Below are 50,570 nucleotides of genomic sequence, written 5' to 3'. Positions count from 1 at the left end.
TTGCTTTGCAAATTCATAAATTCCGGGAGCATGTATCTCGGAATTTATACAAGGGAAGAAAAAATGTGTCCGCAGGACGCGGTTTTTTCTTCGAGATTCGCTCGAAAGCGTGGTTTCGAGCGAGAGGCTGTTCGGAAAACGAAGTTTTTCGACAGCCTCAATCCCTTTCTCAGTCGAGAAAGGGATTTTCTTTTTATTTCGTGAGGTATTCCTCAATCAGCTCACACGCATCCTCAATGCAGCCCGGACAGGAGCGCCGTACATTGCCGTCGGCTACGCCCTTGAGGTCGCGGCACAGATACGCGCCGTTCTTCTGCTCAAACTTCTCCTTGAGCATTTTCGTGACCTTATAGGTCTGACCCTTGGTCGTGCCCGGCTGATCCGCTCCTGCGCTGTTCTTCATGCCCGCGAGCATGAACGCACCGCTCAGCGCGCCGCACATCTCCATGCAGCCCATGCCGAAGCCGAAGCCTTCCGACATTTTATAGGCGGTCTCCTTATCCAGACCAACCAGATCGCAGTACGCGCAGACCACCGCCTGTGCGCAGTTGTAGCCCTGATCGTGAAAATCCTGTGCCAGTTTTGCCCGTTCTGTCATAACAAATATCTCCTTTTTCAAAGCAAACCGCGCCGTAAACGACGCGGTCAACTTATTTAATACTGTACCTGCGTGAAATAATACAGGATCGCATTGCGCTGTGCACGCGCCTGCTTCTGCCAGTCCTCCTCACTGTCGATGAACTTCTGGTCCTCCTCGTTATCAATGAAGCAGAATTCACTCGTCAGCGCCGGAATATTCAGCGCCGCCGCTGCACGGTTGGTGTAATAATAATCGCCGTGGCTGCCCTCGCGGAACACGATCTGGCGAATCGGAACCCCCAGCTTTTCGTACTCGTCGAGCAGCGCCTGCGCCAGAATTTTGGTCGGGCCGCCGTTCTTGTCCGCAATCTGCGCCAGAATTTCCGCTCCGCGTGCAGTGGTGTTGGCTGCATTGTGGTGGATACTAAAGAACAGGTCCGCCGAGGACGCATACTGTTTCATAACAGCGCCGCGCAGCGTCAGCTCGCTGCCTTCCTCAAGGGTATCGCGCACCATGATAACCTTTGCACCGGCTGCCTCAAGATACTGCTTGAGGTACTGCGCCACATACAGGTTGACATGCTTCTCATCGAGCGAACCGCCGTTGTTCCCGCCGACATCGCTGCCGCCGTGACCTGGGTCGATAATGACCGTCATCACGCCATCAATGTGCGAGGTGCGCGGCGGCTGTATCGGATCGTTATCCTCGTCGCCGCTGACGTAGTCGCGCACGCGCGTCAGGTAAGCCGCACTGCAGTAGCGGCCGCTGCCCGAAGCGTTATCCATAATATGTGCCCAGCCGTTGCTGATGCTGTCAACCGCGATTTCCGCGCCGTTTTTCAGCACGCCGACCAGCGTGCCGGAGGTGCTCGGGCTCGAGCGGACAGACAGCTCGGAGTCCACGGTTACACGGTACACGCCGCTTGTGAACGTCTCGGCGGGCGTATCCGGCGTTGTCGGCTCAGTCGGCGTCGTCGGCTCGTCAGGAGTCGCCGGTGTACTCGGCGTCGAAGGTGCGCTCGGCTTGGAGATAGTCGGCTCGGTCTGCTTATCGACCGCCGCATTGTAATCCCTTACGCGCACCAGATAGTCCGCGCTGCAGTAACGGCCGCTGCCGCCTGCGCTGTCCAGCAGATGTGCCCAGCCGTTCGACAGCTTGTCCACGATAACCAGCGCATCCTTGGCGTACTCACCGACTTCGGAATAGGTTTTGCCCGGACCGCTGCGCACGGTCAGCGCCGAATGGACGTTAACGCGGTACACACCGGTCGTGAACGAAGCCGGAATCGGTGCAGGTGTCGGTGTTTTAAGCGAAACCGTGCGGCTGGGTACGTCGTAATCCGCCGTAAAACCGAGTGCAGCCGCCATATCGGCAATCTTGTAGTAGTTGTTTCCGTTGATGATGTAACCGTCAAACGAAACCTTTTTGCCGTTCACCTTGACGATAGCCGTGGTGGGTTTGCCTGCCGCACTGGACAGTGCTGCCGTATTCAGCTCTCCGCCGACCGCGGTGTAATTTTTGCCGGTCGTCAGGGTGATGACGTTGGTGGATTTCTCCCAGCCCACCTCAAACTCTGCGGTGCTGTTGCGCAGCAGATAGGCTACGTCACGCAGCTTAAAATAGTTATAGCGGTTAATTAAGTACGCCTGCGGATTGGTCACCGCCTTGCCGTTGAGCTGAAACGCGTGCGTGGTCTTTGCCGCGCTGACGACCGCTCTCGCCTGCGGCAGATCCTGTGTCAGATCCCGCTCGGCGGCAGTCTCGGTCGTGACGGCTGTGGTTTCTGCCTCCACAGCATCCTGCGGCAATTCTGCGGCCGCCGCACCCGCTGTCATATATATCGCCGCACTCAGAAATACCGCGATCATTCGTTTGAAACGCATTCTTGAACCTCCATGCTGTTTCGCCGATGGGTTGCTTTCCTGCATGCCCGCTGCGGGCATTCTTGATGGTATTTTACCACAAAACGGGGCACATTTCAACGAAATATGACGAAACCGGGGCATTTGTAATATTACAATGCCCCGGTTATTCCATATAAGTACAATATTGCCTTAAATCTCTTCCATCTGCCTGTTGATGGAATCCTCGCAGGAACGCATGGCGTCCAACGTTTGCTGCCACAACTCCTCGAGCGTCAGTCCGCACAGCTCTGCGCCGCGCTCGATGACCTCACGCGAGCAGCCTGCCGCGAACTTTTTATCCTTGTATTTCTTCTTCAGGCTCTTGAGCTCCATGTCCTGCACGCTCTTGGACGGGCGCATGAGCGCCGCCGCACCGATCAGACCAGTCAGCTCATCGGCTGCATACAGCAGCTTTTCCATCTCGTGCTCCGGCTTGATGTCCACGCAAATCGCCCATCCGTGGCTGCATACCGCATGAATAATGCTCTCATCTGCACCGCCTTCGCGCAGCAGCTCAGATGCCTTGACACAGTGCTGCTCCGGCCACTGCTCGAAATCAATGTCGTGCAGCAGGCCGACAATGCCCCAGAATTCCGGGTCATAGCCGCGCTGCTCCGCAAAACAGCGCATGACGCCCTCAACCGTCAGCGCATGCCGTAAATGGAACGGCTCCGCGTTGTACCTGCGAAGAAGCTCCCATGCTTGTTGTCTGGTCATTTTACAAAATCCTTTCTGGCATTTTCAATGTATGCATAGGGGGAGTGCCCATATCAGTTCTGCAGCCAGCTTGGCTTTTCTCGCATTCTGACGCCTGCGGCGATGCCGAGCGCGGCGAACATGGTTACGATAGACGTACCGCCGTAGGAGAAGAACGGCAGCGTCAGGCCCATGACAGGCAGCAGACCGACATTCATAAAGATATTCATAAAGGTCTGGAACAGCAGCATGCCGCTTACACCGACCGCAATCAGCGCCGAAAACGGCGTGGAGGCGCGGTACGCCACATAAAACAAACGGATGATCAGCGCCATCAGCAGAATGATGATGAGCAGGCAGCCGAGGAAGCCCAGTTCCTCACCTGCGACCGAGAAAATGTAGTCGGTCTGGTTCTCCGGCACATACTGCATCTGGGTCATCGTGCCGTTGGTCCAGCCCTGACCGGTGAACTGCCCCGAGCCGATGGCGATCTTGCCGTAGGTCGCCTGTCGGGACTGCTCCACGTCAATGGACGGGTCAAACAGCACGAGGATGCGCGTTTTCTGGTAATCCTTGAGCACATAATTCCACAGGATCGGCACGCTTGCGATACCGACTCCGGCAGCAATGCCCAGCCACTTGAGCGGCAGACCGGCCGAGAACAGCATGATAACCGCGATCATCAGGTACTGGATCGCCATGCCGGTGTCGCCCGACGAGAGCACGACCGCCCCCATCATTACCAGCGTGTGCAGACCGACCGAAACCAGTCCGCGCCATTCGGTGATATGATCCTGTATTTCGGTCATGTGCGCGGCAATCGTGAAGATGAAGATCAGCTTGCCGAGCTCACCCGGCTGCAGGCTTGTCACGCCCAGATTGAGCCATGCACGCTGGCCGTTGACCTCAGTGCCGAGCGGCGTAAACAGCAGAAACTGCAGCAGAATGTTGCCGATCACGAATATTTTCCATAGGTCGCCCAGATTTTCCAAGTCAATCAGACTGAGCGCAATAAATGCCGCCAGACCGAGAATGATCGCGGCACCCTGTACATACAGGTTTTTCGTCGAGCCGTCCAGTGCCGTCACCGGGTTGAGCGTTGCCGAGTAAATGAGGAACATGCCGTAGATCGAGCAGATCAGTCCCAGCAGCATCAGATACAGGTCGGTGTTTTTGATATAATGCGTAACAGAGTGTACAATGGAACGAGCAGTGTCCATCAAACCCCTCCCTTTCAAAATGGAAAATTGAGAATTGAGCATCGGAAATTAAGGTATCGCCGCAAAGCGGCGGAATTAAGGCAATACCGCATAATTGAACAAGAGTGATTTGCGAGTAAATTTTGCGTACTGACGAGGCACAGTTTTGCGGTAATACTTGATGTATTACCGTAAAACTTCGGCAGCGCGGACGGAACTCGCGCAAGGAACCGAAGCCAAAGTCAGGACACAAAATTTCCGCAAAGCACCGCGGCAGTGCGACCGGAGCCTGCACAAGGAGCCGCCGCTTTAATTGTGCGGTGTTGCCTTAAATTGCAGTGCTTTGCACTGCCACACTCATTTTCCATCCTCAATTACATTTCTATATGATACCACAACACACCCCTCTTTGCGAGTAACAATTTCGGCAAATTTTTCGCGTGCTTGTATGGAAAACCGGACGAAGTATTGATATAATGAATATATTATGTTACCCGCTGCAAAATAGAGGAGGAATTTCATGTTATCCGATATTGAAATCGCACAGGGCTGTCAGATGCGCCCGATCACCGAGGTTGCCGCCGCTGCCGGTCTGGATGCCGATGATCTGGAACTGTACGGCAAGTACAAGGCAAAGCTGTCCGCAGACGTGTGGACCAAGGTGAAGGAAAAGGAAAACGGCAAGCTGGTCCTCGTTACCGCCATCAACCCGACGCCTGCCGGCGAGGGCAAGACCACGACCTCGGTCGGTCTGGGTCAGGCACTGTGCAAACAGGGCAAAAACGCGATTATCGCACTGCGTGAGCCGTCTCTCGGTCCGGTATTCGGCATCAAGGGCGGCGCGGCAGGCGGCGGCTACGCGCAGGTTGTTCCAATGGAGGACATCAATCTGCACTTTACCGGCGATATGCACGCCATCACGGCAGCAAACAACCTGCTGTGCGCCATGCTGGACAACCACATGCAGCAGGGCAATCTGCTGAACATTGATCCGCGCCGTATTGTGTTCACCCGCGTAATGGACATGAACGACCGTGCTCTCCGCAACATCACCATCGGTCTGGGCGGCAAGGTGAACGGTGTGCCGCGCGAGGACCACTTCATGATCACCGTAGCGTCCGAGGTTATGGCTATCCTGTGTCTGGCCGCTGATCTGGACGACCTGAAAAAGCGTTTCGGTGATATTCTGGTGGCATACAGCTACACCGGCAAGCCGATCTACGCACGCGACCTGCATGCAGAGGGCGCCATGACGGCACTGATGAAGGATGCCATCAAGCCCAACCTGATTCAGACGCTCGAGGGCACGCCCTGTCTGATGCACGGCGGTCCGTTCGCCAATATCGCACACGGCTGCAACAGCGTGCAGGCAACCAAGCTGGCACTCAAACTGGGCGATATTGCCATCACGGAGGCAGGCTTCGGTGCTGACCTCGGCGCAGAGAAATTCATGGACATCAAGTGCCGCAAGGCTGGACTGGCTCCGGACTGCATCGTACTGGTTGCGACCGTCCGCGCGCTCAAGTACAACGGCGGTGTAGCCAAGGCTGATCTCAATCAGCCGAACATGGATGCGCTGAAGCACGGTATCTGCAATCTGGATGCACATCTGGATAACATGAAGAAGTTCGGCGTACCGGTCGTTGTTGCCGTCAACGCATTCCCGACCGACACTGACGAGGAGATGGATTTCATCCGCGAGCACTGTGCCGAGCGCGGTGTGCGCGTAGCACTCTCCGAGGTATTTGCCAAGGGCGGCGAAGGCGGTCAGGCGCTGGCCGACGAGGTTCTGGCTGTGCTCGACGAGGGCAAGGCCGACTTCCACATGCTGTATGAGGATTCGCTCCCGCTCGAGGACAAGATCCGCAAGATCGCCAAGGAGATTTACGGTGCACTCGGCGTGACCATCGCGCCTGCCGCAAAGAAGGAGCTGGCAAACATCACCGAGATGGGCTACGGCCACCTGCCGGTCTGCGTTGCAAAGACGCAGTATTCACTCTCCGATGACGCATCGCTGCTCGGCCGTCCGACCGAATTTGTTGTCAACGTACGCACCGCTCGTCTGGCTGCCGGTGCAGGCTTTGTTGTTGTAGAGACCGGCTCGATCATGACCATGCCCGGTCTGCCCAAGGTTCCGGCTGCAGAGAAGATCGACGTAGACAGCAACGGTAAGATCACCGGTCTGTTCTAAGGCAACACCGCACAATTAAAGCTGCGGCGGTATTGCCCTAAATACAATGCAAATGAAGAGTGGAGAGAACACCGGCTGCGGTATGCTCTCCACTTTTCCCTCTTTTTTGCTGTGAAAGTGATATTATGCAAATCAGTCTTATTTTAGCGCAGCAGATTGCCGAGCTGTTTCTCATTCTTCTGATCGGCTGCGTGCTCGTCAAGGCCCGGCTGCTCAAAAGTGCGGACAGCCGCGTGCTGTCGGTCGTGATGGTGTATGCGGTTATGCCATGCGTCATCATCAACGCCTTTCAGGTGGATTACACCCCTGCCGTTGTTACCGGATTGCTGTACGCCTTTGTACTGGCGATTGCGCTGCACGCGCTGCTTCTTCTGCTGGCGCGGCTGCTACGCCGTCCGCTGCGGCTGGATGTGATCGAGCGCACCTGCATCATCTACACGAATGCGGGCATTCTGGTCATTCCGTTGGTGCGAGCGCTGCTCGGCGAGGATTATGTGATCTATTCCTGTGCGTTCCTCGTCGTACAGCAGGTTCTCCTGTGGACGCACTGCCGCAGTCTGCTCTGCGGTACGCGCGGCTTCGAGTGGAAAAAGATCATCGGCAATGTCAATATCATCGCTATTTTGATCGGCGGTGCACTGTTCATCCTGCGGCTGCCGCTGCCCGGTCTGGTGAACGATTTGTTTTCTCAGCTTGGCGCGATGGTCGGCCCGATCGGCATGCTGCTGGCCGGTATCGTTATTGCGGACACGCCGCTCCGCCAGCTGTTTATGCGCCGTCGGCATTATGTTCCTGTGCTGCTGCGGCTGATTATCTGCCCGATTATCACAGTACTGCTGCTTCGCGTCATCGGTGCGGCAAACTGGATTCCGGATGGACACAGCATTCTGCTGACCGTGTATCTCGCGTGCATCACGCCTGCATGCGCTACGGTTACTTCGATGGCGCAGCTTTATGACCGCGATGCTGAGTATTCCAGCGCACTGTATGTGCTCACAACGCTGTTTTCCATTCTCACCATGCCGCTGATGGTATGGGTGTTCGAGGTGCTTATTTAACAAAAACCCGTGTATTTCAAATGAAATACACGGGTTTCTTTTTGTCAGAAGCCCAGTTTTTCACCGATGAGCACGACCTCACAGCTTTCAAATCCGCTCGGCACGCCCATATGAATGACCATGGCGCGGCAGATACGCTCCGGACTCTTACAGTTGTGACACCTGCCGTCCACTGCACAAGGCGTTTTTTTATTCAGCCGCTTGGCATTGAGCGGAGCGGCAATATTTCTTGCCCGCTCGATGGCGCTCTGCAGGTCGGGACGCAGCTTGTTCACGCCGCACACGAAAATGCAGCGCTTCGGTCCGAACAGCGTGGCCGCCACGCGGTTGCACTTGCCGTCGATGTTGACGATCTCGCCAGTCTCACTCAGTCCGTTCGCTGAAGACAGGTAAACGTCCGGCGTCTGGCAGTACACGCCCTTGTCGATCCAATGCCAGTGCACGTCCGTGCTGTCCGCAAAGTTCTCCGGAAAACCAAGCTGCTTCATCGTCATTGAGCCGCCCATCGACACGGATTTGCCTGCACAGGTGTCTCTCAGGTAGGAAACTGCCTCATCTTTCGTTTCAAAGTAGCGGAAACCAAAGCCGTAATCGGTCAGAGCCTTTTCCGCCTTGCTCACATCGGGCACGCCGTACGCAAACAGCGGCAGCAGATCGCTCGGCTCATATGCAAGCGCGTCCGCACCGGATGCACGCAGTTCCTCCGCCGAGCGGAATCCCCAGGCAACACCGATGGCGGTCAATCCTGCGTTTACTGCGGTCTGCATATCGGTCGCGCTGTCGCCGATGTAGAGGGTCGTTTCCTTGTCGCCGCCCAGTTCGTCCAGCAGTCCGAGCACGCTTGTCGGATCCGGCTTGCGCGGGATATTCGGGCGTTCGCCATAGGTAATGCTTACTAAATCACCGAAATAGTGCTCAATCAGCGCTTTCGCGGCGGAATCGTACTTGTTCGACAGCACCCCGACCGTCACGCCGTTCTCCTTGAGCGTTTCGAGCACCGAAACAATGCCCTCATACGGATGCGTGCGGTTCATCATGTGCTCGCCGTAGAACGCGCGGAAATCCGCCAGACAGATGTCGATCATCTCGTCCGTGCGGCTCTCTTCGGGAATGCTGCGCTCGACCAGCTTGCGCACGCCGTTGCCGATGCGGATGCGCGTCTGCTCCATGCTCACCGGCGGAAAGCCGTGCTTCTCCACGGCATGGGTTACGCTGTCACACAGATCACCGAGCGAGTTGAGCAGCGTACCGTCTAAATCAAAAATGGCAGTTGTCATTTTCATACATATTCGTCCTTTTCTTGTCCGTGAAAATAGAATACCGCACCACAGAATCCCGTGATGCGGTATCATTATAGCACATTTTCTTACCCGCGCATATACGTCTTGGTAATTTCACCGAGCATGGACGAAACCGTCGGGTTGAGCGCTTCCGCGCGCACGCGCCAGCGCCAGTTCTTGCCGCCGATAGTGGCAGGCGTATTCATGCGGGAATCCGCACCGAGCGAGAGCAGATCCTGCAGGGTCGTCATAGCGATGTTCGCCGAGGACGCCCATACGCACTTGATGGCACTCCAGCCCATGGCCTCGGCGTGCGAGGTACGCAGATAGCGGTATGCAAACTGCTTTTCCGGCTCGGAGCAGATGTCCATGATCTGCTCGCACACGGTCTGCGAATCGTGCGTCGAGGTATAGACGATGCTGTTCGGCTTATAGTTGTGCGGCAGATGCTCGTTGTCGTAATCCGGCGTAAAGCGAAAATCAGCACGCGCATGCCCGGGAAACCGCTTTCTTCGAGCAGTTCCTTGACCTCATCGGTCTGCACGCCGAGGTCCTCCGCAATGAGCGGCACCGGACCGAGCGCCTTCTCGATGGCGTTAAACAGTTCCATGCCCGGACCCTTGCGCCACTTTCCGTTGATGGCGGTCTCCTCGTCCGCGCCGACCTCCCAGTAAGCGGCAAAACCGCGGAAATGGTCGAGACGCACCACGTCGAACAGCGCCATGTTGCTCTTCATGCGCCAGATCCACCACGCGTAGTTTTCCGCCTTGTGCGCCGTCCAGTTGTACACGGGGTTGCCCCACAGCTGACCGGTTGCAGAATAGTAATCAGGCGGTACGCCTGCTACCAGCTTGGGGCTGCGGTCGGGCTTCAGCTTGAACAGCTTGGGGTGCGTCCATACATCGGACGAGTCGGCGGAAACGTAAATCGGGATATCACCGATGATCTGAATGCCCTTTTCGTTGGCATACTCGCGCAGTGCCGTCCACTGCTTGAAGAAGATATACTGCAGAAAAATCCGGAAATCCACCTCGTCACGCAGCTCTGCGGTCACTTTTTCGAGTGCTGCAGGCTTGCGGTCGCGCACATCCTTGTCCGGCCACATGTAGACCGGCATGTGATGGTATTTCTCCTCCTTGAGCGCCATAAACAGCGCGTAATCCGGCAGCCATTCACTGTTCTTCTCAGTGAAGACGGCAATTTTCTCACGCATTTCCGGTGTCACGCGGCTGTATGCCTTGCGGAACAGCGGCCAGCGGGTATCGGCCAGCTGCTCGAAATCCGCGGTATCCGCCGAAGCGTTGAAGTCGCCCTGACGAACCTCATCCGCGGTGAGCAGACCGTCCTCAACGAGCAGATCCATGTCGATCAGATACGGATTGCCCGCCGCTGCCGAAAAGCACTGGTACGGCGAATCGCCAAAGCCGGTATGACCGAGCGGAAGCACCTGCCAGTAGGTCTGGTGCGCCGCCGCCAGAAAATCTACAAAATCACGGGCGGTTTTGCCCATGGTGCCCACGCCGTGCGGCGAAGGCAGTGAAGTGACGTGCGCAAGCACGCCGCTGGAACGCTTAAACATATCCTTCTCTCCCTCTGTCAGTGGATCTGTTGTTATTATAGCACAGATGTATCATTTAACCAAGAACTATCTGCAAATTTGCATATTTTTGTGAAAGTTGTGGTCTTTCTGTAAATTTGGCTGAGATAACGGTTGTGTCATACTATCTCTCTGTGGTATAATATTATGTCTATTATTGCAGAAGATGTGCCGCAGACCGGAGTATTCTGCGGCAGCTTACTCTTTTTTCGTCCCGTTTGAGGACAGTTTTCCGTACTATAACACTGATGTAAGGGGTTTATCACGCATGAGAATGCGCAAAAAGAAAAACTTGGACGTTCGATTTGCCGCCTGTGCGGACGTTATGGCGTTCGAGCCGAAGGAAAAACGCGGCAAGTGGCGCGCCCTGTTCGGCAACGACAATCCGATCCATCTGGAGATCGGCTGCGGCAAGGGCCGTTTTGCCATCGGCATGGCCGAGCAGCACCCGGATGTGAATTTTATCGCGGTCGAGCGCGAGGAAGGTGCGCTCATCATGCAGCCGAGCGCTGCCAGCAGCAGCCGCTGCCCAATCTGCGGTTTGTATCCTTCGACGCGGCTGAGCTGCGCGAAGTGTTCGCGCCCGGTGAGGTGGACCGCATTTACCTGAATTTCTCCGATCCATGGCCGCCCAACCGTCAGCGCAAGCGCCGGCTGACGTGGCGTGCGTACCTGGAAGTATACGATGAAATCCTGCGTCAGCAGGGTGATCTATGCTTCAAGACGGATAATCAGCGCTTTTTCGAGTGGAGTCTGCAGGAGATCTGCCAGTTTGGCTGGCTGATTCAGAATATCTCGCTCGATCTGCATAACTCGGACTTTGAGGGCAATGTCATGACCGAGTATGAGGAGAAGTTCTCCGCGGAGGGCTACCGGATTTATCGTCTGGAGGCACGCCGCCGTCTGCCGGAATTTCTGAAAAAGTAAACGAAAGAGGAAGGTTTTTACCTTCCTCTTTTGCTTTTTCAAAGTTCCGGTTATCAGTATTGTTTGTTAGTCTCTGCCAGACGGTGGTTGAGCGCTTGCGAAGCGAACGAAATCTTGCCTGCCCGGCAGGGGCACAAGAGGGTAGACACCAAGGTTTCCACCCTCTTGTGAATCACCCCTTTCCTAAGATAGTCTGGCGCAGACCAGAGACCGGCGACCGCTTCGAAAATGGGGAACGGCAGAGGATTTTTTCTTCCGTAGGGGCGCACAGAGTGCGCCCATTTCTCTACCTATTCGCAGTGTCAGATTCCATACTGCTACACATACCATTTCATCTCTGCAGGCGCGACACAAGGTGAATTGCCCGAAGGGCGAGAGAAACCATCGCGTTCATTTTCCATTCTCAATTTTCCATTCTATACGCATAAAAAAGAGGAAAGCTCACGCTTTCCTCTTGCCCGTTACAGCTTATTGTACCCTCTCGGGGTGACGATTGCATCCAGTGGAGTGCCTGCGGCACAGTCCGGGCAGGCTTTGCCGCGCACAAAGTTCTGGTAATGCGGGAAATCCGCGCCGGAGAACAGGCTGACAACCTTTTTTCCGCTCAGCTCGCTGATATTGGAGAACAACGCCGCAAAGCCGGAAACGCGGCCGCCGTAATACTCAACGCACTCCTTCGCCTGCGAGAAGGTCTGACCGGTGGATGCGGAATTGACCAGCACAAGCACATTACGGTGCTCGATCATATGGCGCAGGTTATCCGAGAACACAAACTGACCGTTGACGTTGCTGTCCGGCTCGACAAGATAAATATCCTTGCCGCTGTTGACATTGCCCATGCCCACGCTCGACAGCTCACCGGCGAGATACGCGCCGATGTACTCCGTGCCTTCCATGCACAGCAGTGTATCAATGCTGGTGGACGATAACTGGTATGCAATGCTGCGCGCGGCTTCTCTGGACATTGCCATGCTGTGCTTGATCTCGGACATATCAATATAGTAGTTGATGTGCGAATGATTCGTGGCAAAATGCCCCGGTATCGCGTCCGCGTAAAGTCGCTTGTTCACACGGGAGGTGATGCGGATCGACTGCTTCATACAAAAACCACCTTTCTTACAGCGCACCCTATCGGGGAATATCTGAGAATCTATCTATATTATACCTCAGTCTGGTTCTCGTGGCAAGAAAAAAGGCGCGGCAGCAGCTTTTCAAATTGCACGCCATGCATAGGGTCGGTATGCTGCGCGGCAGTGTAGGCGATGCAGTCCTTGACGAACTCGCCGGCGAGCGCACAGGCATCGGCAAGCCCCCTGCCGTTCAGCAGCGCGCCGAGCACGACCGCCGCAAACAGGTCTCCGGTGCCGGGATAATACTGCGCGATCCTCTCGTGCAGGCTGATGGTGCCGCCGTCCGCAGACAGACAGCCGGAACCGACCTTCCCCGGCTCGTAATCCAAACCGGTCAGCACAACCTGTGCGCCGTAGCGGCTGTGAAGTGCATGCAGCCACTCCTGTGCTTCCGTTTCGTTCTGCGGTGCGGAGGCTGGGTCGCGGTCGAGCAGGATAGCCGCTTCGGTCGTATTCGGCGTGATGATATCCGCAATTTCGCACAACTCGCGCATACGCGTGCACATTTCGGGTGTATAGGTGGCGTAGACCTCACCGTTGTCGCCCATCACCGGGTCGATGAACGCCGTGCCGTTTTCGGATTTCAGCCGCAGTACGGCATCCCGCACGCAGTCGATCTGATCTGCCGAGCCGAGAAAGCCCGCGTACACCGACTCAAACCGTAACCCTAACCGGTCGTACTGGTCGATGACACGCGGCATAACACCGGTCAGATCGACCGTTTCCCAGCCGGGAATGGCCATGTGCGTGGAAAAATATGCGGTCGGCAGCGGCACGCACTGGTGTCCTGCCGCCGAAATCGCTGCAATGATCGGCACAAGCGACGAACGTCCGAAACCCGACAGATCGTGCAGCGCTAAAACCTTTTTCTGCATGGATTTGCTCTCCTTCTTACTCTATGGCAACACCGCACAATTAAAGCTGCGGCTTCTTGCGCAGGCTCCGGTCGCGCTGCCGCGGCTTCTTGCGCAGGCTCCGGTCGCGCTGCCGCGGCGCTTTGCGAAAATTTTGTGTTCTGATTTTGGCTTCGGTTCCTTGCGCGAGTTCCGTCCGCGCTGCCGAGATTTCTTGCAATACGGCAAGTATTGCTGCAAAACCGCGTCTTGTCAGTACGCAAAATTTACTCACAAATCGCTCTTGTTCAATTATTCGGTATTGCCCTGTCTGTATTTCAGCATACAATGAAAAACCTTTTCTGTCAACGCACCTGTCTGCCAGAATTCACATTATGTACTTAAATTTCCCGAGCGGTTGTGGTATAATATAGGGTAACAAATTGGCGAAGCTGCTTTCACAAGCAGAGTATGCAATGGTTATGAAAGCAGCTTCCGGATAAAAGGAGATTCTTCATGCTGAAAAAACGCATTCTATCCATCGTGCTGGCGCTGACCATGCTGATGATACCGGGCGCTTATGCCGCTCAGCCCGCAAAGGACAATATGCGCGGTGTCTGGGTCGCGTCCGTACATAATATTGATTTCCCCTCCGAGCAGGGCATGACCGCCGACCAGCTCAAGGCCGAGGCCGACACCGAGCTGGACAATATTGCCGCAATGGGCCTGAACACGGTATTCCTTCAGGTTCGGCCTTCCGCCGATGCACTGTATCCGTCCGAGCTGTTTCCGTGGAGCCGCTATGTCAGCGGCACGGCCGGTCAGGCGCCGAACGGCAGCTTTGACGCCCTCGGCTACTGGGTAACCGCAGCGCACGAGCGCGGTCTGCAGCTGCACGCGTGGATCAATCCGTACCGCATTACGATTGACGGCGAGGACGAATGGAATGCAATCCCGGATTCCAGTCCGGCCAAGCAGCATCCGGAGTGGGTTGTCAAATACAACGACAACTACTACTTCAATCCCGGTATTCCGGCGGTACAGCAGCTTGTCGTAGACGGTGCGGCTGAGATCGTCAAGAATTACGACGTAGACGGCATTCATCTGGACGATTATTTCTATCCGGGTACGGATTTTGCCGATGAGGCGACTTACGAGCGCTACGGTCAGGATTTCAGCAGGATCGGTGACTGGAGACGCGACAACGTCAACACACTCATCGCTGCTCTGGATGAGACACTGCATACGCTGGATAAGAACCTCTCGTTCGGTGTCAGTCCCGCCGGTATCTGGGAAAACAAGAGCGCAAACTCCAAGGGCAGCAACACGCAGGGGCAGTCCTCATACAGCGAGCTATACTGCGATTCCCTGCAGTGGATCAACGCCGGCACAGTAGACTATATCTGTCCGCAGCTGTACTGGTCGATCGGCTTTGAGCCTGCTGACTTCCAGACGCTCGTCAAGTGGTGGCAGAAGGCGGTTTCCACCAGCGATGTAGCGCTGTACATCGGCATCGGCGCATACCGTTCGGCGGAAGCGCAGCCCGGTGATACCTGGTACGGCACGGATGAAATCGAGCGTCAGCTTACTCTGCTCGATGACAGCATAGATATTCAGGGCGAGGTATTTTTCAGCTATGCCTCCCTTGAGTCCATCGACGGCTGTCCGGCCTTCCTGACCACGCACTACGCGGAGGATAAGCCGGTCACCAAGCCGGATACCGACAATTCCGGCACCATCACCCAGGAGGAAGCACAGCAGCAGGCTACCCTGCTGGATATGCTTTCCCGCTTTATCGTTTCCCTGTTCCGCTAACCGCACATTTTTTCGGAGGTGCATTCCCATGGTCGATCTACTCACCCGTGAATATGAGGTGAATTACAGCCACATTGACAACCGCGGCATTGCCAAGCCGTCCTTCCTATGGAATATCATGCAGGACGCGGCGACCGTCCACGCAGAAGCGCTGCACATCGGTCCGCTCGATCTGCGGATCGTGTGGGTACTCTCGCGCATGAAAGCGCGGCTGACACGTCCGCTGCTGCCGTATGAGCGGCTGCGGTGCGAAACGTGGTGTCCGGGCATCAAGGGTGCAAGCTGGTACCGCAGTTTCTCGTTTTTTGTGGATAACAAGCCGGTTGGCGACGCACAGTCTATGTGGGTAACGCTCGACCCGGAGACGCACCGCATTGTGCGTCCGAGCGCATTTCCCGAAGCCGAGCAGTACCTGCACACCTCCCGCGGAGAGTTGTTTGCGCCGCTGCCCAAGCTGTCGTGCGACAATGTACGCCTGCATCATGTTCACGAGGTCCGTTATTCGGATCTGGATGTCAACAATCATGTCAACAACGTGCGTGCGGTCGAGCTGATCTCGGACGCGCTCGACCTGTACAAGCAGCCGGGTTTTGTCTCCGAGCTGCAGGTCAACTACACCGCCGAAACCGCCTGCGGCGAATCGCTTTCGCTGCTGACCGGCACGGCGGACAGCGCACGTTACATTCGCGGTGAAGCCGATGGCAGAACCCGCTTCGAGGCGCTTGCCACGCTTTCGCCGCTGCCCGACCCGAAGGAGGGATTGGTATGACGCAAGCGATCGAGCAGGCTGTATGCGACATTTTGGACGCGTGCCAGCCGGTCAAAATCATCCTGTATGCGGAAAAGCGTACGATGGCAACCGACAAGCTCAAGGCATTCAGCCTTTGCATTATCGTGCCGGAGAGCGCCAACTGCCGCACACTGCGCACACACCTGCACCTGGCGATTACGGTTTCCGTACCCGTCAGTCTGAGCGTTTACACCACCGAGGAATGGGCGGAGCTTTGCACGGACAGTACCTCGTATGCCGCATGGATCGCCCGGAAAGGCAAGGTGATTTATGACCAGGCGACGTAAAGGTGCATCCGACAGCTGTTTTTACTACAAATGGCTGGACAAGGCGCTGTGCGACCTGCAGGCCGCACGTCTGCTGCTGACCTATGGCGGCGATCATTACAACATCGCGTTCCACTGCCAGCAGGCGATTGAAAAGGCACTGAAAGGTTATCTGCTGTTCCGCACCGGACGGCATTTTGACGGACACAACCTGACGTACCTGTGCCGTCAGGCGATCCAGCTGGACTCGAAGGCGTTCTCCGAATATCTGGACGAGAGTGCGGCGCTCAACGATTTATATATTGAGACGCGGTATCCAACCGACCTGCCGTTTGAGATTGATGAGCTGGAGGTCCGCCGGTATCTGGATATGGCAGAGCGGATGTTTGCCGCGATTCGGCAGCAGCTGTATGAGGGCGGGAGACCGCATGAGATTGTGCAGCGCAGATAATTTTTATTTGCGCTGTTTGCCTAACGAATTAGGAATAGGTGCTAACCCTTAGCTGGGGTTCCAAAAGGATAGACACCAAGGTTTCTATCCTCTTGGGACTCCAGTTTCCTTTTGTTTGTTAGTCTGGCGCATACCAGAGACCGGCGACCGCTTCGAAAAGGGGAACGGCAGTCGGGTTACTCTTGCGTTTGTTTCGTAAAATATTCGCAGTTCACAGATACCTTACTGCTACACATATCGGCTACTCTCCGCAGGCGCGACACAAGGTGAATTGCCCGAAGGGCACTCCGGGAGATGCTCGCACCGCGCAACTCGTTCGTCTGGGGCTACGGACGGCACCTGTGAATTACACCTATCCTTCAACTCTTACCTCCTCACTCCTACCTTGCATAATCTCTCCCATCTTGACACTTGCATACTCCGTCAACTTTTGCTATCATATAAGGATGTAAGGAGTGACTAACCATGAACGCTGCGGAACGACGCACTAAAATCACCCACCTGCTTGCACAGGCGAACGGGCCGTTATCGGCGACCGCGCTGGCCGCGCAATGCGGTGTCAGCCGCCAGATTATTGTAGGCGATGTTGCGCTGCTGCGTGCAGGCGGATTAGCCGTGCTCGCTACGCCGCGCGGATATATTCTGGAGAACACCTCGGCGCCGGCCTGTGCGGAGCGGCACATTGTCAGCCACCACGACAACAGCCGCATGCTTGAGGAGCTATACACGGTTGTCGATCTCGGCGGAGCCGTGATTGATGTGACGGTCGAGCACGCTGTATACGGTCAGATCTGTGCACCGCTGCATATTTTCTCGCGGTATGACGCCGACGCGTTTAACGAGAAGATTCAGCAGTCCGGTTCCCGGCCGCTGTCCAACCTGACCGGCGGCATCCACCTGCACACCATCCGCGCTACGGATGAGAAAACGCTCGAACGCGTAATTCAGGGGCTCAAGGACAAAGGCTTTCTGCTGCTCGAGGATAACTAAAAACCACCCGAACGATAGATTTCGTTCGGGTGGTTCAGTCTATCAATAAAGTCCGTTTTCGCGATGCTGACGCTGCCGCGCGGCAGCGCGCATGAAATAGAATTTGCTGTGCAAATTCGTAAAAAGCCGGAGCATATATCTGGCTTTTTACACTTCTGGAGGAACTTTCGGACGACTTTGGAACGGCCTGCGGTCCGTTCCTGCTTGTCGGCGAAACTGTAGTTTCGCGACAGCCGCAACCACCCGAACGACAGATTTCGTTCGGGTGGTTTTCTTTTACTCGTTATCTGCCTGCTGCTCCTTATACATAGCGATCTGCTCCGCATCCCATACCTCCAGATCACGCACACCGGCTCGTCCTTCAACGTGGTGGCGGAATTCATGCCGCAGGACTTTTCGCATTTCTTCGGTCAGCTCGTCCTCATCCAAATGGCGGTACGCCCGCTTGAACGAGCCGTAGTACATTACAATATACTTGCCCATCGCCGGATCAATGCGGTACTGCCCCATCACATACAGCGTGCCGTTGCGGTCCTCCGGGTGCAGAAGATACCCGGGTTCCACGACGATACCACCGTTCAGCTCCTCGTAAAACGACTGCGGAATCTCCTCCGCAAGATCGGATAAAATTTCTTCAAATCGGTCAATCGAGATCATGCCTGTCTTCCTTTCTGACCTTGCTGCTTGTCTGCCCTTACTATATCACAACCTGTTTTTTCAGGCAACCAAACTTTTTATGAACAATGTGTCTTGACAAGTGTTGCTCCGTGTTGTATACTTCTATCTGTTCACAAATAAAGGGATCGGAAAGGAATTGTATCACTTATGACTATGACGAAAAACAAGCTGTACCACATGGTGCTGGCCGGTATTCTTTGTGCCATTGGCATTGTTGTCCCGATGTTTATGCCGCGTATCGTACTTGGCCCGATGTCCTTCACGCTGGCAAGCCACGTTGCCGTATTCCTCGGCATGTTCATCTCTCCGGCGGTTGCCGTAGCGGTCTGCATCGGCACAACCATTGGCTTCTTCCTTACCACGCCGGCAATCATTGCACTGCGTGCGGCGTCCCATATCGTGTTCGCGTTCATCGGTGCAGCCTATCTCAAGCGCAATCCGGATATCATCAACCGTCCGGTTGCAAGCACCGTATTCAACTTCATCATTGCACTGCTGCACGCTGCCGCCGAGATGATCATCGTTACGCCGTTCTTTATGTCCGGTGCGCTGTTCACTGCTGAGCAGCTCGCAAACGGCTTTGTTGCAAGCGTTGTTCTGCTGGTTGGTCTCGGCACGGTCATTCACTCCATGCTGGACTACTCTATTTCCATCCTGGTTTGGAAGCCGCTGTGCACTGCAATGCCGCAGCTGCGTACCTCGCAGGATTAAATCCCTTTAAAAAAAAACCGCCGAAATTTCGGCGGTTTTTTTGTGCTCATTTCACCTCGCAGCCGCCCCATTCCACAACGGTGAAGCCGTCTCTTGCAAACGGCGTGAACGTCTGCGGCTCGATGGTCTGCGGCTTGCTCAACGGCTTCCACGCCATGAATACGCGGAGAACGCTGTCCGGTGTCGGGTCAATATCCAGCTTTGCGATGTCGGTGTAGCGTTCCGACTGGAACGAGATGAGATTGTACGGGTTTTCCTGCATTTTCGGCAGCCAGTACACGATAAACTCATTGTACTCCTTCGGAGTCAGACCGATCTCAGCCAGTGTTTCGTGGAGGAAGTCTGCCGTGTCCGCTCCCGCGACGCAGAAGCCCTTGGAAAAATCGTAGTCCGGCTTCGATTCGCCTTCCCAGAACAGATAGGAGTATTCATTTCCGGCCTCGTCATACAGCGTGCCGTCCGGTTCGGCGGTTACGTGCCAGCCGTTCTCATACGCCGGATAGGTCGCGGTCAGCGTGCCCGCGTAGTCCAGCGACACGGAAACCGCTGTCTTCTGTTCGGGATATAGGTAGATGACGGGTTTTTCAGTTAACGGCTCATCTGCCGGCTCAGCGCATCCTGTCAATCCAAGCACCAGCGCCGCTGTGAGTGTTCCTGCAAGCAATTTTTTCATAGCGATTCCTCCTTTGTTCGGTTAGACGAAATCGGGGCGGTTTGGTTCCCTGTTCTGCGGAAATTTACGGTCGTACCCACTCACCGGTCAGTTCATTCTTCTGCAGAACCAGATGGAAGCCCTCGGCATCATTAAAATAAACCGCCTTATCCGTATCCTCAATCGGCAGGACAACGGTGTATTCCGCACTCATCGTGTTTGCACTGCCGAATGCGTTGTAAAACGTAAGATAATGTTCGCCGTTCTTCGGCTCGTCCTTATAATCCCGGATATCCTCAATCGGCGGAAAGACAGCTGCATGAAGTGTCAGCGTTTTCTCATTCTCGGAAACCGTGTAATCGCGCAGTGTGACATTCTGCTGCTCGGTCAATCCCGATCCCACACGAAACACCAGAAATGGTACGAGAACTGCAGCTAACGCAACAATAATCTTTCGTATTTTCATCGTCTTTCTCCTATCCTCTTATCTGCAAAAATGCGAAAGGCCGTCCGCAAGGGACGACCTTTCCGCACTCTCTCTTTTCCCTATACAGCAGTTACTTCTTCAAGCGATTGATGTACTCCAGAATAATATCGGAGGAATATTCAACGCCCAGACGGCCTGCGTTAATGCAGAGGTCGTAATGGTCGCACTTGCCCCATACCTTGCCGGTATAGTAATTGTAATAGGTAGAACGCTGCTTATCCATCTTTTCGAGAGCAGCCTCGGGCGTCTTGCCCTCGATGACGTAATCACCGCAGGTCTGAACGCGCTTTACACGGTCCTCAATCGAGCCATGGATGAAGAAATCGAACTTATTCGGGAAGTCACGCAGTACATGGTCTGCACAGCGGCCGACGATAACACACGAAGAATCCTCTGCCATCTCGCGGATGATATTGGACTGAGCCAGATACAGCTGATCGGTCAGGCTCATGCCGTTCAGACCAACCGAACCGAACATCGTCAGCGAGTACAGGAAGCTGTTGGTGGCACGCTTGTCGAGCTGCTCGAACAGCTTTTCGTCAAATCCGGTCTTTTTAGCCGCACGGGTAATAAGTTCCCGGTCATAGAACGGAACGCCCAGACGGAGCGCCAGCTTCTGACCGATCTCACGACCACCGGTACCATATTCACGACCAATAGTAATAATCAAGTTGCTATTCATAACGCACCCTCCTTACCAACCGGAATTATACAAATTGTACAATTCTCTATATTTGTAGTATGAACCATTTATGCGTTTTTGTCAAGTGGGATTCAAAATTTTTTTCATTCTGTAAATCGGGTTGGAATTGCTGCCTGCAGGCGGCGGGAACGTCGCCGCACCCACGGCGGTGGGCACAAGGATGGACACCAAGGTTTCCACCCTTGTGAATCCCGTTTCCTTTATTTCTTAGCCTGACGCAGACCAGAGACCGGCAACCGCTCCGAAAAGGAGAACGACAGTCGGGTTACTCTTACGTTTGTTTCGTGAAATATTCGCAGTTCATAGACAGCTTACTGCTACACATATCGGTTACTCTCCGCAGGCGCGACACATCTGTGTCGCGCAACTCTTTTACGCGTTGTTATAGACAGTTCCTACGGATTACGATTATCAATAATCTTTACCGCATGGTGCGGCAAGGTGAATTGCCCGAAGGGCAAGAGAAAGTGCCTGGGGTGCGACCTCGGCGCACCGTTTGTATCCCGTCTGCACATTGTATAACCGTCACGTCAATTCTCCATTTTCCATTTTCAATTCTCAATTTGGCAAAAGAAAACCCGCTCGAAAGCGGGTTTTCTCGTTATCTGTTTACTTATTCTTAATCAGCATCGGTCCGACTTCATTGATATTACCGGCGCCCATGGTGAGCACCAGATCATTCGGGCCTGCCTCCTTACGGAGATAATCCGCAATCTCGTCAAAGCTGTCGAACGATACCGCGCCCGGCACCTCTCTGGCGATATCCGAGGAATAAATGCCGATGGTATTCTTCTCGCGGGCGGCATAGATCGGAGCAAGAACCGCCTGATCGCACATCTTGAGCGCCTCCACGAACTCGTGGAACAGCGCCTTAGTGCGGGTATATGTGTGCGGCTGGAACGCGCACAGGATACGGTCGAAGTGCATTTCCTTTGCGGTGTTCAGCGTGGCCTTCATCTCGCTCGGATGATGTGCGTAATCGTCCACGACGGTTGCGCCGTTCGGCATTTTTCCGACCAGCTGGAAGCGGCGGGACGAACCGGTGAACTTGTTCAGACCGCGCTCGGCAGCGTCACCCGGCACACCGAGGAACTCGGCAGCGGCGCAGCACGCCAGTGCGTTCAGCATGTTATGACGGCCCGGAACGGACAGCGCCACCTTAGCGTATTTCTTCCCCTCTACCATAACGGTAAAGCGGTAGTAGCCGTTCTCATCGCGCACGTCGGTCGGGTAAACGTCCAAGGTTGCGCTCGTGCCGAAGGTACGGACCTTGCGGTTGATACCTGCCACACTGCGCATTGCATGCGGGTCATCGCCGTTGACGACAACAAGGCCGTTCATCGGGGTCAGCTCGGCAAACTCGTGGAACGAGTGGATGATATCGTTGATATCCTTGAAGAAGTCGAGATGATCCTCCTCTACATTGAGGATAACCGCAACGGTCGGTGCAAAGCGCAGGAACGAGTTGCAGTATTCGCAGCTTTCAGCCACAAAACAGCCCTTGCCGCCGATGCGGAGCGTACCGCCGATGGCAGGCAGGTTGCTGCCGACCATAACGGTCGGGTCCATCTGCGCTTCCATGGTCATGAGCGTCATCATCGAGGTGGAAGTTGTCTTGCCGTGCGTGCCTGCCAGACAAACCACGTTGTCATAATCGCGCATGAGGTGTCCCCATGCCTCGGCACGCTCCATGACCGGAATGCCCAGCTCATGGGCGCGGACGATCTCCGGATTGTCATCATGCACGGCAGCGGTACGCACGATGAGCGACGCACCCTCGACGTTCTCCGGCTTGTGCTCGTAGGTAATCTTTGCGCCCAGAGCCTCCAGCCGCGCGGTAACATCCGTACGCAGACGGTCGGAGCCGGAAATCGGCACACCGCGGCTGAGCAGCAGCTCGCCAAGCGAATTCATGGACACGCCGCCGATGCCGATCAGGTGGATGCGTTCCTTATTTTCAATGTAGGGCTTAATAGACAGAGCCATTTCCCTAAGCCTCCTGTATTTTCGTTTATTAGATTTATTATAGTACAAAATCGCCCGGAATAAAATAGCTAACCGAGAAAAACTCCTGCCGGACCTGAAAAAAAGGAATATATGATACCGGAAATACCGCTGCATATCGCTTATCCGCATACATTTAACGAAAGTGTAGTTTGATTTTTTCGCATGTTTACGATAAAATATCCTTAGGCATGCTGTCCTGTCCGGTCAGCACAAATGCCGCAATATAAGGAGAGGCATTGTATGAGAGTACTGATTTTATCCGTCACCGCCGGTTTCGGTCACCATGCCACCGCAAAGGCCATCGGCGACATGCTGGAATCCAAGGGCGCGGAAGTTCACACGCTGGATGTTTACGCCTATATCAGCAACCTGATCAAAACCACCATCGACAAGGGATATCTGTTCTCCTCCAAGCACATGCAGACGCTGTACCGTCTGGTCTACCAGCTGGCTGAGAACAACGGCGCAAGCTATTTTAACTCTGCGCCGAGCATTATCAATATCATCAACGCACTCGGTGCGTCCAAGTTTGCCAAGGTCATTGCGAACCATGTGCCCGATGTTATCATCTGTACGCATGTTTTTGCCGCACAGATGGTCGATGAGCTGAAAAAACGCAAAAAACTCGCCGATATCGAGACCATCGGCATTGTTACCGACTACACGCTCCACCCGTACTGGAGGATGTGCCGCGCGTGCAGTACATCGTCACCGCGAGTGAACTGCTCACCTACCGCTGTGTGCAGCGCGGCATTCCGGAGGACCGCATCCTGCCGTTCGGCATTCCGGTGCACCCGAAATTCAACGAAAAGCTGTCCCGCGAGGACGCGGCAGCACAGCTCGGCATTGACCCGAAAATGAAAACCATCCTGCTGATGGGCGGCAGCATGGGCCACGCCGACCATGTGAAAAACATCGAAAGCCTGTCGCAGATCGGCACGCCGTTCCAGTTTCTTGTGGTATGCGGCAACAACAAAAAGATGCTCTACCATGTAGAGCAGTTTGCCGCGCATTATCAGGGCAGCTGCAGGATCTATCCCTACGGCTTTGTACACAACGTAGAGGTGATGATGAGCGCGTCCGACTGCATTGTATCCAAGCCGGGCGGTCTTACCGTGTCCGAGGCTCTGGCGAAAAACCTGCCGATGCTGCTGTTCGATCCGATCCCCGGGCACGAGGAGCGAAATGTTGATTTTCTGGTCAACAACGGCATGGCGGCGCTCATTACCAAGCACTTCCCGATCGACGAGGCGGTGTACGAGCTGTTCTGCAATCCGGTGCGGCTGGAGACCGTGCGGAGAACCATGAGCGAGATCGCCCATCCGGATGCCACCGAACGGCTGGCTGAATTTGTCCTGCGTAAACGATAATACAGTGAAAGGGAGTACCCGCCTGCGGGTACTCCCTTTCGTGCCGTTAAATTCCTACTGATTTACTCAGTTCTGCGCTGCCTCCGACTGCGGCACCAGCGGTGTCAGCGGTGTCAGCAGCTTAGTGATCAGGCTGACCATCTCGGTCTTCGGGATAGGCTGCGACTCAGTGATCCACTTTTCGGTCATGCCGATGACACCGGTCGCAAGGAAGCGTGCAGCATACGCATCCTCGACACTGCGGTACGGCAGCAGCTCCATGCGGCATTCCTCGATAACGCCGATCATCTTTTTGCCGAAACCATCCGGTGCATTGACCTTGATGAGTGCGGTGACGATCTCACGATTCTCCTCCAGATAATCCATCAGACGGCTGAGCACCAGCTTGAGCGTTACCGTCTCGCTCGGACGGATGGCTGCGATCATCCCGCGGAAATCCTCGATCATCCCTGTCTCGATCTTATCGCGCAGGTCATACACGTCCCGATAATGCGCATAAAATGTGCCGCGGTTGATATCCGCTTCGCGCACTACGTCGGTCACGGTGATGCTCTGGAAGTCCTTCTGCTGCATCAGCCGCGTCAGTGCCTGCCGCAGCAGCTTTTTCGTTCGTCGGATGCGCTTATCCTCCACTTCTGCCATGGTATTTCACTCCATTCATATTGCTTTTTCCGTTCCATTTCCGTAATTCGCATTTTAACGAACATATACAATATTTTTGTGCGTTATCATTCACTCTTATCATATTTGATTATTGCGTTCGTTATCCTTATGTACTATACTATAACACGAAAAGAAATCCTACACAATATCTATTTCTGAGAAAGATGGTGTTTTCTTTGTGAAACTTAAAGGACATAGCCCTGTTGACCTGATCATTAACAATCGAAAACTGATTGAAAAGATCTATATCGTACTGATCATCTTCAGTTTAATCTGTGTGCCGATGGTTGGGATCAACTACGATTTAACAAAATACCTGCCGGATTCGTCTCCGTCCGCACAGGCGCTGGACATCATGGAGGACGAATTTACCTATCCCGGCATGGGACGCGTCATGCTCGAGGATGTGACGCTGTACGAAGCCAAAAACATAAAGGACCGTATCGCGGACGTTGACGGTGTGGACATGGTCATGTGGTGCGATATGGCCACCAATATCTACGGCTCGAGCGAATTCATCAACTACGACAATATCGACGACTACTACAAGGATAACACCGCCTACATGGATGTTATCTTCACCGACAAGGACTCGTCTAACCAGACCCACAAGGCAGTGCATGAGATTGAAAACATCGTCGGTGACAAAGGTCTGGTAGCAGGCTCCGCTGTATCGGATACCAACCTCGGCCCGACCATTAACAAAGAGGTCGCCCGTGTTATGGCACTGGCCGTCGTCATTATTTACATCATTCTGACGATCACGACCACCTCGTGGTTTGAGCCGGTGCTGTTCCTGTCCGTGCTCGGCATTGCAATCCTCATCAACATGGGCACGAACATCATCTTCGGCGAGATTTCGTTCCTGTCCAACGCCGTTGGTGCGGTGCTGCAGCTGGCCTGCTCGATGGACTACTCCATCTTCCTGCTGCACGCCTTCACACAGGAGCGCGCAACCGGTGCAGAACCCGAACAGGCGATGGCGAACGCCTGGCGAACCGCCTTTTCGTCCATCGGCGCTTCCGGCATGACGACCATCGTCGGCTTTGCCGCCATGGCGCTGATGAACTTCGGCATCGGCCCGGATATGGGCTTCGTACTGGCAAAGGGCATCGCGCTCAGCCTGCTGACTGTGCTGCTGCTCATGCCGGCGCTCATCCTGCGTTCGCAGAACATCATTGCCAAGACGCAGCACCGTCCGTTTATCCCCAAACAGGGCCGCGGCATCGGTGAATTTGCGTACAAAATCCGTCGCATCGTATTTCTTGTGGTTCTTATCATCATCATTCCTTGCTACATTGCACAGGGTATGGCGAATTTCTCTTACGGCAACGAGGCCGTTGCAAACTCACCCGGTACACCGGTTTACGAGGCTGAGCAGCAGATGAATGCAAAGTTCGGCAAGAGCAACATGATGATCGCACTTGTCCCGCCCGACAGCAACATCACCGAGAAAAAGATGACCGAGGAGATCGACGACCTGTCCTACGTCAAGTACGCGCTCAGCCTGTCGTCCGTTCTGCCGGAAGGCATTCCCGAGGATTTCCTGCCAGAGAACATCACCAGCCTGATGCACTCGAAAAACTGGGCACGCGTGATCATCAACGTGCGTTCCGCCGGTGAAAGTGATGATGCCTTCAAATTCTCGGACAACATCCGCGCGATCATTGACAAGTATTACCCGAACGAAACGACCTACCTTGTCGGCGTAACGCCGTCCACGCAGGATATTAAGGATATTATTGTGCCGGACTACAACCGCGTCAACATCGTTTCCCTGCTGGGTGTAGCACTCGTTATCGCGATAACCTACAAGGCACTGATCCTGCCGATCGTCGTACTCATCCCGATTGAATGCGCGATCTTCATCAACACCGCTCTGCCGTACATTTACGGTCAGCGAACCATGTACCTCGGCTTTATCATCGTCGGCTGTATCCAGTTAGGTGCTACGGTTGACTATTCAATATTGATGACCGGCAACTATCTGGATGCCCGCTCACAAGGGGATAAAAAGGAAGCCGCAATACGGGCGGTATCGGTCAGCGCCGAATCGGTTATGACCTCCGGTCTGATCGTTATGACGGTTGCCTACGGCCTGTACTTCATGACCTCGGTCGAAGCGATTTCCGGTCTGGGTCAGCTGATCGGCCGCGGTGCACTGATTTCGGTTATTCTGGTCCTGTTCTTCCTGCCGATGTGCCTGATGCTGTTCGACCGCTGGATCGTCAAGTCGGATTACGCAGAAAAGAAGCACGCCAAGATGAACAAGATCCGCGCGACCAAGATCAAGCTTCCGATTCTGAGCGAGCTGCGTCAGCAGCGCGTCAACCTGCAGAACCAGATCCGCGAGAACCGCAAGGCGCGCAACAAGGAGCTGCACCTCAAGCTCAAGAACCTGATGAACGGCGATGGCTTCAAGCTGCCGCAGAACTACACACCGCCGACGCAGGAGCCGTCCAGGCAGCAGCAGACCGAAGAATCCGCACACAAGCGCATGATTGGCAAAAAGCTGCGTATGCGCATCCATAACCGTATTGAGATGCGGAAGGAACAGCTTGAGCATCTGGCCCAGCGCCTCGGCAGCGACAAAAACAAGCCGAACAACAGCCAGAACGACAACCAGAACGATAATACGGAGGAGAACGACCATGAAAACAGATAAGCTGCGCCGACTGACCGCAGCCTCGCTTGTTCTTGCGTTCACACTGCCGCAGGCGGCACAGGCCGCCGCGCCCACGGTAGAAACCGACGAATCGGTATATATCAACATGGATTACTACGGTGCGCCGACCAATACGCGCATCGTAAAGGGTGTCAGCCTGAACGGCCACACCGAGTTCACCGATTTCGGCAGCTACGCAGATGTGTACAACATGAGCACCTATGACGAGCCGGTCATCAAGGACAATTCGGTGTACTGGAAGCTGTCCGACACCAGCAAGCAACGCTTCTACTACGAGTGCATCCCGACCGACAAGGTCAATATCCAGATGCCGTGGAACTTTGATGTTTCCTACAAGCTGAACGGTGTTTCGGTCAAGGCGGAGGACTGTGCAGGCGCAAACGGTCTGGTGGAGATCACCATTCACGCAGTACCGAACAGCTACGCAAGCGACTACTACAAAAACAATATGATGCTCGTCTGCGGCACCGGTATCGACATGAGCAAGGCGCTTTCCATTGATGCACCGGGTGCACAGGTTCAGTCCGTGGGAACCTACAAGCTGGTCGTATTCATGGGTATGCCGGGCGAGGAAAGCACGTTCACCGTGCGTATCGGCTCGGATAACTTTGAGAACATGGGTATGTTCATGTTTATGACGCCGGCTACCCTGTCCTCGCTGGATATCATCTCCGACCTGAAGGACGTCAAGGACCGCCTAAGCGATTCCGGCGACAGCCTGTACTCCGGCATGAGCAGCATGCTCGACACCATTCAGTCCATGCAGAACGGCATGGGTACGATGTCGAGCGGTATTTCGGGCATCAATGCCGTGCGCCAGCAGCTGATCAAGGACCGCGGCACGATTGATCCCAAAACGGATGCCGCGCTGACCGCTCTGGAAAAGCTGACCGGCGAAAGCGATTCGCTGATCCCGGAACTGAATAACACCAAGGACACGCTCGTTAAGCTGAACGCGACCACGAACAGCATTCTCGATACGCTCGAGGAGTCCGGTGCAGATATCACCGAGTACCAGACGCTGCTGCAGAATATCCGTACCTCGCTGAATAATCTCGAGGATCTCATGGATGATCTGGATGATAAGACCGGTTCGGAGTGGCTGTATATCAGTGAGCTGCAGAGTGATCTTTCCAATATGAAGAAGGATCTGAAGAACATTAAGAGCGATATGAATGATCTGAACGACCGTATCAAGGCTCTGAATGATCTGAACGGTTCTATCAATACCGCAATGACGAACATATTGACGACCTTGGTCAAAAAAGGTGTGATTACTGAGGATATGGCTGCAAGCATAGGTCAACTGCTCAGCGCAATCTCCAGCAGCACCAAGAATCTGTTGGACGCGCTGCAGAGCGCAGCCGGCAACCTGTCGAGTGCCTCCAGCTCGCTGTCCGGCTTCCTCGACACCTCGGATTCCATCCTCGACAATCTCGACGATATCTGCGACGTACTCGACGATTACAAGGGTCTCGGTCAGGACTTCACCACCGAGGGCAAAAAGCTGACCGAACTCGCCAACACCACACTTGGCCGCGTCAACCAGCAGCTGACCGAGATTCCGGCACTGACCGAGTCGCTCAACCAGCTGACCTCGATCACCTCGTCCTCCATCGACAAGGGCACCGAGCTGATCGGCACCACTACCAAAACGCTCACTGCGTCCTACCAGCTGCTCGACACGGTCAACAGCACGCTGCGCTCGGTTCGCAGCGACGCGGATGCCAGCACACAGACCACGCTCGACGGCCTGCTCGATGTGCTCGATAAGGCTTCCCGCTCGAACAGCTCGAATAAGCTGCAGAACGCGACCGATGATATTCATAATGCCATCGACAACGCTAAGACCGACCTTGAGGACGATACCAACATCCTCAATATCGACTCCTCGGCCGACCTGCAGTCTGTCACGAGCAGTATGAACCCGACACCGAGCAGTCTGCAGTTCATCCTGCGCACGCAGGAGATTTCGACCGACGATGACGATGATGCTGTCACCTCGGATCAGGATGCTGCCGACGAAGGCGTTCTTGCGCGTATCGTGAATATCTTCAAGAAGCTCGCAAGCGCGATTTACGGCGTATTTGTTTCGGAAGAGTAACCGCATATAGACCAAAAGGACAGGAAAATTTCCTGTCCTTTTTTCATTATCCACAGGTTGGGGATAATTGCGTAACCGTATGGTGTGAAACCGTTTGTCAAATCCATTTATATCATCGACGTTGATTGGTGCAATTCAAGTAGAAACAGCGGGGTGAGGTCCCCCCGCCGTTCCACAGAGAATCACACAATAACAAATCAAAATTCGCATAAAAAAACGTTCCGGAGACGGAACCGTTTTTCCTATCCATTTATCAAGCGCGAATCTTCTCGCCCATCTCCGCGCTTGCGTGACTGAGTACCGGAAGCAGCACCGCACCAACGATGATGCCCGCAATGCCCTGCACGATATTCATCGGCACGCCGAGAACAACCGCGGCTGCCGCAGCGCCCATGCTGCTGCCCATCACGACCTCCATGCCGACCTCGTACACAAAGTAGCCCAGAACCATGACGATCTCTGCCGGAATGCCGCACAGAACCACACGGGTAATCGTATTCATGCCCTTGCCTGCCATGCGGTGGTACAGCCAGCCGCCGAGCAGAGCGGTCAGCGCCTTGATGGCAAACGTGCCGGGCACCCATGCCATGTAGCCGCCGATAAGGTCCGCCATCATCGAGCCGATACCGGCTGCCAGTGCACCCAGACCGGGACCGAGCAGAATGCCGCAGATCAGCACCATGCCGTCACCGAGGTGAATGTAACCCTGTGTCGGTGTCGGAATGCGGATGATCATCGTAGCAACTGCCGTCAGTGCCGCCAGCAGTGCTGCCAGCACAAGCTTTCTGATGTTTTTTCCTGTCATATCGCATACCCTCTTTTCCAGTAATTCTGTCTGTAAGCCTATTGTATGCGATATTGTGGCTTTAGGAAAGTGTCAGTTCACGCAAGTTTCACAAGGTCAGTTTCAGGCATTCGCCTTGAAATTATTGATGTAGTAATCGCCGTTTTCGTCGTCCATCACAACGCAGACCAGCTTGCCCTTGGAGACAACCTTGGCCTCATCAACGCCTACGCAGATCCACTTGCGCGGGTCGACCGTGGTCTTGAGCTTAGCCGCTGCGTCTGCGGCCTGCTTTTCATCCGCAAAGCGCAGAACAACGATGGAATGTGCCTGCGAAGTAATCATAGACTCGGAGGCCACGCCTGCCTCAAACTTGATATCATCCGTGCCAAGGTACCAGAACAGGCCGCGGCTCATGCCGTCCTCACCCATGCCGTTGTAGAGCGCCTCCTCAGCAACGCCCATGCCGCCGAACGGATGCGCACCGTAAATCTTGCTCACCAGCGCGGAAAGCTGCTTATCCACCTTGACGGTCTCCGGCTGCTCCGGCTCGCTCACCTCCGGCTTTTTATAACCCCAGACAGCCTCGCCGTACTTCTTCATGAACAGATCGTAATTCTCGTTGTAGCGCTTCTTATACACGCTTTCAATCTGCGGGTCAAAGGTGTACGCCGTACCGTCAATGGTGATCTCGGTCCACGCGTGAACCGATTCACTGCCCTTGGGCGAAACGCCGGTTCCAGGAATCGCCTGTGCGTCAAAGCCGACCTGACGAGCGAGGTAAGTAAAGCCTGCCGCCCACGAGTAGCAGTTGCCCTTGTGGGTCTTAAGCATATCAGTCGCGGAGGTCAGCGCCCAGTCGCTCTTCGAAGTGTCAGCCGCGCCGATGCCGAGGTAACCGAACGTATTCTTCGCGTAATCATACACCGCACGCAGCTTCTGCTGCTGGGTCATGCTGTCCTTGACAACGCTCTTTACTGCCGAAGCCAGCAGCGCGTCCAGTTCGGTCGAGCCGGTGATGTAGTAGCCGTTGTGGTCAAGCTCGAGCGAGCCGATGAACTTGTCATGGTCAAACTGCTTGTCCTCATTGACATGGAACAGCTTGCCGCCAATGTTATGCCAGCCCGGCGTCAAATCGGTGGTCTCCTTATCGAATGAGGTCCACTGTTCGGAGCCGCTCGACTTGTCAAACTTATGGTCGGTGGTTGCCTCAAGCATATCCCAGTATGCCCAGTGCGTGTTCGGCACGTCCGGCATAATACGGATGCCCTCACTCGTATTGATCGTAAACTCGTCCGCCTGACGGCCGAGCACACGGTTGAGGATGGTTACCGTCTCCGCACGGGTAATCGGCGCATTCGGACGGAAATTCGTGCCTGCCGAAATCCAGCCCTGAGCCAGAGCAGTCTGCACCGCGTTGTACGCCCAGCTGGTCTTGGGTACATCGGCGAACGACTTGTCCGTGCCGATATCGGTGTGCGGGAAGCGCGACAGAATCGCTACAAACTCCGCACGGGTAATCTTAGCGTTCGGCTTGAACGTGCCGTCCGTATAACCGTTCACCAGACCGAAACCGGTCATTTGACGAACAGCGTCCGCATACCACGCGGAAACCGAAACGTCATTAAACAGATGGTCCTCATTCTTGACCTTGTTCACCAGCAGAGAGGCCAGCAGCTTGCTCGCCTCTGCACGGGTGATGGATGCATCCGGACGGAAGGTGCCGTCCGTGTAGCCGTTCATATACTGCATGTGCTCTGCGGTATTCAGCTGCGGCTGCGGTGCCGAATTCTGAGCCGCGCACGCGGAAATCGGCAGAGTTGCCGCCATCAAAGCCGCAAGCGCACCTGCGGTCATTCGTTTTTTCATCATACTTCCATACTCTCCTTCAAATCGTTTTCGGGGATAGTATTGAATTAGACGGAATCACTCGTCATTTGGTTCCCTGTTTCGCTCATCTTTTTTACTTTTTTCTTTTTCGGGATCGAGCACAACCGGAATGAGCGCTGCTGCCAGCTTGCCCTTGCCGCGGTGCTTGACGTAGAAGAAGCCGATGATGGAAAACGCGATCGCACCGATGCAGTTGACCTGCAGATCCTTCATCGTGTCGATCAGGCCAATATCCAGATAGCCGCCAAGCTGCTCCGTCCAGTCCTCACCGTTAACGCTGACCGACTCAATCTGCACATGCACCGGCACATTCAGGCCGTCCGGGTTGAGCGACACCGAGTTGACCTCGTGCACGACATAGTCCTTCTGCATGTCCGTGTGCATCACCTGATCGGCGGTGAACTCGAAAAATTCCCACAGCACGCCGACCGTCATGGAGAAGCAAAACGCCACGATAGCCAGGAACAGCGGCGACAGCTTGAAGGTAAACCGTTCGCTTCGGTTAAACAGGTCAACCAGGCAGAAGCCGACCGCCGCGACCAGAAATCCGTTTATCGTGTGCAGCATGGTGTCCCATCCGGGAATGATGGTGTAGAACGAATTGATCTCACCCAGGATCTCGGCGGCATAGATGAAGCAGTAGATGATAGCTTCCATCATCGGCGGGATGTCGATGGCAAGCTGTTTTTCAATCAGCGTCGGCATCGCCAGCAGCACAAGCGACAGCACGCACACGAACATATTCTCATACCGCTGCATGAACGCACAGCGGATGAATGTCAGCACGACCAGAAGCGACAGTACGCCGCGAATGGTCAGTCTGCGGCGTACGCGGCGGCGCTGCTCCGTGACGCGCTGCTGTAATTGTTTTTTATCCATATTTGTTAACTCCTTAAAGTAATTGCGAAAAGCGTAAAAGAGAGAACAACAATCTGTTGTTCTCTCCATTTCTCAACTAACTACCAGATTTCATCGTCCCGCGCGGCAGCGCGTATAAAATAGCATTTGCATTGCAAATGCCAAAAAAGAGGGAGCATATATCACTCTTTTTGACTTTAAGAGGAAGAAAGTTTCTGTATAGGAACTTTCGGACGACTTTGGAACGGCCTGCGGTCCGTTCCTGCTTGTCGGCGGAACCGTGATTCCGCGACAGCTCAGAGAACGTAAACCTGCGTGGTCTCGTACACCTCGTAAACCTTCTTGAGAGAGGCCATCTCGGTGCCGGCCAGACGGGCACATGCACGGCCCATCGCAACAGCGTAGCGTGCCACCTCGTCAAACTTCATGCCCGCGTGCATAGCGTTTGCAATTGCGCCGACCATTGCATCGCCGGTACCGACCGCACCTTCGTCGTAGATTTTCGGGTTGGTGGTAACGTACAGCGACTCCGGCTCGTCCTTTGCGGTGAGCAGAGCGCCCTCCTGACCCATGGAAACGCAGACAGCCTTTGCGCCCATATCCAGCATCTTGCGTGCGGAATGTACAACGACCTCGGGATCGGCGGACGGCTTGTCGCCTACAGCCTCAGCCAGCTCGAAGATGTTCGGCTTTACAAAGTCCGGCTCGCACCTCAGTGCCTCCTGCAGCAGCTCGCCCTGTGCGTCGATGATCAGCTTGCAGCCGTGCTTCTTGATGGTCTTGCACAGCTTACGGTAGTTCTTCAGCGGGAACTCCGGCGGCGTAGAACCCGCCAGAACGAAGATATTGCCCTCGTCCAGATAGTTCTCCATGCGGTCGAGCAAGCGCAGGAAATCCGAATCATCCAGCTTGTTGCCCGGCTCATTTACCTCTGTATGGCCGCCCTGCGCATCAATGATCTGCGTATTGATACGGAGCTGTCCCGCAATATCAACAAAATCGTGGTGAATGTCCGCTGCTGTCAGCATGTCCTTCATAATGCGACCGTTCGTGCCCGCACTGAAGCCAAGCGCAATACTGCTGCCGCCCAACGCCTTGATCGCGCGCGACACGTTGATGCCCTTGCCGCCCGGTTCCAGATGACTGGACACCGCGCGATTAAGCTTGCCCACCTGCAGCGGGTGCTCGATACGCTGCGTACGGTCCAGTGCAGCGTTAAGCGTTATCGTGATAATCATGGGACGCCCCTCCTGAAATATAATTTCCCTCATCGCGGCTTCGCATTTGTCCCGTGCGAATAACCGCGTTCTCATCTATATTACATTTTACAAAATCTTATGAATAAAGTAAATGGTTTTTCTTGATGTTAGCCACATTTAACCGGGTTGTTTTTATACCCAAACTTTATTTGAGCCAGCCGGAGTCTCCGCACCACGGACACTCCCACTGTTTGCCCGTGACTTTTGCTTCCGCGCCGCACATCGGACAGCGCATTTTACCGGTTTTCGGCAGCGGCCTCGGCTTTGGCGGCTCTTTCGGCGGTTCCTGCTGCCGACGGTACAGCCGCACAAAAAAGACTACGCCGAGCAGCAGCACCACGCGATCGCCGCGAGCTGTTCTTTTGTCATGCTGTCCCTCTTCTCACTTGTGGTACTTGCCGCCTGCCGCGATATTGAGCGCGCGGTAAATCTGCTCGAGCACCATCACTCTTGCTAAATGATGCGGAAACGTCATCGGTGACATGGACAGCCGCAGCGCCGCCTTCTTTTTCACCCGCTCGGACAGGCCGCACGAGCCGCCAATGAGCACGCAGATCTTGCTTGTCCCCGATACGGTCAGCTTGCCGAAATAGTCCGCCAGCTGCTCAGAGGACATCGGCTTGCCTTCCACGCACATCGCAATCACAGACGCGCCGGGCAGCAGCTTGCTCTCGATGAGCGCGGCTTCCTTTTCGAGCGCCTGCGCGATCTCGCCCTCAGAGGGCGTCTGCGGCAAGCGCTGCTCGGGCAGCTCGATGATCTCTAATTTACAATATGCACCGAGGCGCTTGGTATATTCCTTTACAGCGTCTGCCCAGAATTTTTCTCCGAGCTTTCCGACGCAGATCAGCCGGACAGAGAGCATAGCCTTTCCTCCCCAAATGATACCGGATGCTCCATGTGCTCCTTCGGCGCAACGAGCACCTCGCACGCGGGCAGTCCGCGCAGCGCCGACAGCGTTTGCTGCCGCGCCAGCTCCGGCATGTTGTTTTTCTCACTCAGGTGCGCCAGCACAAGCGTTCGCGTGCCGCTTTTCACCAGATCCGCTGCAAACACGGCGCAGTCCGGATTGGACAGGTGCCCGCTCGGTCCGGCAACGCGCATCTTGAGTGAATACGGGTACGGACCGGCCTGCAGCATATGCGGATCGTGGTTGCTCTCCAGCACAACCATTTCGCAGCCGCGCATAAGCTCGGCCGCATCGCGCGGCACAAAGCCGAGGTCGGTGGCAAAGCCGAACCGGCTGCCGCCGTGCTCGAATATGTAGCCCGTGCTCTCAGCTGCGTCATGCGGCGTCGGGAACGGCACAACGTCCACATCCCTGACCCAGAAGCGCTCGCCGCTGTCGAATACGTTCAGACGGTCGGCGTACTCCGGATTCTTTTCCTCGAAAGCCTCGGCTGTGCCGCGAGTGGCGAACACCGGCGCCTCGCTTTTTTAAGAAACATCGGCAGTCCCTTCACATGGTCGATGTGCTCATGCGTCAGCACCACCGCCGAAATATCCTCCAGCGTGAGCGACAGTGCCTTCAGCGCAGTCGTAATCCTGCGCAGCGACACACCGAGATCGATCAGGATCGCGGTGCCGTCCGCCATATATAAGCCGCAGTTGCCGCTCGAACCGCTGGCGATACTGTAATAATAATGCTCTGCCATGGTACTCCTTCAGCAGTTGTTTTCATCCGTTTGTGTGCTGCAAAAAGGCAGTTCGCGTTAGAATCATCGGTGTGACGTTTCCGCAGTAGAATGCAAACGGGTCCCCGGCAATCTCTGCGCCGAATCCGGTAAGAATGTGCACCGTTGCGTCTCTCGCTTCGAGGGAAATGTTATCCACATCCTGTGCAAAAACATCTTCCAGCACGCGTTTCAGCAGAAAGGTTCCCTTGTGCTGTCCGCGCAGTCTGCGCGCGACCGTGATACGGCCCATGTGCCACTGCCCGCCCTCGCGGTAGATGGCCGCTGTGCCGACGAGTTCGCCGTCCTGCTCCATGCACCACCACTGCGGCTGCTTATCCGCCGGAATGAAGTTCAGCTCCTTCGGAATATCCTGCTCGTCCGCGAAAATCTGCGCAGCAAAAGCGAGAACCGCATCCATGTCCGCATCAGACGCACGCCGAACCATGCATTCTGCTTTCATTCTGCTCATCTGCCTTATATTCTGCAAAAAAGGCGAAAGGATGCTCCCTCCGCCTTTTTTCCTCATTACAATTAGAAATTACTTGTTCTCGGCGCTTTCCGGAATCTCGGAGCGATACATATCCGCACCCAGAGCAACAAACTTCTCTACGAGCGTCTCATAGCCGCGCTCGATGTTCTGCACCTGCTCGACCTCGGTAACACCCTTGGCTGCCAGACCGGCGATAACCATCGCCGCGCCTGCGCGCAGGTCGTGTGCACGGACCGGAGCACCATTCAGCTCCTTGACGCCCTCAACAACCGCGATCGCGCCGTCCACATGAATACTTGCGCCCATGCGGGTCAGCTCCTCGGTATAGCGGTAGCGGCTGCCCCAGATCCCCTCGGTGATGATGCTGGTGCCCTCTGCCAGACACAGCGCCGTCGTCATCTGCGGCTGCATGTCGGTCGGGAAGCCCGGGTACGGCAGGGTCTTGATGTTGGTCTTGGTCAGCTTGCCCTCGCGGCGAACGAGCACCGCATCGTCAAACTCGGTGACCTCAACGCTCATCTCACGCAGCTTTGCGGTGATGCACTCCAGATGACGCGGAATAACATTCTTCACCAGAACCGAACCGCCGCAGGCTGCAACGGCTGCCATAAAGGTGCCCGCCTCGATCTGATCCGGAATGATGGAGTAACTGCCGCCGTGCAGGCTCTCTACACCGCGGATCTTGATCACATCGGTGCCGGCGCCCTTAACATCCGCACCCATTGCATTCAGGAAGTTCGCCAGATCGACAATGTGCGGCTCCTTCGCGCAGTTCTCCATAATCGTCTGACCCTTGGCCAGAACGGCTGCGAGCATGATGTTCATGGTCGCGCCGACCGTAACAACGTCAAAATAAATATGTGCGCCGTGCAGGCCGTCCTCGGGTGCCTCGACCCGGATGTAACCGCCCTTGGGCAGCGTTACCTTTGCGCCCAGAGCTTCAAAACCCTTGATGTGCTGGTCGATCGGACGGACACCGCCGAAGTTGCAGCCGCCGGGCATTGCTACCTCGGCAAAGCCATACTTGCCGAGCAGCACGCCGAGCAGATAGTAGGATGCGCGCAGCTTGCGCTCCAGCTCGTGCGGCTTGAGACTCGGGTTCTGCGCATTCTGGATTTCCACCGTAGTGGCGTTGATCTGGCGGATCTGCGCGCCCAGCTCACGCATGATCTCCATCTGCAGCGTTACATCAATGATCTTGGGCACGTTTTCAAGACGAACCGGGCCATCTGCCAGCAGAGCCGCCGGAACGATTGCGACCGCTGCATTCTTTGCGCCGGAGATGGTCACCTCACCATTCAGCGTCTTGCCGCCGTTGATTACATACTTTGTCAATCTACCTACTCCTCACTAAGCCTTGGCGCGGAAATCTCCGCGTTTTTCTCCGAATACTGTATCTTATGTCAGCGAATGACTGTCCGTGCCGATCCTCTTTGCAGGCAGCTCCGACAGCGGCTAAACCCATTCGCGTAAAATCTCACTAATACATTTTACCACAATTTCAGATAAAGAAAAGCAGTTTTTCAGTTTTCTTCACCGATAATCGTCTTTTTGTCACAATCCACCAAATATTCGCCTGTTTCGGTGTCAATCTTCCAAGTAGGTGTAAGACGAATACGGCGGCTGCTGTCGGTTTGCATACGATAACCGGCCGTCATCGACTCGATCGTACCGGTTTCGCCGCTTTCTGCGGCAAACTGCAGCAGAGCATCTGCTGCGCTGCAGGTAATGCTGATGCCGTTCGCGGTGGTGTACGGCGTGCCGAAGCTCCACAGTCCGACGAGCGACACCGAGCCGTCTCCGGCAGAAAAGTCCAGTGTCAGCCGCCGGTTGTGCACCGGCAGTCCGGCGACCGAGCCGGTCAGCGTAACTACCGTGTCCTCCGCCGTCCAGCCGGCCTGCTCGGCCTGAAAGCCCCACCGGCTGCACAGTCGGCGCGCCTGCTCGAGCGCTTCCGATGCGGAAGTCGGCGCAGATTCAGTCAGCGTATAGTCCGCCTGCACATTGCCGTCCGCCTGCCACTCGAGCGTGCCCCTGTCGCTCTCAAAGCGCACCGTGCCGTCCTCCTGCTCGGTGCGTTCAGCGTGTTCGCCCAGCATGGCGGCTGCGATTTTTTCCTCATCTGCGCGGCTGCGGTCGAGCGACAGCTCGGGCAGCGTGATGTCCTCCGGAAACGAGAACGCCGTATCCAGCTGCATCCCTCTGGCGCTCACCAGCGTGCGCAGATTGGCCTCAAGCTCACTCGTTCTCCGGTGGCTTTGCCAGCCGCGTACCGCCAGATTGCCCAGCAGAAACAGGTTGATCGTAAGCAGTATTGCGATCAGTATATTTTTGACTTTATCCCATTGCAAGCGCTCTCATCTCCCTTCTGCGGTCACTCTGCCGCATTTTTCAGATAGAACCGGCTCGGTACATACTGTCCGTCCTGTGCCCGGTAGGCTGCCATCAGACCGCGTTCCGCGCCGGAGGCTCCGGCTGCCGCCTGTTTTGCAGGCATGACCGTGCGTTTGCCGCCGGTCGGCTGAAATTTCTGCAGCCGAATCGTTGCCGTGCGCAGCGCACTGCCATCGAATACGAAGGTTGCAAAGTCCGCGTCACCGAGCACCGGCACGCCGCTGTACATCTGCAGAAAAATCAGTGTGGTTTGCTCGCCGCTGCGCTCCACCGCGTACAGCGACGCATGCGTATCCGTATCGCCCGCTCGCTGCGCCGCATCGAGAATCAGCCGGGCGCAGTCCAGCTGTGCATCCAGCGCCGCCGCATCCGTGATATCGCTTTCGTCATAAGCGCTCACCGTTGCCGAGCCGTCCGTGGACGCGTACTGCACCAGACCGGACGCATTCAGCCGCAGCGTGCTCGTATCATCGAGGAACACACGGACAGTTCCGTCCTGCTCGTTGTAAAAATCCGTGTAGGCCGTGTAGCCGAATGCACCGAGCAAATCCTCCAGTCCGGTGCCGCTCTGTGCGGCAAACAGGTTGATCTGCGCCGGTTTCAGCACCGGAAGCGACAGCGCCTCGCTGTCGAACAGCAGCGTTTCCGGATAGACCGCATACGCATCTCCCGCAAAGCTGCACGACAGACCGCGGAAGTTCTTCTGTGCCTCCTCGAGTGCATTCTGCGAGACCGCTGCATCCGCAGCATACAGCCTGCCGCCTGCCATGCGGACAAACAGCCGCTGCACACCGGCGGCATACACCAGTGTTTCGACCTGCAGTCGGTCATTATCCTTCCACGAGCCGCCCAGCCAGCCCGCAATAGACTGCATCGGGATCGCACCGTGGTAGCGCAGCAGCGCACAGCTGCCCGACCGCAGAGCCGTGCACAGCTCACTCTCATCAGCCGGCCGCAGCCCCTCACCTGTGAGCGCCTGCGACCACAGCGAACGCGTTGCCGTGATGCCGGCGTCAATATCGGTCAGATTGTACTGCACGCCGTACAGCTTGCCGTCAACGGTCAGCGCCATCTGTGCCGGATCCGCCGCCGAAACACCGGAGGACCGTATCTCATAGCCCACCGCACCGCCTACAAAGCGGTCGTGCAGACGGCGGAGTGTGCTGTCTGCAGGCATTTGCGCAATGTTCAGACCCATCAGCCAGTTTACCGCGCATAGCACGCCCATCAGTCCGCACAGCACCAAAAGCGAGATATTTTTTGCTGTGTTCTTCGCTGAGCGTTTCGCACCTCTCATACCTTATCCTCCCTGCCGTGCGGCTTGAGGTCGGTCGGAAGCGTGATCGTCACGGTCGTGCCCTTGCCGTATTCACTGGTCAGAGCGATCTTGCCCTCGTGCTGCTCAACGATCTCCTTGGCGATCGCCAGACCCAGTCCGGTGCCGCCTGCGGCACGCGAGCGTGCCTTGTCCACGCGGTAGAATCGCTCAAACAGGCGCGGCACATCGTCCGCCGGAATGCCGACACCATTGTCCTCAACCGTGATGCGCACATGGTTTGCGCCTGCGCGCTGTGCCGCCAGACGAATCCTGCCGCCCGAAGGCGTGTACTTGACCGCGTTGGACAGAATATTTACCACAACCTGCTCGATGCGTTCCCTGTCGCCGACCATCGGCGGCAGGTTCGGCTCGGTCTCAACGCGGATCATGTGACCGCTGTCCTCGGCGGTCAGCTTCATGGCATTCGTCACCTTTTTCAGCAGATCGGACACCGAAAACCGCGTCATACGCAGCTCCATCCGTCCGTAATCCAGCTTGGAAAGCGTCAGCAGATCGGTGACAATACGCGCCATGCGCTCGCTCTCGCTCGAAATAACGCCCAGAAACTGCTTTTCCGTGTCAAGCGGCAGCTCTCCGGCGGCATCGAGCAGCGTTTCGGTGTACGAGCGGATATTCGTCAGCGGCGTGCGCAGCTCGTGCGACACGTTTGCCACAAACTCGCGGCGTGCGTCATCCAGACGGCGCTGCTCGGTGACATCGTGAATGACGGCGATGACGCCGCCCTCGCCGTCCAGTGCGCCGTAAGGCGCCAGCGTGACGGACAGCACGCGCCCAAATCGCGTAATCTCGTTCGTAAGGAAGCTGCGCGAGACGGTTTCGTCCGTGTCCGGCATGTCCAGATCAGCGAACATCTCATCAAAGCTCAGCTTCTGCTCCACACGCACGCCCAGCAGATTCTCGGTGGCCGGATTCATGTGGATGAGCGTGCCGTCAGTCGTGAAGGCGGCTACGCCGTCGGTCATGTGCAGGAACAGCGTGTTCAGCTTGTCGCGCTCGCCCTGTACCTCGCCGACCGTGTTTTTCAAACGGTGCGCCATGTAATTGAACGAACGGGTCAGCTCGCCGATCTCATCCGACGACTGCACGCCGAGGTCCTGATCGAAGTTGCCTTCCGCGATCGACCGCGCACCCTCAGTGATGCGCTCGATCGGCGTGGTAATGGTCTTGCTGAGCAGGAAGGACAGCAGGATAGCCGCCAGCAGGCCGAACATCATCGCCTGCATGACAATCTGGAAGAACCGCCACGACAGATCGGAAATCTCCCGCTTGTTGTCCGCGATATACACGATGTAGTCCACCGCACCGTCGCCGTTCTTGTCCAGCGGCACCGCAATGTCCATAATGCTGTCGGACACCGCCGAGCGCGTTCCGGTCTCTCCTGCCATTGCGGCAATGACGTTGCTTGTGCGGGTGACGGATACGTTCGGGTTGGAGCCGTCAAGGAAGCCGCCCTCACTATCGAGAATGGCATAGTTGCGGTAATCGTCAATGCCGAGTCGGCTCTTGTGGGCATCTATGATGGTTTTCAGACCATCCGTGCCGGGTTCGGCAGCCGCCTCCTGCATGGAGCGGATGGTATCGGTCGTGAACACCGCCTGCATCTGCTCATAAAAGCTGTTCAGATAGAAGGTGTTGATACTGTTGATCAGAAACGTGCCGACCACCGCCATAACGGATACGATCAGCAGCACCAGAATCAGCACCAGTTTTCTGTGTAGTGAACGGAACATAGCTTACTCCCCGTCAGCAAAGTAATATCCCATGCCTCTTTTTGTGATGATGTATCTGGGACTTGCCGGTTCATCCTCGATCTTCTCGCGCAGACGGCGGATCGCCACGTCCACCGCACGCAGGTCGCCGTAGTAGTCATAGCCCCAGACCTGCTCCATCAGCTCCTCACGGGAGAAAACCCGTCCCGGAGCAGCGGACAGGAAGCACAGAATATCAAATTCCCGCGCGGAAAGCTCGAGCGGATGACCGTTTTTGTAGACCATGCCGTTGTCCTTGGATACACGCAGACCGCCGCCGGACGGCGCTTCCGCCTTTTCCCTGTCCTCTCCTGCGTAGGTACGGCGCATGTTCGCCTTGACGCGCGCCATCAGCTCACGCATGGAGAACGGCTTGGTGATATAATCGTCTGCACCCAGCTCGAGACCCATGACCTTGTCGGTCTCTTCCTCACGGGCGGTCAGCATGATGATCGGTGTGTCCTTTTCCGCGCGCACCCGCCTGCAGACCTCAAAGCCGTCCATCTCGGGCAGCATGACATCCAGCAGAATCAGGTCGGGCGCTTCCTCAAGCGCGCAGCGCAGACCTTCCGCACCGTCATACGCCGCAAGTGTGTCGTAGCCCTCACGCTGTAAATTGAATACCAGAATGTCTGAAATGGCCTTTTCGTCCTCAACCACAAGGATTTTTTTCTTATCCAAACCCTTTCCTCCTCTGCACTCTCCAATCTCCACTCTTATCTTAGTAAAGATTCTTCAGCTTTGCTCTATACATAGCCGCGACGGTTTTGGCATCGCGGATCTCGTCCCGCTCGATCATTTTTTCTACCTCTGCGATCGGCAGGCGCACGACCTCGACAAATTCGTCCTCATCCGGCTGCATTTCGCCTTCGGTCAGATCAAGCGCGGCAAACAGATAGGTCACCTCGGTCAGAAAGCCGGGAGACGGATAAATCGCGCCGAGCGGCACGATGCGTCCGGCGGTACAGCCGGTTTCTTCTTTCAGCTCGCGGATGCCGCATTCCTCGGCGTCCTCCGGACCGTGGTCCATCTTGCCGGCGGGCATTTCGAGCAGCTCGGTATCGAACGCATAGCGGAACTGCCGCACAAGAATAACGTTGCCGTCCTTGTCGATCGGCAGCACGCCGACACCGCCGACGTGCTCACAGACCTCGCGCGGCGCGGTCTTGCCGTTCGGCAGCGATACCTCGTCCACACGAGCGGTCATGATCCTGCCTCTGAACTTATATTCGCTGGAAAGCTGTTTTTCTGTCATATCCATAGAAAATTCTCCTTAATCGGCTGCATTTACACAGCGCAGGATATAGGCGGTCTCCGGCGGAACGGATACGATCAGACCGTCCGGATCGGCGTACGCGAAGCCCTCGCCGCTGAGCAGGTCGAGCGCATACAGCGCATCAATTTTTGTTTCCACATACTGGTGTCCACGGTTGACCGCGATCACCAGACGCGAGTCTCCGCTCGTGCGCTCATAGCGCAGCAGTGCACCGGCTGTCGTGTCGCTGAACTGCAGGTCGCCGTCCGCAAGCGTCTGTTCCTCGGCACGGATTTCGCACAGCTTACGGTAGAACGCAAGCAGCTCCTGGTTTTCGTGTCCCCACGGGTAGGTCTGGCGGTTGAACGGGTCCTCGAAGCCCTGCTGCCCTGCCTCATCACCGTAGTAAATGGTCGGCGAACCCGGCATGGTGAACTGGATGACCGCCGCCATCCGCAGGCGGCGCAAGGCGATTTCCAGACGGTCCGGCGGCAGCTGATAGTGTGCGCGGCCGTTTCTGTCCATCTTCCACTCGTTCTCGGTTACGCCGAGAAGGGTGAGCGCACGCGCGGTGTCATGCGTACCCACAACGTTCATCAGGTTGTAGAACACGTCCCGCGGGTAGTTTTCGCGGATGCACTCCATGCTCTCCGCGAAATGCTCGGCCGTGCCGCCGTTCAAAAAGCCGAAAATAGCGTCTCGCAGCGGGTAGTTCATAACCGAATCCAGTTCGCCGCCCTGGAAATAGCGTCGGCGCTCGGAGTACGAGATTTTGTTGGACGCATCCTCCCACACCTCACCGATGATGAGCGCATCGGATTTCTCCCTGCGGGCGGCAGCGTTCAGCTCCGGATGAAGCTGTCCGGCAGCTCGTCGGCAACATCCAGCCGCCAGCCGGACGCGCCCAGCCGCAGCCAGCGGCGGACCACGCTGTCCTCGTCCTCGATGATGTAATCCTGATAGCTGCCGTCGCTCTCATTGACCTGCGGGAGCGTGTAGATGCCCCACCACGAGCCGTACTCGTTCGGCCAGTTGTGAAAGTCAAACCAGCTGAAATACGGCGATTCCTTGGACTGGAACGCGCCTACGCTGTCGTAGTGACCGCGAGCGTTGAAGTAACGGCTGTCGTAGCCGGTGTGATTGAACACGCCGTCCAGTACAACGCGCATGCCGCGTCTGGCGGCTTCGCTGCACAGCGCACGGAAGTCCTCCTCGCAGCCGAGCAGCGGGTCGATGCGCTTGTAATCGCCGGTATCGTAGCGGTGATTGGAATACGCCTGAAAGATTGGATTGAAATAAATGGTGGTAACGTGCAGGCTCTCCAGATAATCCAGCTTGGCGTATACGCCGCGCAGCGTACCGCCGAAAAAGTCGTTATTGAGAATTTCGCCGTGCTCATCCGGCAGGTATACCGGAATATCGTCCCAGTTCTGATGCAGCACACGCGGGATCACGCCTTCGCCCTCCGGCTGCTCGGGCGCCTTGTCACGGCAGAAACGGTCCGGAAAAATATTGTAGGTGATGCCCTCGCCGAACCAGCGCGGCGTGTGGTAATCGCCGTCGTATACGGTCAGCTGGTACTTATCGCCAACCGACTCGAGCAACTCCGCCTGACCGCCGTAGCCGCGTGCACAGTAGTGCAGACCATCCGCCAGTTCCACCGAAAAATAATACCAGTACAGACCGGGATGCGGCGGCGTATAGGTTACCGTATACCGGTCGTGTGAGCCTTGATAGCCGCACCAGTGCAGCGGATGGGATTCGGCCTGACAGCCATCTTCCTCAATCCAAAGGGTAACATGCAGCGCGCCCTGTGCCCGCTGCGGATAAACAGAAAACTCGACCGCCTGCCCTGCCGGTACCGCGCCATACGGCTTCTTGCATGCAGTGCTGCGGGAGTGAAACATACTATCAGAAATGCGATTCACGCAAGCTCCTCCAAACATATATCCTCTTGCCAAATCATACCTTACCATTATATCAGCAATATTGGCGGTAGTATTTTTAGTATAGCACAAAACCGCAAAACGGTAAACAAAAGCTGTCGCACGAAAGAAAAGAAAACCGGCTCAATACAAACTTTTTAGGTGTAAAAGCAAAGAGCCGACTCCGATGGAGTCAGCTCTTTTGATCCAGTTTTGATTTTAGCCAAGCAGGTTCAGGATTTCTTCCTTCGGCATAGCGCCGACAGCCTTATTGGCAACCTCGCCGTTCTTCATCACGATCAGGGTCGGGATGGAGACAATGCGGAACTGCATGGACAGCTCACCCTGCTCGTCTACATTGATCTTACCGACCTTGATATCGTCACGCTCGTTTGCGATCTCGTCCACAATCGGCGAAACCATGCGGCAGGGACCGCACCACGTTGCCCAGAAGTCCAGCAGGACCGGCTTGTCCGACTTCAGCACTTCGTTCTCGAAATTTTCCTTCGTAATGGTTACTACTGCCATATTAAACACTCCTTAACCTTTCAGTGATAATTCATAGTAAAATGCATACTGCTGCATGACACCCGCAAAGCCTTTATATCGTTTCAGCGGAAACCCTTTCGGATAGTGTGTGTCCAGCATTTGCCGGATATGCGTATCGACCGGAAATGCGTCGATGTGATGCAGTGCAAACAGACAGATACACTCCGCAACCTTGATGCCGACACCGGTCAGGCGCAGCAGTTCGGCTTTGGCGCGGGCGTAATCCATGTGCCGGATAGCTTCCAGATCGACCTCACCGGACGCGACCTGCCGGGCCGCAGCGCAAATGTATTTGGCGCGGTAGCCGAGCCGCACCGGCGCAAGGTCCTCGGGCGTGCACACCGCCAGACGCTCTGCCGTGGGAATGCTATTGTATACCTGTTCACTCTTATTATAACAGATTTCCCCGAAAAGGGAACACAAATTTTCGACACACTTGGTAATCCGCGCGATATTGTTCTGCTGCGAGATGATAAAGCATAGAATAGTTTCCCACAGATCCTGCCGCAGAATACGCAGTCCGCCGCCGTATGCAACGGCGTTCTGCAAATAGATATCGCGTTTGGCAACTGCGGCTTTGCAGCGGCCGTAGTCCGCATCCAGATCGAAATACGGCCGCCAGATGGCGTTAAACTCATCTTCATCGCAGTCGAACCGTACGGTCTGGCCGTTCTGCTGAATATTCAGCAGGTGTGTGCCCGCAATCAAATCGTACGACTTATCCCCAACCCTGTGGAAGCGGAAGCACTGACCGGAGCTTGCGATCTGGTCGATGTCGAAATCGTTCAGTACGCGCTCGATCATTGGTGCATAGCCTCATGCTCGCGCACCAGCTCGGTAAACAGGTCGCTCAGCGTCCAGCCGATATTGTGCTCGGTGACCATGGCCTTGTACGGCACAGAAACACCATGCGCCTTCATTTCACGGAGCAGAATGTCCAGTCTCTTTTCAGTAAAGCCGTCCAGCACCATCATCGGTGCGGAAGGCGCATCTGCAGTCGCGTCAGTCGGCTCAAAGCCCTTGCGGTTCAGCAGAAAGCCGACCGTCTGACCGGCAGAGACCGCTTCGACGTTCTGAATCCGCACGCCCATGCGAACGAGCACGGTCTTGAGCGCCGCAGTCTGTTCGCTCGGCTGCGGCTCGAAATATAACACTTTTTCACGGGATACCGCCATAGTGGAACCCTCCTGTTTTATTCTCATAAGATTGTATACTAATATTATATCATTTCTGTCAAGTCCCCTATTGACAGAAAGTGTGTTCGGTGCTATGCTCATAGTTAGCAATAACTAACCAACTAAAAAGAGAGGTGCGTATGATACAGCAGACATTGCTTTGGGCGGCCGCAGGCACAGGCTTCACCTTCCTGATGACCACGCTCGGCGCCGCCATGGTATTCTTTATGAAACGACAGTCCAGCGCTCTGATGCAGCAGATTTTCCTCGGATTCGCGTCCGGTGTGATGATCGCCGCGTCCATCTGGAGTCTGCTCATTCCCGCGATTGACGAGGCCGCGCAGAACGGCCAGCCGGGCTGGATACCCGCTGCAGGCGGCTTTATCCTCGGTCTGGTGCTTATGCTTGCGCTGGACGGATTAATGCCACACCTGCACAGCGGCGCAGAGCAGGCCGAAGGTCTGCCATCCTCCTTTCGGCGAACCACGCTGCTTGTTCTTGCAGTGACGCTGCACAACATTCCGGAAGGCATGGCTGTCGGTCTGTCATTCGCTCGCGCCGCGCAGCACACCGGCAACGCAGGATTGTTTGCAGCGGCAGGCGCGCTTGCCATCGGCATCGGCATTCAAAATTTCCCGGAGGGAGCCGCAGTCGCGCTTCCGCTCCATCAGGAGGGGCTGAGCCGCGCACGCTCATTCGTTTACGGTTCGCTGTCCGGCATCGTTGAGCCGATTTTCGGCGTGCTTGTCGTGCTGTGCGCGTCCGCGCTAACACCGTTCATGCCGTGGCTGCTGTCCGCTGCGGCAGGCGCGATGCTGTACGTTGTGGTCGAGGAGCTGATTCCCGAGGCACATCTCGGTGAGCATTCACATCCGGGCACGCTTGGTGTGATGGCGGGTTTTCTGGTGATGATGGTGCTGGATACAGCTTTGGGATAATTGAAAATGGAGAATTGAGAATGGAAAATGAAGTTGCCTTTCTCCTTCCACAAAAACGAAAAGCGTCCCAATGGGACGCTTTTCGTTTTTCAGATAATCCGTGTTTTAACTTTGCCAAACACAAATTATCCTCAATATCTATTATGAATCTGTTTGCGGTAATCAAAATAGATTTGCCGCAATTCCTTCAGATTTTTCTTGCGAATAAGCACTACATCATCGTTTGTAAGGGTGAAGTCCTTATCCACAGCTTTGACGTAGTTCATATTCACAAGGAAGCTCTGGTGGCACCGCAGAAAACACGGAGCCGTCAGTTCCTGCTCAATCTCGCCGAGCTTTTTATATAATGTGTATGTCTTTTGCCCCACCTGATGCAGAATACACTGTGAATTATGGCTTTCCACATACATAATCTCTTCGCGCGGAATGTGCAGCACCTGCGAACGATTCTTGATCGCGTATGTATTCTCGACGATATCGGACAGTACGCGGTGCATGGTTCGTTCGAACGTCTTCGGGGTATATGGCTTGAGCAGATAACCGGATGCACCGACTTCAAAGCTGTCCGGTGCAAAATCCAGCGCAGCGGTACAAAAGACGATCGTGCCCTTGTAGCCGATCTCACGCAGACGGCGTGCTACATCAATGCCGAGCGGCGGGTCCATCAGAATATCCAGCAGAATAATATCAAACCATCCGCCGTCCCCCAGCTCATAATAAAGCGGTTCACCGCTGTCGTACATTTTGCAGGAATAGTCAATCGCATGTGCATTGCAGTAATGACTGAGAAAATCCGCAAGGATATCCCGTTCTAACGCCGAATCATCACAAATTGCGACCCGCAGCATGGTTATTGACAGTCCTTTCTCGTCAGTTTTTGTCGAATTTCTTAACGGTTTCTAAACATGTTCTGCCGATTTCACAGGATTCTGCTCCAATTTCACAGAATAGCAAAAAAAGCGTAATTCTTCTGATAAAATGAACATGTTCCCAAACGAAGTGGGAACATCAGCAAATATCGACGGAGGAAGCATCATGTTTGTCTACAAAGTAATCAGAAAAAATCACTATTCGCCCGAGACCGGAGCTTATATATCTTTCGGTATCAGTGCCCACGATCCGGAGCACGGACAAACCTGCTTCGTTCCCGATGTGTTCATCGGCGAGCCGGAAGCACGCGCCTTTACAGAACGTCTGAACACGCTTCAGGTGTCGCCTATCCATTTGATCGATGTGATCGAGGACGCATTGGGCGTTTAACACGCAGCTTACATAAAAATGCCCAGCTCAGAGGCCAGCGAGCGAATTGCATGCACAATGCGGATGTATTCGGTCGTGACTTCGTATCGCAGTTCCGTGATTTCCTCATCCTGATTGCCGCGCAGCGCTTGCAACAGTGCTGCGCTCTTCTTTTCCAGCCGTATAAAACCAAAGCTGCGTGCCTGTCCGGTCAGCGTGTGTACCGCTTTGATTGCTGCATCACGATCGTGCCGACCCAGGGCATCGTTCAATTCCGCGCAACAAGGCTCGTCCAAAAATCGGATCAGGAATTTCTGCAGCATATTCTCGTTGTAAAACCGGCGGCAGGCTGCTTCAAAATCTCCATCTATTGCTTGATAAAATTTATGCAGAGACATATCGACATCTCCCTATCTATATTTTATCATTTCAAAAATCGACTGGCAAGGGATGAAAATAGTTTTCTATCGCCATTTCTCGACAAAGATCGCGGTTTGCAGTAAAAGAAAAACGCCTGATCATTTGATCAGGCGTTTTCATGGAGCTGCTAACCAGATTTGAACTGGTGACCTCATCCTTACCAAGGATGCACTCTACCGACTGAGCTATAGCAGCGAAAGAAAAAACGGCACGATTACGGTACCGTTTTTTGGCGACCCGGATGGGACTTGAACCCACGGCCTCTAGCGTGACAGGCTAGCGCTCTAACCAACTGAGCTACCGGGCCATATTAACTTAATTTGGTGGGCCTTCGGGGACTTGAACCCGGGACCGACCGGTTATGAGCCGGTTGCTCTAACCAACTGAGCTAAAGGCCCATATAGGGAATCGACTTTACCCTGCCGTCACAATGAAGTGACGGCAAAGCATTGTCTAAGTGGCTCCTCAAGTTGGACTCGAACCAACGACCCTGCGGTTAACAGCCGCATGCTCTACCAACTGAGCTATTGAGGAATATCGAGCGGATCTGCGATCCGCAGGTGTAGGCGTTGAGTTATCTTCCCGGGCCGTCGCCAGCCAAGTATTGTCACCGTAAACGAGCTTAACTACTGTGTTCGGAATGGGAACAGGTGTACCCTCGTCACCATTAACACCTACTATTTCGTTGCACATTCCTGTGCAGCTTTATTATACCATACCATCAGCCTACTGTCAACATCTTTCTTGAAGAAATTTGGTGACCCGTGGGAGAATCGAACTCCCGTTTGCGGCGTGAGAGGCCGCCGTCTTAGCCGCTTGACCAACGGGCCATAACAGTTAGACTTCCGGTATTTCTCGGTTCC

50 protein-coding genes, 5 tRNA genes, 1 rRNA gene and 2 pseudogenes are annotated in these 50,570 nt (G+C 55.3%); 16 read left to right on the top strand and 42 right to left on the bottom strand.

Translation table 11 applies throughout. The features are described from left to right. Positions 1–193: 193 nt before the first annotated feature. The 4 genes from DXB00_RS12225 to DXB00_RS12210 form a co-directional block, all read right to left on the bottom strand. The gene (locus tag DXB00_RS12225; RefSeq protein WP_118729114.1) at positions 194–598 is read right to left on the bottom strand and encodes a C-GCAxxG-C-C family protein; all 405 of its coding nucleotides are present in this window, start codon (positions 596–598) and stop codon (positions 194–196) included. Between the two features lie 56 nt (positions 599–654). After that, complete coding sequence (locus DXB00_RS12220; RefSeq protein WP_158578274.1) at positions 655–2,463, bottom strand: N-acetylmuramoyl-L-alanine amidase; 1,809 nt, start codon at positions 2,461–2,463, stop codon at positions 655–657. Positions 2,464–2,634: 171 nt separating this feature from the next. Next, positions 2,635–3,201 (bottom strand): hydrolase, encoded by a 567-nt coding sequence (locus DXB00_RS12215; RefSeq protein ID WP_118478860.1) that lies wholly within the window; start codon positions 3,199–3,201, stop codon positions 2,635–2,637. A 53-nt stretch (positions 3,202–3,254) separates the two neighbouring features. Continuing rightward, complete coding sequence (locus DXB00_RS12210) at positions 3,255–4,400, bottom strand: FtsW/RodA/SpoVE family cell cycle protein (protein ID WP_158578275.1); 1,146 nt, start codon at positions 4,398–4,400, stop codon at positions 3,255–3,257. A gap of 499 nt (positions 4,401–4,899) precedes the next feature. On the opposite strand from DXB00_RS12210, the gene DXB00_RS12205 reads away from it, so the two are divergent. After that, entirely contained in the window at positions 4,900–6,570 is a 1,671-nt protein-coding gene (locus DXB00_RS12205; RefSeq protein ID WP_118729117.1) for a formate--tetrahydrofolate ligase, read from the top strand. Between the two features lie 125 nt (positions 6,571–6,695). Then, positions 6,696–7,628, top strand: a complete 933-nt coding sequence (locus tag DXB00_RS12200; RefSeq protein ID WP_118729118.1) for an AEC family transporter — start codon at positions 6,696–6,698, stop codon at positions 7,626–7,628. A 44-nt stretch (positions 7,629–7,672) separates the two neighbouring features. Here DXB00_RS12200 and DXB00_RS17340 read toward each other — a convergent pair whose 3' ends face one another. Then, positions 7,673–8,911: an HAD-IA family hydrolase gene (locus DXB00_RS17340; RefSeq protein WP_243022619.1), complete on the bottom strand. Its 1,239-nt coding sequence runs from the start codon at positions 8,909–8,911 to the stop codon at positions 7,673–7,675. An 83-nt stretch (positions 8,912–8,994) separates the two neighbouring features. Beyond that, positions 8,995–10,487 (bottom strand): annotated as a pseudogene (gene malQ / locus DXB00_RS12190) (4-alpha-glucanotransferase). Between the two features lie 286 nt (positions 10,488–10,773). Between malQ and DXB00_RS17995 the strand changes: the two are divergent. After that, positions 10,774–11,115, top strand: coding sequence for a hypothetical protein (locus DXB00_RS17995; RefSeq protein ID WP_330426283.1), 342 nt, complete (start codon positions 10,774–10,776; stop codon positions 11,113–11,115). Continuing rightward, positions 11,031–11,432, top strand: coding sequence for a tRNA (guanine(46)-N(7))-methyltransferase TrmB (gene trmB, locus DXB00_RS17990; RefSeq protein WP_305137748.1), 402 nt, complete (start codon positions 11,031–11,033; stop codon positions 11,430–11,432). The genes DXB00_RS17995 and trmB overlap by 85 nt, the downstream gene beginning before the upstream one ends. Positions 11,433–11,893: 461 nt before the next feature. On the opposite strand, the gene DXB00_RS12180 is transcribed toward trmB, so the two are convergent. The 3 genes from DXB00_RS12180 to DXB00_RS16190 are packed head-to-tail and all read right to left on the bottom strand — an operon-like array spanning position 11,894 to position 13,690. Continuing rightward, the gene (locus DXB00_RS12180) at positions 11,894–12,532 is read right to left on the bottom strand and encodes a phosphoribosyltransferase (RefSeq protein ID WP_118360675.1); all 639 of its coding nucleotides are present in this window, start codon (positions 12,530–12,532) and stop codon (positions 11,894–11,896) included. Between the two features lie 59 nt (positions 12,533–12,591). Beyond that, complete coding sequence (locus DXB00_RS12175) at positions 12,592–13,437, bottom strand: PfkB family carbohydrate kinase (protein WP_118729120.1); 846 nt, start codon at positions 13,435–13,437, stop codon at positions 12,592–12,594. Positions 13,438–13,477: 40 nt separating this feature from the next. After that, on the bottom strand, positions 13,478–13,690 hold the full coding sequence (locus DXB00_RS16190; RefSeq protein ID WP_147359216.1) for a hypothetical protein: 213 nt from the start codon (positions 13,688–13,690) through the stop codon (positions 13,478–13,480). A 221-nt stretch (positions 13,691–13,911) separates the two neighbouring features. Between DXB00_RS16190 and DXB00_RS12165 the strand changes: the two genes are divergently transcribed. The 5 genes from DXB00_RS12165 (at position 13,912) to DXB00_RS12145 (ending at position 17,707) form a co-directional block, all read left to right on the top strand. After that, positions 13,912–15,210 (top strand): glycoside hydrolase family 10 protein, encoded by a 1,299-nt coding sequence (locus DXB00_RS12165; RefSeq protein WP_118729122.1) that lies wholly within the window; start codon positions 13,912–13,914, stop codon positions 15,208–15,210. 28 nt (positions 15,211–15,238) lie between these two features. Then, entirely contained in the window at positions 15,239–15,979 is a 741-nt protein-coding gene (locus DXB00_RS12160; protein ID WP_118729123.1) for an acyl-[acyl-carrier-protein] thioesterase, read from the top strand. Continuing rightward, a complete protein-coding gene (locus DXB00_RS12155; RefSeq protein WP_118729124.1) occupies positions 15,976–16,287 on the top strand; it encodes a hypothetical protein in 312 nt (103 codons plus the stop codon). Before DXB00_RS12160 ends, DXB00_RS12155 begins: the two co-directional genes overlap by 4 nt. Further along, positions 16,271–16,717, top strand: coding sequence for a HEPN domain-containing protein (locus DXB00_RS12150; RefSeq protein WP_117489955.1), 447 nt, complete (start codon positions 16,271–16,273; stop codon positions 16,715–16,717). The genes DXB00_RS12155 and DXB00_RS12150 overlap by 17 nt, the downstream gene beginning before the upstream one ends. A 465-nt stretch (positions 16,718–17,182) precedes the next feature. Beyond that, entirely contained in the window at positions 17,183–17,707 is a 525-nt protein-coding gene (locus tag DXB00_RS12145; protein ID WP_110436105.1) for a transcription repressor NadR, read from the top strand. 276 nt (positions 17,708–17,983) lie between these two features. Here the strand turns inward: DXB00_RS12145 and DXB00_RS12140 are convergent, their stop codons facing one another. Further along, positions 17,984–18,364 (bottom strand): metallopeptidase family protein, encoded by a 381-nt coding sequence (locus DXB00_RS12140; protein WP_117751551.1) that lies wholly within the window; start codon positions 18,362–18,364, stop codon positions 17,984–17,986. Positions 18,365–18,532: 168 nt separating this feature from the next. On the opposite strand from DXB00_RS12140, the gene DXB00_RS16460 reads away from it, so the two are divergent. After that, positions 18,533–19,096 carry a hypothetical protein gene (locus DXB00_RS16460; protein ID WP_158578276.1) on the top strand — a complete coding sequence of 188 codons (564 nt, stop codon included), beginning with the start codon at positions 18,533–18,535 and terminating at the stop codon, positions 19,094–19,096. A 46-nt stretch (positions 19,097–19,142) separates the two neighbouring features. Here the strand turns inward: DXB00_RS16460 and DXB00_RS12125 are convergent, their stop codons facing one another. The 4 genes from DXB00_RS12125 to murC all read right to left on the bottom strand — a co-directional run bounded on the left by DXB00_RS12125 (position 19,143) and on the right by murC (position 22,924). Next, positions 19,143–19,769, bottom strand: a complete 627-nt coding sequence (locus DXB00_RS12125; RefSeq protein ID WP_119214998.1) for a hypothetical protein — start codon at positions 19,767–19,769, stop codon at positions 19,143–19,145. A 64-nt stretch (positions 19,770–19,833) separates the two neighbouring features. Continuing rightward, positions 19,834–20,214 (bottom strand): hypothetical protein, encoded by a 381-nt coding sequence (locus DXB00_RS12120; RefSeq protein WP_118646394.1) that lies wholly within the window; start codon positions 20,212–20,214, stop codon positions 19,834–19,836. Between the two features lie 91 nt (positions 20,215–20,305). After that, positions 20,306–20,917, bottom strand: a complete 612-nt coding sequence (locus tag DXB00_RS12115) for a cytidylate kinase-like family protein (RefSeq protein WP_119214997.1) — start codon at positions 20,915–20,917, stop codon at positions 20,306–20,308. A gap of 630 nt (positions 20,918–21,547) precedes the next feature. Next, a complete protein-coding gene (gene murC / locus DXB00_RS12110) occupies positions 21,548–22,924 on the bottom strand; it encodes a UDP-N-acetylmuramate--L-alanine ligase (protein WP_119214996.1) in 1,377 nt (458 codons plus the stop codon). Between the two features lie 261 nt (positions 22,925–23,185). Between murC and DXB00_RS17335 the strand changes: the two genes are divergently transcribed. Both DXB00_RS17335 and DXB00_RS12100 read left to right on the top strand, forming a co-directional pair. Beyond that, positions 23,186–23,806 (top strand): MGDG synthase family glycosyltransferase, encoded by a 621-nt coding sequence (locus DXB00_RS17335; RefSeq protein ID WP_158581318.1) that lies wholly within the window; start codon positions 23,186–23,188, stop codon positions 23,804–23,806. After that, entirely contained in the window at positions 23,803–24,315 is a 513-nt protein-coding gene (locus DXB00_RS12100; RefSeq protein WP_119214994.1) for a glycosyltransferase, read from the top strand. The genes DXB00_RS17335 and DXB00_RS12100 overlap by 4 nt, the downstream gene beginning before the upstream one ends. 66 nt (positions 24,316–24,381) lie before the next feature. Here the strand turns inward: DXB00_RS12100 and DXB00_RS12095 are convergent, their stop codons facing one another. Beyond that, positions 24,382–24,957 (bottom strand): TetR/AcrR family transcriptional regulator, encoded by a 576-nt coding sequence (locus DXB00_RS12095; RefSeq protein ID WP_116705151.1) that lies wholly within the window; start codon positions 24,955–24,957, stop codon positions 24,382–24,384. Positions 24,958–25,156: 199 nt separating this feature from the next. On the opposite strand from DXB00_RS12095, the gene DXB00_RS12090 reads away from it, so the two are divergent. Together DXB00_RS12090 and DXB00_RS12085 are read left to right on the top strand one after the other, a co-directional pair. After that, a complete protein-coding gene (locus DXB00_RS12090; protein WP_243107219.1) occupies positions 25,157–27,643 on the top strand; it encodes an efflux RND transporter permease subunit in 2,487 nt (828 codons plus the stop codon). Further along, positions 27,630–29,768: a hypothetical protein gene (locus tag DXB00_RS12085; RefSeq protein WP_119214993.1), complete on the top strand. Its 2,139-nt coding sequence runs from the start codon at positions 27,630–27,632 to the stop codon at positions 29,766–29,768. The genes DXB00_RS12090 and DXB00_RS12085 overlap by 14 nt, the downstream gene beginning before the upstream one ends. Before the next feature lie 253 nt (positions 29,769–30,021). Here DXB00_RS12085 and DXB00_RS12080 read toward each other — a convergent pair whose 3' ends face one another. From DXB00_RS12080 to DXB00_RS11985, 19 genes and pseudogenes are all read right to left on the bottom strand, one after another. After that, positions 30,022–30,573, bottom strand: coding sequence for an ECF transporter S component (locus tag DXB00_RS12080; protein WP_118360663.1), 552 nt, complete (start codon positions 30,571–30,573; stop codon positions 30,022–30,024). 102 nt (positions 30,574–30,675) lie between these two features. Beyond that, the gene (locus tag DXB00_RS12075) at positions 30,676–32,424 is read right to left on the bottom strand and encodes an S-layer homology domain-containing protein (protein WP_118729131.1); all 1,749 of its coding nucleotides are present in this window, start codon (positions 32,422–32,424) and stop codon (positions 30,676–30,678) included. 54 nt (positions 32,425–32,478) lie between these two features. Continuing rightward, entirely contained in the window at positions 32,479–33,321 is an 843-nt protein-coding gene (locus tag DXB00_RS12070) for a hypothetical protein (protein WP_118646382.1), read from the bottom strand. Positions 33,322–33,596: 275 nt separating this feature from the next. Next, positions 33,597–34,538 carry a 1-phosphofructokinase family hexose kinase gene (locus DXB00_RS12065; protein ID WP_158578277.1) on the bottom strand — a complete coding sequence of 314 codons (942 nt, stop codon included), beginning with the start codon at positions 34,536–34,538 and terminating at the stop codon, positions 33,597–33,599. Positions 34,539–34,704: 166 nt separating this feature from the next. Then, positions 34,705–34,896, bottom strand: coding sequence for a hypothetical protein (locus DXB00_RS12060; protein WP_119214992.1), 192 nt, complete (start codon positions 34,894–34,896; stop codon positions 34,705–34,707). A 45-nt stretch (positions 34,897–34,941) separates the two neighbouring features. Beyond that, positions 34,942–35,424, bottom strand: a complete 483-nt coding sequence (gene rlmH / locus DXB00_RS12055) for a 23S rRNA (pseudouridine(1915)-N(3))-methyltransferase RlmH (protein ID WP_110436090.1) — start codon at positions 35,422–35,424, stop codon at positions 34,942–34,944. Then, positions 35,406–36,214: pseudogene (locus DXB00_RS12050) on the bottom strand (MBL fold metallo-hydrolase). The gene rlmH and the pseudogene DXB00_RS12050 overlap by 19 nt, the downstream one beginning before the upstream one ends. Before the next feature lie 22 nt (positions 36,215–36,236). Further along, on the bottom strand, positions 36,237–36,695 hold the full coding sequence (locus DXB00_RS12040) for a GNAT family N-acetyltransferase (protein WP_158581316.1): 459 nt from the start codon (positions 36,693–36,695) through the stop codon (positions 36,237–36,239). A 78-nt stretch (positions 36,696–36,773) separates the two neighbouring features. Then, on the bottom strand, positions 36,774–38,060 hold the full coding sequence (locus tag DXB00_RS12035) for a UDP-N-acetylglucosamine 1-carboxyvinyltransferase (RefSeq protein WP_119214988.1): 1,287 nt from the start codon (positions 38,058–38,060) through the stop codon (positions 36,774–36,776). Between the two features lie 188 nt (positions 38,061–38,248). Further along, on the bottom strand, positions 38,249–39,076 hold the full coding sequence (locus DXB00_RS12030; RefSeq protein ID WP_117751566.1) for a hypothetical protein: 828 nt from the start codon (positions 39,074–39,076) through the stop codon (positions 38,249–38,251). Positions 39,077–39,099: 23 nt separating this feature from the next. Continuing rightward, on the bottom strand, positions 39,100–40,416 hold the full coding sequence (locus tag DXB00_RS12025) for a hypothetical protein (protein WP_118729137.1): 1,317 nt from the start codon (positions 40,414–40,416) through the stop codon (positions 39,100–39,102). After that, a complete protein-coding gene (locus tag DXB00_RS12020; protein ID WP_118729138.1) occupies positions 40,413–42,188 on the bottom strand; it encodes an ATP-binding protein in 1,776 nt (591 codons plus the stop codon). The genes DXB00_RS12025 and DXB00_RS12020 overlap by 4 nt, the downstream gene beginning before the upstream one ends. A 3-nt stretch (positions 42,189–42,191) precedes the next feature. Next, positions 42,192–42,887, bottom strand: a complete 696-nt coding sequence (locus DXB00_RS12015; protein WP_110436083.1) for a response regulator — start codon at positions 42,885–42,887, stop codon at positions 42,192–42,194. Between the two features lie 40 nt (positions 42,888–42,927). Next, positions 42,928–43,467, bottom strand: a complete 540-nt coding sequence (locus DXB00_RS12010) for an NUDIX hydrolase (RefSeq protein WP_118285006.1) — start codon at positions 43,465–43,467, stop codon at positions 42,928–42,930. A gap of 12 nt (positions 43,468–43,479) precedes the next feature. Continuing rightward, a complete protein-coding gene (locus tag DXB00_RS17755) occupies positions 43,480–44,265 on the bottom strand; it encodes an alpha-amylase family glycosyl hydrolase (protein WP_442861384.1) in 786 nt (261 codons plus the stop codon). Between the two features lie 38 nt (positions 44,266–44,303). Then, the gene (locus DXB00_RS17750; RefSeq protein ID WP_158581315.1) at positions 44,304–45,389 is read right to left on the bottom strand and encodes an alpha-amylase family glycosyl hydrolase; all 1,086 of its coding nucleotides are present in this window, start codon (positions 45,387–45,389) and stop codon (positions 44,304–44,306) included. A gap of 216 nt (positions 45,390–45,605) precedes the next feature. After that, on the bottom strand, positions 45,606–45,914 hold the full coding sequence (trxA, locus tag DXB00_RS11995) for a thioredoxin (protein WP_116705145.1): 309 nt from the start codon (positions 45,912–45,914) through the stop codon (positions 45,606–45,608). A 12-nt stretch (positions 45,915–45,926) separates the two neighbouring features. Continuing rightward, complete coding sequence (locus tag DXB00_RS11990) at positions 45,927–46,739, bottom strand: DNA-3-methyladenine glycosylase family protein (protein WP_119214985.1); 813 nt, start codon at positions 46,737–46,739, stop codon at positions 45,927–45,929. Further along, entirely contained in the window at positions 46,736–47,110 is a 375-nt protein-coding gene (locus DXB00_RS11985) for a DUF3783 domain-containing protein (protein WP_158575068.1), read from the bottom strand. The genes DXB00_RS11990 and DXB00_RS11985 overlap by 4 nt, the downstream gene beginning before the upstream one ends. 140 nt (positions 47,111–47,250) lie before the next feature. Here DXB00_RS11985 and DXB00_RS11980 point away from each other — a divergent pair, with 140 nt between their 5' ends. After that, positions 47,251–48,048 (top strand): ZIP family metal transporter, encoded by a 798-nt coding sequence (locus DXB00_RS11980; protein WP_207663669.1) that lies wholly within the window; start codon positions 47,251–47,253, stop codon positions 48,046–48,048. Positions 48,049–48,179: 131 nt separating this feature from the next. On the opposite strand, the gene DXB00_RS11975 is transcribed toward DXB00_RS11980, so the two are convergent. Further along, on the bottom strand, positions 48,180–48,896 hold the full coding sequence (locus tag DXB00_RS11975; RefSeq protein WP_118729141.1) for a LytR/AlgR family response regulator transcription factor: 717 nt from the start codon (positions 48,894–48,896) through the stop codon (positions 48,180–48,182). A gap of 187 nt (positions 48,897–49,083) precedes the next feature. Between DXB00_RS11975 and DXB00_RS11970 the strand changes: the two genes are divergently transcribed. Beyond that, on the top strand, positions 49,084–49,308 hold the full coding sequence (locus tag DXB00_RS11970) for a DUF6514 family protein (RefSeq protein ID WP_118729142.1): 225 nt from the start codon (positions 49,084–49,086) through the stop codon (positions 49,306–49,308). 8 nt (positions 49,309–49,316) lie between these two features. On the opposite strand, the gene DXB00_RS11965 is transcribed toward DXB00_RS11970, so the two are convergent. From DXB00_RS11965 to DXB00_RS11935, 7 genes are all read right to left on the bottom strand, one after another. After that, a complete protein-coding gene (locus tag DXB00_RS11965) occupies positions 49,317–49,685 on the bottom strand; it encodes an Hpt domain-containing protein (RefSeq protein ID WP_110436076.1) in 369 nt (122 codons plus the stop codon). Between the two features lie 141 nt (positions 49,686–49,826). Continuing rightward, positions 49,827–49,902, bottom strand: a tRNA-Thr gene (locus tag DXB00_RS11960). Positions 49,903–49,937: 35 nt separating this feature from the next. Continuing rightward, positions 49,938–50,014, bottom strand: a tRNA-Asp gene (locus tag DXB00_RS11955). A gap of 14 nt (positions 50,015–50,028) precedes the next feature. Next, positions 50,029–50,105 (bottom strand) — tRNA-Ile (locus tag DXB00_RS11950). A 60-nt stretch (positions 50,106–50,165) separates the two neighbouring features. Beyond that, positions 50,166–50,241 (bottom strand) — tRNA-Asn (locus tag DXB00_RS11945). Positions 50,242–50,268: 27 nt separating this feature from the next. Beyond that, positions 50,269–50,385: ribosomal RNA gene (rrf, locus tag DXB00_RS11940) — 5S ribosomal RNA — on the bottom strand. A gap of 77 nt (positions 50,386–50,462) precedes the next feature. Continuing rightward, positions 50,463–50,537 (bottom strand) — tRNA-Glu (locus DXB00_RS11935). Between the last annotated feature and the right edge of the window lie 33 nt (positions 50,538–50,570).

Source organism: Butyricicoccus sp. OF10-2, from assembly GCF_003481925.1.
In the GTDB taxonomy this organism is placed as follows: Bacteria; Bacillota; Clostridia; order Oscillospirales; family Butyricicoccaceae; genus Agathobaculum; species Agathobaculum butyriciproducens.
This window is presented reverse-complemented; position numbering and strand designations above follow the sequence as displayed.

What these genes read in the sequence shown, in the direction of transcription:
- DXB00_RS12225 (WP_118729114.1), bottom strand. Translation starts at nt 598, where the DNA reads ATGACAGAACGGGCAAAACTGGCACAGGATTTTCACGATCAGGGCTAC.
- DXB00_RS12220 (WP_158578274.1), bottom strand. Translation starts at nt 2,463, where the DNA reads ATGCGTTTCAAACGAATGATCGCGGTATTTCTGAGTGCGGCGATATAT.
- DXB00_RS12215 (WP_118478860.1), bottom strand. Translation starts at nt 3,201, where the DNA reads ATGACCAGACAACAAGCATGGGAGCTTCTTCGCAGGTACAACGCGGAG.
- DXB00_RS12210 (WP_158578275.1), bottom strand. Translation starts at nt 4,400, where the DNA reads ATGGACACTGCTCGTTCCATTGTACACTCTGTTACGCATTATATCAAA.
- DXB00_RS12205 (WP_118729117.1), top strand. Translation starts at nt 4,900, where the DNA reads ATGTTATCCGATATTGAAATCGCACAGGGCTGTCAGATGCGCCCGATC.
- DXB00_RS12200 (WP_118729118.1), top strand. Translation starts at nt 6,696, where the DNA reads ATGCAAATCAGTCTTATTTTAGCGCAGCAGATTGCCGAGCTGTTTCTC.
- DXB00_RS17340 (WP_243022619.1), bottom strand. Translation starts at nt 8,911, where the DNA reads ATGAAAATGACAACTGCCATTTTTGATTTAGACGGTACGCTGCTCAAC.
- DXB00_RS17995 (WP_330426283.1), top strand. Translation starts at nt 10,774, where the DNA reads ATGAGAATGCGCAAAAAGAAAAACTTGGACGTTCGATTTGCCGCCTGT.
- DXB00_RS12180 (WP_118360675.1), bottom strand. Translation starts at nt 12,532, where the DNA reads ATGAAGCAGTCGATCCGCATCACCTCCCGTGTGAACAAGCGACTTTAC.
- DXB00_RS12175 (WP_118729120.1), bottom strand. Translation starts at nt 13,437, where the DNA reads ATGCAGAAAAAGGTTTTAGCGCTGCACGATCTGTCGGGTTTCGGACGT.
- DXB00_RS12165 (WP_118729122.1), top strand. Translation starts at nt 13,912, where the DNA reads ATGCTGAAAAAACGCATTCTATCCATCGTGCTGGCGCTGACCATGCTG.
- DXB00_RS12160 (WP_118729123.1), top strand. Translation starts at nt 15,239, where the DNA reads ATGGTCGATCTACTCACCCGTGAATATGAGGTGAATTACAGCCACATT.
- DXB00_RS12155 (WP_118729124.1), top strand. Translation starts at nt 15,976, where the DNA reads ATGACGCAAGCGATCGAGCAGGCTGTATGCGACATTTTGGACGCGTGC.
- DXB00_RS12150 (WP_117489955.1), top strand. Translation starts at nt 16,271, where the DNA reads ATGACCAGGCGACGTAAAGGTGCATCCGACAGCTGTTTTTACTACAAA.
- DXB00_RS12145 (WP_110436105.1), top strand. Translation starts at nt 17,183, where the DNA reads ATGAACGCTGCGGAACGACGCACTAAAATCACCCACCTGCTTGCACAG.
- DXB00_RS12140 (WP_117751551.1), bottom strand. Translation starts at nt 18,364, where the DNA reads ATGATCTCGATTGACCGATTTGAAGAAATTTTATCCGATCTTGCGGAG.
- DXB00_RS16460 (WP_158578276.1), top strand. Translation starts at nt 18,533, where the DNA reads ATGACTATGACGAAAAACAAGCTGTACCACATGGTGCTGGCCGGTATT.
- DXB00_RS12125 (WP_119214998.1), bottom strand. Translation starts at nt 19,769, where the DNA reads ATGAAAAAATTGCTTGCAGGAACACTCACAGCGGCGCTGGTGCTTGGA.
- DXB00_RS12120 (WP_118646394.1), bottom strand. Translation starts at nt 20,214, where the DNA reads ATGAAAATACGAAAGATTATTGTTGCGTTAGCTGCAGTTCTCGTACCA.
- DXB00_RS12115 (WP_119214997.1), bottom strand. Translation starts at nt 20,917, where the DNA reads ATGAATAGCAACTTGATTATTACTATTGGTCGTGAATATGGTACCGGT.
- murC (WP_119214996.1), bottom strand. Translation starts at nt 22,924, where the DNA reads ATGGCTCTGTCTATTAAGCCCTACATTGAAAATAAGGAACGCATCCAC.
- DXB00_RS17335 (WP_158581318.1), top strand. Translation starts at nt 23,186, where the DNA reads ATGAGAGTACTGATTTTATCCGTCACCGCCGGTTTCGGTCACCATGCC.
- DXB00_RS12100 (WP_119214994.1), top strand. Translation starts at nt 23,803, where the DNA reads ATGAAAACCATCCTGCTGATGGGCGGCAGCATGGGCCACGCCGACCAT.
- DXB00_RS12095 (WP_116705151.1), bottom strand. Translation starts at nt 24,957, where the DNA reads ATGGCAGAAGTGGAGGATAAGCGCATCCGACGAACGAAAAAGCTGCTG.
- DXB00_RS12085 (WP_119214993.1), top strand. Translation starts at nt 27,630, where the DNA reads ATGAAAACAGATAAGCTGCGCCGACTGACCGCAGCCTCGCTTGTTCTT.
- DXB00_RS12080 (WP_118360663.1), bottom strand. Translation starts at nt 30,573, where the DNA reads ATGACAGGAAAAAACATCAGAAAGCTTGTGCTGGCAGCACTGCTGGCG.
- DXB00_RS12075 (WP_118729131.1), bottom strand. Translation starts at nt 32,424, where the DNA reads ATGATGAAAAAACGAATGACCGCAGGTGCGCTTGCGGCTTTGATGGCG.
- DXB00_RS12070 (WP_118646382.1), bottom strand. Translation starts at nt 33,321, where the DNA reads ATGGATAAAAAACAATTACAGCAGCGCGTCACGGAGCAGCGCCGCCGC.
- DXB00_RS12065 (WP_158578277.1), bottom strand. Translation starts at nt 34,538, where the DNA reads ATGATTATCACGATAACGCTTAACGCTGCACTGGACCGTACGCAGCGT.
- rlmH (WP_110436090.1), bottom strand. Translation starts at nt 35,424, where the DNA reads ATGCTCTCTGTCCGGCTGATCTGCGTCGGAAAGCTCGGAGAAAAATTC.
- DXB00_RS12040 (WP_158581316.1), bottom strand. Translation starts at nt 36,695, where the DNA reads ATGAAAGCAGAATGCATGGTTCGGCGTGCGTCTGATGCGGACATGGAT.
- DXB00_RS12025 (WP_118729137.1), bottom strand. Translation starts at nt 40,416, where the DNA reads ATGAGAGGTGCGAAACGCTCAGCGAAGAACACAGCAAAAAATATCTCG.
- DXB00_RS12020 (WP_118729138.1), bottom strand. Translation starts at nt 42,188, where the DNA reads ATGTTCCGTTCACTACACAGAAAACTGGTGCTGATTCTGGTGCTGCTG.
- DXB00_RS12010 (WP_118285006.1), bottom strand. Translation starts at nt 43,467, where the DNA reads ATGGATATGACAGAAAAACAGCTTTCCAGCGAATATAAGTTCAGAGGC.
- trxA (WP_116705145.1), bottom strand. Translation starts at nt 45,914, where the DNA reads ATGGCAGTAGTAACCATTACGAAGGAAAATTTCGAGAACGAAGTGCTG.
- DXB00_RS11990 (WP_119214985.1), bottom strand. Translation starts at nt 46,739, where the DNA reads ATGATCGAGCGCGTACTGAACGATTTCGACATCGACCAGATCGCAAGC.
- DXB00_RS11985 (WP_158575068.1), bottom strand. Translation starts at nt 47,110, where the DNA reads ATGGCGGTATCCCGTGAAAAAGTGTTATATTTCGAGCCGCAGCCGAGC.
- DXB00_RS11980 (WP_207663669.1), top strand. Translation starts at nt 47,251, where the DNA reads ATGATACAGCAGACATTGCTTTGGGCGGCCGCAGGCACAGGCTTCACC.
- DXB00_RS11975 (WP_118729141.1), bottom strand. Translation starts at nt 48,896, where the DNA reads ATGCTGCGGGTCGCAATTTGTGATGATTCGGCGTTAGAACGGGATATC.
- DXB00_RS11970 (WP_118729142.1), top strand. Translation starts at nt 49,084, where the DNA reads ATGTTTGTCTACAAAGTAATCAGAAAAAATCACTATTCGCCCGAGACC.
- DXB00_RS11965 (WP_110436076.1), bottom strand. Translation starts at nt 49,685, where the DNA reads ATGTCTCTGCATAAATTTTATCAAGCAATAGATGGAGATTTTGAAGCA.